Raw genomic sequence first — 51,679 nt, 5'->3', positions numbered from 1 at the left:
GGGGTGGCGCGGGCAGCCCTGCAAGGGCAACACGGCCCGGCCTGACGCGGGGTTGCGCGCCAGAGGCCGAACAGGCTTAGGGGATTGTCAGTCGAAGGGAGGACGCCGGGGATGGGAGCAACTGGGGGCTCTTGCAGAACCCGCCCTTCCTTGCCGAGGTGACAGGTTTCAAGCCCGTTCAGGCCAACGACCCTGCGGAAGATGTGGCAACACCCCCCTGCCCTATCGCGGTGAACTCCACGGGAGTTGCGGTATCGCAACCGGACGGCTATCCCGGATCGATCATTCTGGACACGAGGGCCCAATGGCTGATTTCAATCTCGAGGCACTGTCGCTCAAAGAACTGCAGCAATTGCAGAAGGACCTCGCCAAGGCGATTTCCACCTACGAGGACCGGCAAAAGGCTGAGGCCCGCGCCAAGCTGGATGCGATTGCCAAGGAAATGGGCTACTCCCTCGCCGATCTGATCGGCGTCGAGGTGAAATCCTCTCGTGCGCCCGCCGTGGCGAAGTACCGTCACCCTGAGAATGCGGCCCTCACCTGGTCGGGCCGGGGCCGGAAACCGCAATGGTTCGCAGACCACATCAACGCCGGCAAAGACCCGAGCGCTCTGGCGGTCTGAAATCGACGCAACGAAGTGCCGGATCAACCTTGGCTTGACGGCTCGGCAACAGGAAACTCGAACCCTGCCACATCGGACTTCGGACCCATCACGCGGGTCGGTAGATTGGGAACTGGCGCGTGACCTCGCTGATGTGCTCTGACCAGAACCACTTTGCCGCTGCGGTAGTGCCGTTCATGCTCGGCAACCCAGTGGCGGATGGGTCCATTCCGCTCGTCTTGTGCCTGACGCTCGAATTCGAGGCGAGCGGTCCTTTCCGTCATGTGCGCAGCAGCCTGAGGACCGATCCGGATCGTCAGATGTGATTTCTGCGCGCCAACGATCCAGGACTTGCCAAACTTCCGGGCAGTCTTCGTGTCTTTGGTGGTGAAGGTCTCGGTTTCCGTGGGAATGATCCCGCCCAGGTCCGGCGAGACCAGCATGGCAAAGAGCGCATAGGGAATGAAAAGGTCATACCCAGTTTCAACCTGATGTACGGTGCGTCGACCGTTGATCATTTCCACCGTATCTCCGCTCCGCACGCAGAAATCGATCATCGAACGGCTCAGTTCAACTTCGACATCGTCATAGTTCAGCTTTCCTGTCGGGGTCCGCTTGACGAGCAAAGCGCATATCGGGTCGACGACTCGTGAACCCTCGCGGCGATGGAACATCGTGATGCGCAGATAGCCCTCGTTGCGGTCATCAAGGAGGTAGCCGCGCAGACCGGTGCCTGCCGGTTTGTTATCGTACCTGGCCACAGGTGAAGCTCGTTCGAAGCGTGCGACGCCCAACTCTCGGTCGTCGAACTCTACCCAAACGACTCCGGCAGGGAGCTTTACCTCACCAAGGATCGCCATGGCCGGCAGACCGGTTTCGGCTGCCTGTTTGGCGACAGCGTCATGAAGCGTATCGGCGTAGGCCGCGGCCAAGTGATCGAGCAGATACACCTTGGCCTGTTGCAGAGCGTCGAGCGCATACTCACGAAATAGCCTCAGGCCCTCGGACGGCGCGAAGTGCCAGACCAAGTCGTCAGTGGGAGCCGATTTGCCCGCCAGCGATGACCCATATAATGAAATCAATGATTTATAGAGCATTCGATGGCACCCTAACCCGACACAGGACAGCTTCCGACGAAGCCCGTCTAAGATCAAGCGGCTTTCATGCAGCCGTCGGTGACGACCGACACTCATGAAGCCGCCGAGGTTGCGAGGCGTATGCTTGCATCCTGTTAGGACAGCCATGCCAACCATTGTTGGCTCATTTTGCCGGTCGGCCGGAACGGTGGACAGGCGAGAGGCCCGGATCGGAGCCTTTGCTCCGACCCTGAGCCCTCTTCGAAACCGTGGGCATCATGCCCACGGGTCGACCTCAGCGATCACCTGAACCTCGTCGCCGTCGATTTCATCGGCGGGGACGGCGCCATAGGTTCCATCCCCTGCTTGGAAGACGACGATCGAGACCATGAGCGTGGCGGCGAGGGAGGCGGCGAAGGCATGAGCATCTTTGCGGGACATCTGTTTCGGCTCCTGTCTTGGAGGCGGGGGACCATCCCCCGCGCGACAGGACCCCGCAGGCCCGAAGACTGGCTGACATCACCGGGTGCGTTCGGGCATGCCCCGAATCCACCTGGCGGCACGGGCTCGCCCGTAGCCCGACCCCTCGCGGGTTGATCTCGAAGACGAGATTCGGGGCAAGGAAGGGAAAGGCGAGCGGGGGGTGGTCCCCCAACGTCAGGAGCCAGTTGTGCCGCGGATGCTTGCGCCCGCCAGCCTCCCGGCCAGTCTCTTGGTGGAAGACCTCCGTCTTGGGGGATGGATCCTTTGGCGCCCCGCGACATCGCGCGACGGGGTTCATGATCGGTGAGAGGCCCGCCCTTCGGCAGGCCCCTCGCGCTTATCCCGGCTCAGGCGGCCAGGTCCGCGCCCCCTGCCCTATCGCCGTGCTCGGCGCCAACGATCTCGAGCCTGGCATTGCGATAGCCCTCCTTCGCGATCCAGAGCTCGGCCGCGGTGATGGATTCCGCCAGATGCAGCAGTTCGGTGTTGCCACCGAAGTCGAGGAGCACGCGGACCTGGCCGGGCTTTGGTTCCTCGGCCACCTCGAAGATCAGCCGGCTGTCGGCCGAATGGCTGCGCATGATGGTGACAAGGATGACGCCATCCGAGGAGAAGTTCCCCTCATGCAGCGTGAAGGAGGCCGGAGCCGTCCAGGTCGGATAGGGCCGGGGCGGTTCCTTCTTCAGGAGGCGGCCGACACCGTTGGAGCGCTCCCAGGCCGCCAGCTTTTTGGTGAACCGCGCAGGCGGCTTCGGACTGCCGTCAGTGTAGCGGATCAGCGCCCCGAGAGGTGCTGTGTCGATGATGATTGTTGCAGACATGATTCCTCATCCAGAATACGAGAATTTGCATTCATCATATTGATATTGCTGTGTTTTGTAGGGAAAGAGGGCGGGTTTCCCCGCCCTCGGATGGCTCAGCTCACTCCGCAGCCATCATCGGAGCGGCGATTTCGGACAAATCGACCGTCAGGAATGCTGGGAGATCGACCTCCTCGGGCTGAACCGCGTCATCCCCCTGCCCTTCTGCGATCTCCTCGCGGTCCAGCGCCACAAGATCGGCGCGGCGCAAGACCTCGGGCAACCAGCCGCTGCCCTTGAGCAGCCGCGCGGCCTCGGTCGCCATCTCGCCCTTCTTCAGGTGGTCGAGGAGCTGAGCGGTTCCCTCCCCCTTCGCCTCGCGCACGGCCTCGAGGATCCGGGCCTTGGGCACGCGGTTGAGATAGCCGTCGACCGTCGGCTCCCAACCGGCCTCGACCATGTCAAGATCGACCGTGCGCGCCACAAGATCGGAATGCGCCATCCGGCGGGTCAGGCCGTTTGCAGAGATCCCTGCACCATAGGGATTCACCTTCTCATGGAGCGCGTTGATCCCGAAGCTGAGGCAATGCGCGAGGAGAGCCAGACGGCTGCCCTGGTCGAGCACCGTCAGATAGTCCCAGAGCGCGGCATCATTGCCGAGGGGCAGATCGGCCTCCCACGCCGCGTGACGCTCGTCGACCAGCTTGGCCACAACGCTGTCCTTCAGATCGGGCGCCTGCGCCGACATGTAGACGTGACGCACCGAGGCCTCGAGGCAGCTGCCCGAGGCATTGGAGGTGCGGAAGGTGTCGGTGACGAGCTTCATCAGAAGGAGCGTCAGCGCCACGTCGGGCGAGCGCCCGATGGCCTCGCGCAGCGCCAGCGTCCGGTGGGCGGTCAGTTCCATGACCAACCGCTCGGGCAGCGGCCTCAGTGCCCCGTCATCCTCATCCTCGGACAGGTCCGCGCCGATCAGCTGACCACCCGAGGTGATGACGGTTCCGCCACCAGACGACGCAGCGGGCTGCCATCCGGAAATACCCGCATCGCCCCCCTGCCCCATCGCATCCGCGTGGGCGTCACGCCCGAGCCGGATCGCGGACTCCTCGCGCGGCTCGTCCTCGGGACGGACGTAGCCGCGGTAGACCGCAAGACCTCCGTCCCGATCCAGCGTCACGAAGACACCCGCACGGGTAACCTCGGTGGGATCGAAGATCAGCGGCCGCTGCTCGATGGCTTCCATCGCCACTTCAAGCTCGCCGAGCCGAGTGTCGATCTCCTCGGGGTATTCGTCTTGGCCCGAGTATTCCTGCTCGAGCGCGCGATACTCCGCGAGCAGCGCTGCATGCGCCGCGCTCTCTTCCTCGCTCATCGGCGCGGAGTCACCCGTCAGGCGGCGCAGCCCGTGGCTGTAGCCATAGGGCAGATCGGTCGAGACCTCGATCCACTTCCAGCCCTCGCCAGCAAGCGCTTCAGCCTCGGTGTGAAGCTTCTCGGCCACCAGCCGGTCAAGCAGGGCAGGGTGCTCGAGCCAGCCACCGTCATCGCCTTGGAAGAGATCGCGCAGCATGCTGCCGCCCGCCGCCTCGTAAGCCTCGATGCCGACGAAGACCGCGCGGCGGTCAGAGGCCCGAACCGCAGTCTCGGTCAGCATGCGCCGGATCGAATAGGGCTCCTTGTTCCAGGAGTTCTTCACCGCGTCCCAGACCTGCACCTGACGCGCGGGATCGGAATTCACGGTGAAGGCCATGAGCTGTTCCAGCGTCATGCCGTCTTCGGCATAGACCTCGAGCAGGGCAGGGGCCACGGAGGCGAGTTTCAGGCGCTGCTTGACGATCTGGGGCGTGACGAAGAAGGCCGCCGCGATCGCTTCCTCGCCCTGACCCTTTTCGCGCAAGGCGACGAAGGCGCGGAACTGGTCGAGCGGGTGCAGAGCGACGCGCTGCATGTTCTCTGCCAGAGAGTCATCCTCGGCAAGGATATCCGACGCGGCGCCCCCGACGATACAGGGGATCGGCGCAGCCTTTGCGAGCCGCTTCTGCTTCACCAGCAGCGACAGCGCCTGAAACCGACGGCCGCCGGCCGGGATTTCGAACATGCCAGTCTCTACACCCCCGGCATCCAGCACGGGCCGGACGTTCAGGCCCTGCAGCAGACCGCGGCGGGCGATGTCCTCGGCCAGTTCCTCGACCGAGACACCGGCATTTATGCGCCGGACGTTGGACTGGCTCAGGACGAGCTTGTCGAAGGGGATGTCCCGCGAAGGGGACAGGGTGACTTTCTGGGCTGGTTTCGCCATCAGATCTTCTCCACGACGGGCGCCGGAAGCCACTCTCCCGATCTTGCTTCCCGTCACCCTCAAACCTTCAATCCTTTCACTCTCGGAACCGGCTGAGCCTGGTCGCTAAGGCTCCGTTGTCCGCGGACAATGCGGTGAGAGACGTGAAGCTTGCCTCACCAGTTGATTGATGAGTTCCCATGGATCAAAGGACTGGCTGCGATTCCCAGAGGTGATCGAGCGGAAATAGGCCCCTAACCTGGCAATTCTGCTCTGCCTTTCCATAAGGCCCCAGATGGTCAATGCGGTCTCGAGAGATCCCAAGCGCCTTTCGGCTGTTTCATAGCAATAGCGGTCGATGCCGATCATTGGTGCCAGTCGTCTTGCGTGAGCTATGACATCCACCGGTGATGAGAGCTTGTCGGTGAGGAACGAGGTTGCTTCTGGACAGGCTTGCGTGAGCTGCTCCAGGTGCAAGCTTCGGTTTGCCGAAGGATGTGTGGGTTCGAGACGGTCAACCTCTTTATCAGTATTTTCTTTTTTTGAGTTATGTTGGTGGCGGACATTTTGGCCGTTGCTGCCGGACATTTCTTCGGTGCTCAGAGGCGTTTCGACGGTGATGTTCTCGAGCGGTTGCATCCGTGCTTCGAGGTCGGTCAAGCAAGATTCGAGCTGATCGACGCTGAGTTGACGACGAAGGATCCGACGAGCTTCGTCAGCGATCTCCGAGAAGCCCAAGTTGGCGAGATGGCGAACGAGGCAGCCGAGTTTTGTGCGCAGATAGTTGGCCCTGTTCATTTCGGCCGCACGTTCCTGAGCCAGTGCGAGCAATCTGTCATAGGCAGAAAAAAGTGGCGCGAGGTTCAGGCCAAAACGTAGCGCTGTGCCCATCAAGGGATCACGTTTTGAATAGCGTTTGCCGTTCGGGCTATCGATGCGGGTCATCAAGCCCAGGGCCACAAGTTCGGCGAGATGTCGCCGCAGGGTTCGATCCGAAATGCCATTGCGGCGAAGGACGAGCGTTGCGTTCGATGCGAAGACCACGTCGTGGGTACGCTTCGGCGGCAAGCAGGAAAGCAGAGCATCTACCGTCGCAACAACGGAAGGACCGAGCCCCAGCCGAGATGCAGCGCGGGACAGGGTTTCCATCAATGTGAAGCGATCAGGTTTTGCATTGTCCACGGACAATGCTTTACTTACCCGCTGCCCAGTGGGTGCGGAGGCATGTTCAAAGGCCATGTTGTTTCACGGCAAACCAAGAGTGTTTGCCCAGACCAAAGGTCGAGCATTTTGCCTTCAGCAGGCAAAAAGGTACCGATCAACCGAATCGGTTGTCTTGACTGGCGTAGAGAGAAGCTGATAAATCTGAAGGTGCGAAGCAACAGATTGGGCTCTCTGGGGGTGACCTTGGAGGGCTCTTTTGTTTCCTCTGGCTGCTGATGTGCTCCCTTGTTGTTGCGTGCTCGATCGGTCGTTGTCGGCTTACTTCGCCGACTTCCAGGCCTCGTAGAGGCGCTGAATCTCTTTTTTCGCGTTGTCCCGCATCCAGTCGGCGAAATCTCCGCTCGAAGCCCGTGCGAACCGAAGCGTCACAGCTCTTGTGGACAATTTCATCTCGCCAATGGGTGTGCCGCTCGCGTCCGTAATGGGTAGGGCAGGGGGGCTGGTCGTCGCCGAAGTTGGCGCAACCAACTTGTTCGCCGCGTCATGCAGAAGACTGAACCGCTCATCCGAAGACAACTCGGGTCTCGACAGCTTCTCGATCAGTGCTTCGAGGTCGATTTCATGATTGCGCGCAAGATCGGCCAATTCCTCCCAGCGACGACGCCCGATGCCGTGGGCGGGGCCAACGAAGCGAATGACCGCCTCGGGAATGGTACGGGTGACCTTCGTCATTCGAGAGAGCATCGGCTTGTCGATGGCTAGCGCATCCAGAATGATCGTTGCATCATAGCCAGAATCTGCCAACTCACTGACAAAGAATGCTTTCTCGACGAAACTCGGGTCGAGCCGCAGGCTGTTTTCCTGGCCTTGCGCCAATATGGCCTGTTCGTCGGTCAAGGTCCGAACCAGTGCTTTGGCCGGCATGCCGATGATCTTCAACGCTTGGAGGCGGCGCCGGCCATAGACGATCCGATACCGCCCGGGACTATCAGGAAGCGGGCGAACCATGATGGGCACTTGCTGGCCGTGCAGGCGAATGCTCTCGGCAAGGTCAGCGACATCAGTGTCCGAAATCACGAGGCGGTCTTTTGGGCCACCGTCGTCAATCAGAGAGGGATCAAGCTCCTTTACGGCATTCGACGACAGGTCCCGCAAAGTTGACTTCACACCTGACATCGTTCCGGTGTTGGGAAACCGAGGGCGCGCTTCGACCGCATCGGCCTCAGCCGGAGCTGGCGGCGGGGGAGGGGGCTGAAAAATGTTTCGACGTGCCATCAGGTCGTCCTCCGTCCCCAGGCTTGCTGGATGATCTTCTCGAATTCATCGGCCATGCCGTTCACGCTTTCCAGGATCCGGTCCAGTGTCTTGCGCACGAGTTGATTGGGATCGAGCTCATAAATCGTCTGTTGTGTCATGCCGGCGTCGGAAATCGCCGTAGACTTCAGCATCGGTGTGGTCAGGACCTGGTCCAGTAGTATCGAGCGCAGGAAACCAGCCATCTGTGCCTGGGGCACGTCTGTGGGTTCATATCGGGCGATCAGGAATTTCAGGAATTTCCAGTCGGTCGGGCCAGTCGATTCTTCCAGTGTGCGGACAGTTTCTCCCGCCATTTCAAGGAATTGTGCCATTGAGGCGACATCCAGCATGCTGGGAACGACGGTTATTAAGAGGCCCGTCGAGGCCAGAAGCGAAGACATGGTAGTGAAGCCAAGCTGTGGCGGGCAATCGATGATGACCAGGTCGTAGTCTTCTTCGATCTCGCCAATCGCGACCGAAAGACGCTGAGTGAATGGTGGCTCCAGCCGATGCTGTAGGGCGTAGGCTGTTTCTGTCTCGTATTCGGACAGGAGCAACCCCGCCGGAACCAGATCGAGGTTATGAAAGTAGGTCTTCCGAACAACTTGGCTCAGCGGCACCGGATCTTCGTAGCGCAGCGCGTCATAGATAGTCCCGGTTTCCGCGAACTCTATCTCAGGACGATAGCCAAACATTGTGGTCAAGCTCGCCTGGGGGTCCATGTCGATTGTCAGGACACGATAGCCGCGCAGCGCATAGCGCTGCGCCAGATGGATGGCTGTCGTCGTCTTGCTGGATCCGCCCTTAAAATTTACGATCGAGATGACCTGCAGACCGTCATGTTCTCGGCGACCGGGCAAATAGGCCTCGCCGTTGCGTCCGGTCTTTGCCATCACATGACGGATCTGATCAATCTCCTCGGCGGAATAGAGACGCCGCCCTCGACCGTCGGTTTCCACATCAGGGAAATCGCCTTCTTGGTGCCGGGTCCGCAGGTTGGACATCGAGATACCGGTGAGTTCGGAAACTTCTGCCGGATGGAACTTGCGCAGCGTCTTTCGGCTTTCAGGCTGAAAGCTATTGCGCATATGGTTGTTCAATGCTTCCGACAACCGTGCGGCATTGGCACTGATAGTGCCTGCGACGGTCCCGGGAGCTGGACTTTCAGTGCTCGCCATAACTTGCCCTCGGTGGCCTCTTGATGGACCATTCTTGATTTCGTCGCGTAAGAGCGTCAAAAGCGAAACCTTGCGACAACTGGAGTGATGGCACGCAACTTATTCCAGAGCAACAAGATTTTGAATGCGCGTTGCGTTCGTGCGTGACACAAGTTCATCAAGACTGCGAACCGGGGCCTCTAAGGCAATGATAACTTGAGAAAATTTGCAGCTCGACTTGCAGTGCGATATCTTGTGATGCCGGAAGACCCCAACACCAGTTGTAGCTTCTGGGTGGCAGCTGGGCGAGTTCTACGTCTCAAAGTGAGTCGGGCAAGGGATTTATGATCGGCGTGAACAAGTATTGTCGGTGGGCGTTTCTCTATAAGTCCACCAACCCCAGCCTCTCCGCTCGTTCCAACAGCATCTTGACCGAGGACGGCTGCCAGCTTGTCCGCCCGCGGGGCGTACGCTCGCGCATCGCTTCCAGCCGGGTGCAAATCGCCTGAAGCGTGATGTCGGGATCTGTACCCTTGATGGCGGCGACGATGGCGGGCAGGCGGTCGTCCGTTTCGCGCCGCCCGGCGCGACCCAGCACCGTTTCGGGCAGGAAGCCGCCGCAGACATAGGCGTTCACCGCGCGGAGAAGCCGACTTTGCGTCCACTGGCGCTCGCGGGGCAGGGCGCCGTTGACTATGCGCAGCACGTCTTCCCAGGCCATGTCGGGCCGCAGGCGGCGCACATTGGGCACCCAGTCCTGCGCCGTCTCGTTCAGCCGTTCCATGTAGCCATCCTGTCGCGCCAACCGCACCTTTCGGAGTGCGGCCGGATCGCGGGCGCGCAGGCCCGGGTTGCCGCCAACCCTGCCTTTGGTCCGTGCGCTGGCCAGCCCAGCCTTGGTGCGTTCGCGGATCAGCGCGCGCTCAAACTCGGCCGCGGCGCCCAGGACCTGCAGGGTGAACTTGCCCTGCGGCGAGGACGTGTCGATCGGATCGGTGAGCGAGCGGAAGAAGGCGCCCTTCGCTTCCAGCCGTTCGATCACCTCGAGGAGATGCGAGAGCGACCGCGCCAGGCGGTCGATGCGCACGACCACCAGCGTGTCACCCTTGCCGATTCGATCCAGCACTCGCGCCAGTACGGGGCGCGCGCGGTTCCCGCCTGATGCTTGCTCCTCATGGATCTCCGCGCAGCCCGCGGATTTCAGGGCCTGCGACTGGGGCAGGGGGGTCTGATCCTCGGTTGAGACGCGCGCATAGCCGATCAGGGGCATCAAAACAGACCGTTTACAATTTCAGATACCATCAATAAACGACCGATTAGCTCCGCGTCCGACGCTTGCTCAGTCGTCCGAGCGCACAATCAACGCCTCGACATCGAGCCCAGCCTCCGCGATCTGCTGGTTGATGTCCATACGGCCATCGAAGATGAACAGGACGAAGGCGGCATCGTCGCGCAGCGTGTAGAAAATGTTGTGACGGCGGCGGAAGATCAGCCGTCGGATGCCGCGCAGAGCATGCCAGACATGGCCAATCTCAGGGTTCGCGCCGATGGCATCCCGGATGAACCGGTCGATGTCGCGCTGAAAACTGTCCGCCAGGCTTTCCGAATAGAGCCGATCATGGTCCCAGATCGCCCAAAGGCAGTCCTCGGCGGCCCGGGTCAGGAAGACCTTCATGCTTCAGGGGGCCGGTTCCGGAAGCGCGCAAGGCGTTGTTCCATCGCGTCATCCGACATCTCGGTGACACGCCCTTCGGCAACATCGGCCAGGCCGGCCGCAACGCCGCGCTCGATGCGCAGGGCAACCAGCTCTTCCCAGTCTGCCACCGAAACCGTGACAGCGACGGGGCGGTCTTTCTTGGTCAGCAAGACGGGTTCACGTTGCGCCGCATCGATGAAGCGGCCGAATTCCTTGCTGGCTAGGGTGGCGGACATGGTTTTCATGGCAGACTCCTGGATCCTTGTTCCGGATTATACGGATATTCCGGATTAAAGAAAGGCACCTGTGCGCATCAGAGTCCCGCGGCCTTGGTCAGGTTGACGCGGAATCTGTCCCTGCGGCGCTGGTAGCGCCGGGTCATTTCGGCGGAGGCGTGGCCAAGCTGCTTCTGGACGTAGCGCTCGTCGACCTCGGCCGAGGAGGCGAGGCCCGCGCGCAGGGAATGGCCCGAGAAGAGGTGGATACGCTCCGCCTCGGGCAGATCCGGGCGCAGGCCCGCCTCGCGGACGCAGGCCTTGATGAGGCGGGCGACATGCTTGTCGGAGAGGCGGTCTGCGGTAGCCTTCAGACCGTTTCGGCTAACGGCGACGAAGACAGGGCCGAAGTCAATCCTGGCATAGTGCAGCCACTGGCTCAGGGCATGGACCGGGCAGGTGGCATCGGCGGAGCCGCGCGCGATCTCCACCTCGCGCCAGCCGGTCTTGCCGCGCAGGGTGAGGAGGGCGCCGTCCTCCAGGATTTCGACCCAGCCGCCAGAGTCGGGCGTGTCGTCCTTGCCATGGTCAAGCGAGACAATCTCTGACCGCCTAAGGCCACCGGCGAAGCCGATCAGCAGGATGGCCCGATCCCTGAGCCCGCGCAGATCATGGGGCAGGGTGGCCAGCATGTCGCGCAGATCCTCCGGCAGGATCGCTTCCTTCTGCGCCGGCGGGCGGGCGTGCTTGCGTTTGATACCGGCCAGCACGCTGGCGATGTGGCGGTCCTGGCGATCGAGCCGCTGCCCGCGCTGCGCATAGCCCCAGGCAAGACCCGACAATCGGCGCTCGATCGAGGCGACCGAGAGGGCAGGGGCCTTTCCCGCCGGCGCCACCAGATCGGCGATGTAGAGGCCGATCAGGGCAGGGGAGGGGGGCAGGGGATCGGCGCCCCGCATCCGGCACCAGCGCGCGAAGGCCGCCCAGTCCTTGGCATAGGCCCGGAGCGTGTTCTCCGAGACCGCCGCCCTGGCATAGTCGCGGGCGGTTTCCACCAGCCGATCCAGCGTGCCGGAGCCAGAGACATTTGAGGGCAGGGCGATCACGCCGCGCGCCGGATCAGCGCTCTCGTCTCCCTCATGGGGATCGGGACCATTTGGCGGCTCTGAAGGCGATTTCTCGGGTGTTTCGCTCATGTCACCGAGGCTATCTTTATGTGTCCGATAATGCAATCTTATTGGACATGAAAACACCGCGCAGACTGCGGCGGTTAGTGCAAGATTATCTGGCCAAAAGCGCCGCGCGTGGATAGGCTCCTGTCATGCCGAACGCTTCCGCGACAGACCCGGGCGACCCTGACAGCATAGCCCCTTTGCCGGGCTGGATCACCTCTGGCCATGGCGAAACCCCCGAAGATGTGCCGTTTTTGTCGGGGGCGGCGCTGGCCCATCTGCATCTTGTGGCGCGGGCGCCAAACCTGCCGCAGGCCTTGTGGCGCGACCGGCTCGCGCTCAACGCAGCCGAGACCTGTGCCGGGTTTGCCGGGCGGCGGGAAGGGCAGGCGGCCCTGCGCGATGCCGCCCATCTGACGCGCCCCGGCGATCATCCAGGGCCGGCCGGCGTGATATTCCGGCAATGGTCGCTCATGGTGGCGCGGCCCATTGCGGGTCAGCATCTGGGCAAGGCCCTTGAGGGGATAGAGCCCGAGCGGATCGCGTTCTGCCTCGATGCGGCGGGGACGCCGGTGGCGCGGGCGGCGATGGCGATCCAGGCGGTGCTGGCCGATGCTCCACGCGCCGAGACCCCGGCGCTGATCCTTGCGGATGCGGTTCTGTCGCAGGCCCTCGGCTGGCGCCACCTCCTGCCGCTTCTCGCCCTCGGCCTCAAGCACCGCGACCTGCGCCTCAGGGGCGACGACCTGCATCTCGCCTGTCATCGGGCGCTGGTCCGCGCGGCGGGGCTGGCGGTGCCGCTCGCCGCCGAATTGACGCGCCGGGCGGCCGGGCTCCGGGCGGTGGCGCCGAAGCTCAGGGCGAAAGGGGCAGGGCGGGCGGTTGAGCTGTTTCTGTCGCGCGATGCGCTGGCATCCTCGGCCTTGGACTTTATGTCGGACCGCGCGGCGCGGCGGCTTTGTGACCGGCTGGTGGAGATCGGGGCCATTCGCGAACTGACCGGGCGGGAGACATTTCGCCTTTACGGGGTCTGATCATGTCACGCGACTGGCACGAAGCAGAATTGGACCGCGAGCTGACCGACCTGCCGCCGGACTTGCGCTGGCGCGAATGGATGCGGCGCATCGAGGCGGTGCTGTTCGCGTCGAGTACGCCGGTTGCGCGGGACGATCTGGCAAGGGTGATCGGGCAGGGGGCATCGATCGACCTGCTGATCGAAGATCTGACGGTCGATCTGGAGGGACGTGCTTTCGAGGTGGCGCGGGTCGGCGCAGGCTGGTGGCTCCGCACGAAACCAGCCTATGCCGCGGCGATCCGCGCCGCGGCGAATGTGGGGGGCCAGGCACTGAATCTGTCGGAGTTCGACCTGGCCGTGCTGGCAGCGATTGCGTTCCACCAGCCGATCAGCCGTGACGGGCTGAAGCACATCTTCGGCAAGGAGATCAGTCGCGATCTGATCGGACGGCTGGCCGAGCGCGACCTGATCGGAATCGGCCCCAGAGAGCCAAGGCGAGGCGCGCCCTACACCTTCGTCACCACCGACACGTTTCTGGCGGTCTTTGGGATGGAGAGCCTGCGCGACCTGCCCGACATGGAGCAGATGGAGGATGCCGGGCTTACCGCGCCTTGACTTCGCACGGGCACGCGAAGTTGCTGCGAATGTCCAGCGGTCGCTGAGTTACATCTTCAGCAAGGCCTTTCAGGCTTCTTGAAGCAAAAGGGGGTATCATGTGCCGTACATGCTTTGAGAGCTTCATTGGGCTTGGCGGAACGAAGACGTTCGTTCTGAACCTCACCAGCCGCCCAACTCTGGAGCTGACGCAAGATGCCCATCCAGGGTGACCAGCGGCATGGATTGCGTGACCAGCATGATGGGCAGAAGGGCCGAGTGAAAGTCGGTGTCGCGCAGCCATTAAATGTGGCATACGAAAGTCAACAAAATCATTGGTTGCTATGCTACCAGACCTTGGTCGGAGAAGATCGAGGAGCGTCTCCACTCAGTGCGGCTCTTGGTCAAGATCATCCAACATCCCGATATGCCCTTGAAACAAGACGACAGCACGCGCCTCGTCTCGGTCGAGCGCGGCGTCCATCAGGGGTGTGTGTTGGTCGATGCCTGAACTGGACCGCAGCGCTGCTAGCAATGCAGCGTCGGTGCGCGGGTCCGACAAGGCGGCCTGGCCCAGGACGATCAGGCGCTGGTGGCGGCGGACTTGGGCGTAGATCTGCGTAAGGAACCGTCCGAGCCACAGGCTGTCACCGCCGCCGACTAAGGCCAGGTGGAAATCCTGGTGCGCGGCCTCAAAGGATTCATAGTCCGCCACCGGCATGCCCTGCGCCAGCACCGGGGCGCGGGCCAAGGTACGATGTGCCAGCAGGACGCGCTTTTGCCATTCGTCATCGCCCTGGTGGATGGAATCGCGCAGCATCTGCGTTTCGATGGCCAGCCGGGCGTGTTGAATATCACGCAGTTCCTTGAAGCTCGCGCCCTTCACCCGGTAACCCCGGTTGCGGACAAGGCTGACCAGATTTTCTCCTTCCAGGCGCGACAGCGAATCACGCAGCGGGGTCCAGCCGAAGCCGTAGCGCGTGGTCAGCGTGGCCACGGTCAGCGGTTCGTCGGGGCGCAAGGCACCTGAGAGGATGTCGCGCTTCAACGTCTCATAGGCTTGATCTGTCTTAGACATTTGCCCTTGCCTTGCCGGTTTCACGCCAATCTGCCGCCTTGAACCAACGGGGTCAACTTCGACTATAGACGTCATATTAGATATAATCTTGACATAGTGTCATAGATTATATTTTATTTGATCGAGCTAGGGAGGCCTTCCCAGGCAAGCCGGCATCGACCGGGGCAAGAACATCCGACCCAACAGCGAGACCTCATGATGAAACACCTTCTTGGAACCCTTCTGATGGGCACGGCTCTTGTGGCCGGCCCCGCATTGGCCGATGACATCAAGATCGGCATCCTGTTCGGGTTTACCGGACCGATCGAATCCCTGACGCCACCGATGGCGGACGGGGCCGAACTGGCGATGAAGGAGGCCGGTGACAGTGGCCTGTTTCTTGGCGGCGACACTGTTTCTTCCGTGCGCGGCGACAGCACCTGCACCGACGCCTCGGCGGCCACGGCGGCGGCCGAGCGGCTGGTTTCGGTGGACAAGATCGCGGCCCTGGTCGGGGCGGATTGTTCCGGCGTGACGACGGCGGTGCTGAACAACGTCGCCGTGCCGAACAACCTTCTTATGATCTCGCCTTCGGCCACCTCCCCCGCCCTCGCGGCGGACACCGACAAGGGGCTGTTCTTCCGCACCGCTCCGTCGGATTCGCGACAAGGCGAGCTTCTGGCCAAGGTGCTAATCGACCGTGGCATCACCAAGGTTGCGGTCACCCATACCAACAACGATTACGGCAAGGGCTTTGCCGAGGCTTTCGATGCGGCCTACACGGCCGCGGGCGGTACGGTGACGCTGGATGCGCCGCATGACGACGGCAAGGCGGATTATTCGGCGGAAGTTTCGGCCCTGTCCGTGGCCGGCGGGCAGGCACTGGTCGTGCTGGGCTATGCCGATCAGGGCGGGCACGGCATTATCCAAGCGTCGCTGGACAGCGGCGCCTTCGACCAATTTGCCGTCGGCGACGGTATGCATTCCGAAAAGCTCATGGCCGATTTCGGGCCGGACCTTAAGATCTTCGGCACCGTGCCGTGGTCGACTGGCGAAGGGGCCGAGAAATTCGCCGCCCTGGCCAAGGCGGCGGGCAAGAACGCCGACAGTTCGTTCGTGCGCGAATCCTACGACGCGGCCGCGCTGATCCTGTTGGCGATGCAGGCGGCGGGCGATCCGGCCAAGGCGGCAGAAAAGGTGATGGATGTCGCCAATGCACCCGGCGAGAAGATTTATCCCGGCGAGTTGGCCAAGGGGCTGCAGATCCTGAAGGACGGTGGTGAGATCGACTATGTCGGCGGTTCGGATGTCGAGATGATCGGCACCGGCGAAAGCGCGGGCAGCTATCGCGAGTTCGAAAACAAGGGCGGTACCTTCGAAACCGCCCGCATGCTGACCGCCGACTGATAGCCCCGCGCCGGGCGGGCCTTTCCGGCCCGGCGCTTGCACCAGGAACTGACTATGCCACAGCCCGATCTTCTTGTCGTGCAGAACCTGTCCATCGCCTTCGGAGGTCTGAAGGCGGTGGACGACATGTCTCTGACCATAAGACGCGGCAGCGTCGCCGGGCTGATCGGGCCGAACGGCGCGGGCAAGTCCACACTGTTCAACCTCATTGCCGGTTACTACCAGCCCGACAGCGGCCGTGTGATGCTCGATGGCGAAGACATCACTGGCCAGCCGCCACATCTCTTGTTCGGCAAGGGCCTGTTGCGCACCTTCCAGATTGCGCGAGAATTCTCCACCCTGACGGCGCGCGAGAACCTGATGATGGTTCCGGCCGGGCAGTCAGGCGAAACTTGGCTTGGCGCCCTTTTGCGCCCCGGGCGGGTGCGCCGCGAGGAACGCGCGCTACGCGAGAAAGCCGACGACATTCTCGACTTCCTACAGATTACCTCCATCGCCGACCTGCCTGCGGGCAGCCTGTCGGGTGGACAGAAGAAGCTTCTGGAGCTGGGCCGCACCATGATGGCCGACCCTAAGATCATCTTCCTGGACGAGGTGGGCGCAGGTGTGAACCGGACGCTGCTTTACACCATCGCTGACGCTATTCGCCGCCTGAACCGCGAGCGCGGCTATACTTTCTGCCTCGTCGAACACGATATGCAATTCATTGCCGAGCTTTGCGACGAGGTGACCTGCATGGCGCAGGGCCGCCTGCTGTCCCGTGGCACGGCGGAAAGCATCCTGTCTGACGAGGCTGTGATCGAGGCCTATCTGGGCCGAGGCCGCGCGGCCAAGGGCACGGGCCTTGCTGGAACCAGGGTGGAGACCATGCCATGAGCTTTCTGAAGGCCGAAGGACTGGTCGGCGGCTACGGCGGCCCGCCCATCCTGAACGGCTGCACCATCGAGGTGGATCGCGGCCAGATCGCCGTCATCGTCGGGCCGAACGGCGCGGGCAAATCCACGGCGATGAAGGCGGTTCTGGGGATGCTGCGGTTGACAGCGGGCCGGGTCACGCTGGACGGACGTGACATCACCTCACTGGCACCGCAGGGGCGGATCCGGGCGGGCCTTGGCTTTGTGCCGCAGACCGAGAATGTCTTCACTGGACTGACAGTGTTCGAAAACCTGCAGATGGGGGCCCTGCTGCGCAAGGACTCGATCGAGGCAACGCTTGACGAGATTTATGCGCTGTTTCCAATCCTTGCCGACAAGCGCCACCAGCCGGCCGGCCAATTGTCAGGCGGGCAAAGGCAGCAGCTGGCAGTTGGGCGGGCGCTGATGACGCAGCCGTCGGTCCTGCTTCTGGATGAACCCACGGCAGGGGTAAGCCCAAATGTGATGGATGAGCTTTTCGACAAGATTACCCGCATCGCGACGCAGGGGCTGGCGGTGCTGATGGTGGAACAGAACGCCGCCGGGGCATTAGAGATCGCCGATACCGGCTTTGTTCTGGTGCAGGGGGCGAACCGTTTCACCGGCACCGGCCGCGATCTTCTGAACGATCCCGAAACGCGGCGCAGTTTTCTGGGGGGACGCGTATGAGCGATGTTCTGAATGGCCTGCTGCACCTGACCAGCATGCTGGTGATCCCCGGTCTGGCCTATGGTAGCCAGTTGGCGCTGGGGGCTCTAGGGGTCACGCTGATCTTCGGCGTCTTGCGGTTTTCCAGTTTCGCCCATGCCGAGGGGCTTTCGTTGGGCACCGCGCTGACCATCCTGTTCACGATCTGGCTACAGGGTCATGGCGTTTCTCTGGGCGTCTTACCCACCGCTCTGCTGGGCATGTTGCTTGCAATGCCGGTGATGGCCCTGATCTTCATCGCCACCGACCGGGCGCTCTACCGCCATTTCCGCCGCATCAATGCAAGGGCCGAGGTTTTCATGATCGTCTCGGCCGGGGTGATGCTGATGATGAACGGGGTTATCCGGCTGATGATCGGAGCCGACGGCCGTGATTTCGAGGATGGCGCCCGCTTCATCGTCTCGGCACGCGGGTTCCGGGACTGGTCGGGACTAGCCGAACCTTTGGTCATCAAGACCTCGCAGATGCTGACCATCGCGGTGGCGGTGCTGGCCACGGCGGGCCTCTTCTGGTTTCTGGGCCGGACGCAGGCGGGCCGGTCGATGCGCGCCTATGCCGACAACCGCAATCTGGCGCTGCTGTCGGGCGTGGACCCTGACCGGATCGTTCGGCTGACTTGGGTGCTGGTCGCGGTACTGTCAGTGTTGGCGGGGGTGCTCTTTGGCCTCGACAAGGGCTATCGCCCGTTCGTCTACCAGCAGCTTCTGCTGCCAATGTTCGCCGCCGCCGTCGTGGGTGGCCTTGGCAGCCCGATCGGCGCCATCGTCGGGTCGATGATAGTGGCGTTTTCCGAACTGGCGCTGACCTTCGCCTGGAAAAAAGCGCTGGCCTACTTCCTGCCCGCTGCAATGGCGCCAGAGAGCATGATGCAGCTTCTGTCCACCGAATACAAATTCGCCGTGTCGTTCCTGATCCTTGTCGTCGTGCTGCTGGTGCGCCCGGCCGGCCTTTACGGAAAGGTTTCCAGATGAGCCGCACTGTTTTGCTTTATGCCGCGATGGCGGCGGCGCTTCTCGCGGTTGGTCTGCTGCAAAGCTGGCCACTTGCCCTGACCATCCTGAATCTGTGCCTGATTTCCGTCGTCATGGCCCTGGGCGTCAACGTGCAATGGGGCGTGGCCGGGATGTTCAACGTTGGCACCATGGGGTCGGCTGCGGCGGGCGGGCTGGCGGTGGTGCTGGTCTCGGCCCCGCCAGTGCGGGCGGCTTGGACGACAGGCGGCGGCAGGCTTGCCATTGCGGCGTCGATCCTGCTGGCGACGACCGCCTTGGCCGTGGTGATCTGGCGCGGGCTTTCCGGCAATCCATTGCTTCGCGGCGTAGCGGTCGCGGCAACGGGTCTGGGCGGCGTGCTGCTGGCTCAGCACTGGTTCCTGCCCGCGACGGCAGCGATCGAGGCGGTGGACGCGGCGAGCGCGGGCTATCTGGGCGGCCTCGGCCTGCCGGTCGCGCTGTCCTGGGTCGTCGGCGGGATTTTCGGCGCGGCGCTGGCCTGGCCGATCGGGCGGCTGACGGCGGGGCTTCGGTCGGATTACCTTGCGGTGGCCACCTTCGGCATCTCGGAAATCATCCTAGCGGTTCTGCGCAACGAGGAATGGCTGGCGCGCGGGGTGAAGAACGTCACTGGCCTGCCGCGCCCGGTGCCCTACGAGACGGACCTGCAAGCCGCGATCTGGGTTCAGGACCTGTCGGCCTGGCTGGGCTGGCCGCTGCGCGACACGGCGTCAGTTCTGGTGAAGCTGGCCTATGCGGCATGGTTTCTGGCCGTGCTGCTGGTGATCTGGTGGGCGTTGGACCGGCTTTCCCACGCGCCCTGGGGCCGGATGATGCGTGCAATTCGCGACAATGAAGAGGCGGCCCGCGCCATGGGCAAGGATGTCGCCCGTCGCCACCTGCAGGCCTTCGTCCTTGGCTCGGCCATCGTCGGCATCGGCGGGGCAATGCTGGTGACGCTGGATGGCCAGTTCACCGCCGGCAGCTATCAGCCGCTGCGCTTTACCTTCCTGATCTGGGTGATGGTGATCGTCGGCGGATCGGGCAACCACCGGGGCGCGATCCTTGGCGCCTTCCTGATCTGGTTCGTCTGGGTCCAGGCCGAAACTGCGGGCCTGTGGCTGGCCGCGACGGGCGCCACCCTGCTTGCCCCCGACAATCCCATCCGCCTAGCACTGGAAGCAGGCCCGGCCCAGTTGCGCTACGTACTCATGGGGCTGATCCTTGTTCTCGTGATGCGTTTTTCCCCGCGCGGGCTGATCCCCGAAGCAACCCCGGAGCCGCCGAAATGACTGCCGATCTTCTGTCTCCCTTCAATCTGACCGGTCGCATCGCACTTGTCACCGGTGGCTCAGGCGGCATCGGCCGCGCCTGTGTCGAGCGTCTGGCGGCCTATGGCGCTACAGTCGCGTTGACCTTCGTGGAGGGCGTGGAAGACGCCGCGCGCGTGCTGGCAGGCTTTGGCGATCTGCCGGTGACGGCGCATCCCTTGGACCTGCGCGACGCAGATTCGATCCGGCGCTGCATCGCTGGCGTGGCGGCACAGCATGGCCGTATTGACATCCTGGTGAACAACGCTGCCGTGGGGACGGCCACGGTCGCGGCGTTTTCCGACGATCCGGGCACGCAGGACAGCCTGATGCTGGCCATCAATGCTGATGGCACGCTGAAGATGTGCCAGGAGTTTCTGGCCCTGCCGGGCGGACCGGGGCGCAAGCTGATCAACATCAGTTCCGTCGGCGGCGGCATCACCGCATTTCCGGGCTTCCGGCTCTCGGACGGCATGAGCAAGGCCGCCGTCGCCTTCCTGACCCGTCAACTTGCCGCCGAGGCGGTGCATGACGAGGTAGATGTCTTTGCCATCTGTCCCGGCGCCACCAATACGCCGATGTTCCAGGCAAGCACCCTGTCGAAACTGTCGACTGAAACCTTGTCTGGTTTTCTGGCAGGCCTTCCGAAGGGCCGGCTGATCGAACCGGCGGAAATCGCGGCACTCGTGCATTTCCTGTCCGGCCCATCGTCGCGGGTGCTGCACGGGGCGGTGCTGGATGCCTCGATGGGGCTGGGTGTGCGACCCGGCCTGCTTTCGGAACAGGCGTAAGGAGTGAACACGCGATGACAACCGATTTCGACGCCACCCGCCGCCTGTTCGATCTGCCCGAGGGGATCGTCTATCTGGACGGCAACTCGCTGGGGCCGCTGCCACGCGGCGTTGCCGACCGGCTTGCCCGAACCGTCAGCGCCGAATGGGGTCAGATGCTGATCACCGGCTGGAACCGCGCGGGATGGATCGGCCTGCCTGCCCGCGTAGGAAACCGGATCGCCAAGCTGGTCGGCGCCGAGCCAGACAGCATCGTTATGGGCGATACCCTTTCGATCAAGGTCTACCAGGCCCTTGCCGCGGCGCTGGAGATGAATGCCCCGCGCGGGATAATCCTGTCGGACACCGGCAATTTCCCTTCGGACCTTTACATCGCCGAAGGCCTGGCGCGCACGCTGGGCCGCGATGTCAAGCTGCGCCTAGTCGCCCCCGAGGATCTGGCCGCGGCGCTAGACGACACGGTTGCGGTCCTGCTGGTCACCGAGGTGGATTACCGCACAGGGCGTCGGCACGACATGCGTAACCTGATCGCCCGCGCGCAGGCGCTTGGCGTCCTGACCGTCTGGGATCTGGCCCATTCCGCCGGGGCTTTCCCGGTGCATCTGGCCGCCTGCAATGCCGATTTCGCGGTAGGCTGCTCCTACAAGTATCTGAATTCCGGCCCAGGAGGCCCGGCCTTCATCTACGTCGCCCCCCGCCATCAGGACCGCGCCCGCCCGGCACTGTCTGGCTGGATGGGGCATGCGGTACCCTTTGCCTTCGACCTTAGCTATCGTCCGGCCTCGGGCATCGAGCGGATGCGCGTGGGCACACCGCCGATCCTGCACCTTGCCGCCCTCGACGCCGCCCTCGACGTCTGGGAGGGCGTTGATCTGAACGACCTTCGCACCCGATCGTTGGATCTGGCCGACCTGTTCATCCGGCTGGTCGAAATGTCTTGCCCCGAATTGATTCTTGCCACGCCCCGCGCCCCGGACCTACGCGGCAGCCAAGTCTCGCTCCGCCACCCGGAAGGCTATGCCATCATGCAGGCGCTGATCGCGGAAGGGATCATCGGCGATTTTCGGGCGCCCGACATCCTGCGCTTTGGTATCACGCCGCTTTATGTCCAAGAGGAAGACATCCGGCGTGCGGCTACGGTCTTGGGCCGCATCATGTCTAACCGCCTTTGGGATCAGCCCGAGTTTCGCAAACCGGTCCGCAACACGGTGACCTGAACAGATTTCAACGCGCACAGTGTGAGGGAAAGCTTAAACTTGGGATGGGCCTGGCAGCCCGACGAGGCGGTGATGCAGGTCTGGGCCATCGTCTACCGCGACCCCGAAGCCCATTGGGAAGCCTATGAACTGGCCGAAAAGCTGGTGGATTTCGAGGATTACTTCCGCCGCTGGCGGTTCAACCATGTGACCACGGTGGAGCGCGTCATCGGCTTCAAGCGCGGCACCGGCGGCACGGCGGGCATTTCCTACCTGCGCCGGATGCTCGAGGTCGAGCTGTTCCCCGAGCTTTGGCACGTCAGGACCGAGCTTTAGACCGGCGGCAAGACATCGGCGCGCGCGGGGCCGTTCTCGCGCGGGCCCCAGCAAGACAGGGCCGGGCCCACGCCCGGCGGCAGACAACACGGGAGTTCTTCATGCTTGGTCCCACGGGGCACATCGATTCCTTTACCCGCGACCGCCTGCCCGCCGCGGCGGACTGGCCCGACATCTTGCCGCCGCCCGTCGCCTATCCCGACTGGCTGAACGCCGGCGTCGAACTGACCGACCGCATGGTCGAGCGCGGTTTCGGTGACCATGTCGCGCTGATCGGCAATGGCCGCAGCCGCACCTACAAGGAGCTGACCGACTGGTCGAACCGCATCGCGCATGCGTTGGTGGAAGATTACGGAGTGAAGCCCGGCAACCGCATGCTGATCCGCAGCGCCAACAACCCGGCCATGGTGGCCTGCTGGCTGGCCGCGACCAAGGTGGGCGCGGTGGTGGTCAACACCATGCCGATGCTGCGCGCGGGCGAGCTGGCCAAGATCGTCGACAAGGCCGAGATCAGCCATGCGCTGTGCGACACCCGGCTGATGGAGGAACTGGTCGCCTGCCAGAAGGAAAGCCGCTTTCTGAAAACCGTGATCGGCTTTGACGGCACGGCGAACCATGATGCCGAACTGGACCGGATCGCGTTGAAAAAGCCGGTGCGCTTTGCGGCCGTGCCGACCGGGCGCGACGATGTGGCACTGCTCGGGTTCACCTCGGGCACCACGGGCGAGCCGAAGGCGACGATGCATTTCCACCGTGACCTGTTGATCATCGCCGACGGCTATGCCGCCGAGGTTCTGGGTGTCACGCCCGAGGATGTCTTTGTCGGCTCGCCCCCGCTGGCCTTTACCTTTGGCCTTGGCGGCCTCGCGGTGTTTCCGCTGCGCTTTGGCGCGGCGGCGGCGTTGCTGGAGCAGGCAAGCCCCCCCAACATGATCGAGATCATTCAGGAGCATAAGGCCACGATCTGCTTTACCGCCCCGACCGCCTATCGGGTGATGCTGAAGGCGATGGACGAGGGGGCTGATCTGTCCAGCCTGCGCGCCGCCGTCAGCGCCGGCGAGACCCTGCCCGCGCCGGTCTACGACGAATGGATGGCCAAGACCGGCAAGCCGATGCTGGACGGAATCGGCGCGACCGAGATGCTGCACATCTTCCTGACCAACCGCTTTGACGACCACCGCCCCGGCTCTACCGGCAAGCCGGTCAAGGGATACGAGGCTCGGATCGTCGGCGAGGACATGGCCGAACTGCCGCGCGGCGAGGTCGGGCGGCTGGCGGTGCGCGGGCCGACCGGCTGCCGCTATCTGGCCGACGACCGGCAGCGCAAATATGTGCGCGGTGGCTGGAACCTGACGGGCGACAGCTTTTGGCAGGATGCCGAGGGGCGTTTTCACTTTGCCGCGCGGTCCGACGACATGATCATCAGCGCCGGCTACAACATCGCGGGGCCCGAGGTCGAGGCGGCGCTCTTGTCGCATCCGGCGGTGCTGGAATGTGCGGTGATCGGGGCGGCCGATGCCGACCGTGGCCAGATCGTCGAGGCGCATGTCGTGCTGGTCGAGGGGAAGGCGGGCGATGCGGCCATGGTCAAGCTGCTGCAGGACCATGTGAAAAAGGTGATCGCCCCCTACAAGTACCCCCGCCGCGTGGTCTTTGCCGCCGTCCTGCCCAAGACGGCGACGTGCAAGCTGCAACGGTTCCGACTGAAGGACGCCTCGGTGGCCGGTCAATGCAGGAGGTGACCACAATGCGGGATTGGGACGACGCCTTCGCCAACAGCGCCTATATCCCTCAGTCCGAGGCGTTGCCTAGGCTTTGGGCGAAACAGGCGCAAGACTATCGCGCCGGTCTGGGGCCGAAATTTCGCGCCGACCTGCGCTATGGACACGGCGCGCGGCAGGTCTTCGACCTTGTGCTGCCGGATCAGGTGCCGCGCGGGCTTATGGTCTTTGTTCATGGCGGCTACTGGCTAGCCTTCGGCAAGTCGGACTGGTCGCATTTGGCCGAAGGGGCGCGGATGCGCGGCTGGGCGGTGGCCTTGCCGCAATATACCTTGGCCCCCAAGGCCGGGCTGCCCGACATGGTGCTGGAGGTGGCGCGGGCAATAGTCCGGGCCGCCGGGGAAATCCCAGGTCCTATCCGCTTGGCGGGGCACTCGGCCGGCGGCCATCTGGTGGTACGCATGATCTGCGACGACAGCCAACTGCCCGACGCGATCCTCGGTCGACTCGACCGAGTGGTTTCGATCAGCGGTCTGCATGAGCTTCGGCCACTTCTGAAGACCCGAATGAACGACACGCTGCAGTTGACGGATAGCATCGCCAGCGCCGAAAGCGCGATCCTGCATCGTCCCCATCCCCTGGCCAGAGACCTGACCTGCTGGGTGGGCGCCGGTGAGCGCCCCGAGTTTCGCCGTCAATCGCGCCTTCTGTCGGAAATCTGGAGCGGGCTGGACCTGCCGGTGCGTCTGGAGGAGGAGCAGGGCAAGAACCACTTTTCGGTCATCGACGGACTTTCCAATCCAAACTCGGCGCTGGTTGGCGCCATTCTATCTCCTGCCGCGAGCTGATGGTCGCGGCAACGGGCGTTCCCTTCCGAAACACCTGCGACAATTGAGAGTTCTGCGCGCCGGGAGATTATTCTACTCGCGCCAACAGGCGTAAATGATGCAACAGGGGTCAAATTTGCGCGTCGAAACACACATGGGAGTGCCAAGACTGATCGGATGCCGCCGCATCTGGCTTCCTTTGGCCTTTCAGAGGGCATTGCCGGTGCTGGCGGGCGGCACCTTCCTGCGGATGAAGGCAAAGCAGCCAATCGCAGCAATTTCGATTCTTGATACCTATGGCGTGGCCCGGCGCATCACTGAGGACACACTGATCGTTTATGAGCCACTGCTGCTCCTTGCCGCAATCTCCATGATCTTGGCTGGGGCAATTGTAGCTGTCTTCCGGAAGCTGGTACGTCGCGAGCCGACCCGTGTGGTATGATGTGCGAAATTATGTGTGGTGGCCCTTCTTTGGGCCCTAGTATCCGTGCTCGACCCATCCCGAGCCTTTTACTCCATAAAGGTTCAATGAATCCAAAGCTATTCCTCAGAGGCGCTTGGGAGGTCACAAGTATTGCCAGAACCTCAATACTCCACCATCTCCGTTCCCTTCGTCCCCTCATAGTCCCGCCACTCCAATCCCACCCCCCGAAACCGCGCATCCGAGCACTGCGCGTAGCTCGTATTGAACACCCAACCGGGCACGTCCTGCACCTTGGCCCGGCGCCAGTCGAAGGCGCCGGAGGCGTCATAGCTGCCGATCGAAAACCTGACATTGACGTTACAGTCGCCATCATGGTTGCGGTGCCGGCTATAGGTCAGGTCATAGACCTTGATCCCCGAGAGATAGCTCTCGATCGTGCTGTCGTAGACCAGCGTGGCATCCGACTGACGGCGCGGCGGGCGAGGGGTGCTCATGACCGCAACCGGGACCACCGGTGCCTGAGTCCTGTCCGGCCCGAAGCCAAAGCTCGCGTGCATCGGACAACGCCAGAGTTGCAGCGGCGGCTCGATGGGCCAGGGCGTGATGCGGCGGATCATTTCGGCCCGGGCGGCGGTGCAGGGCGCGCTCGGCGGGAAACCTCCCGCCATGCACAGCAGGATCGCGCAATCGATCTGATAGGCGCTAGCGGGGGCCGTCGTGGAAATCACCGTTGCAAATGCAGCTGTGAGAAGAAGGGCCTGGGTCCGGACTTGCATCATTTGGGGCTCCGATTGGAGGTCGTGGTCTCCGACCTGTCCGCAGCAGGTTACGGTTGTCGTGGCGTCTCTGCAACATTTGAAGATAACGTATTTGTTTTCATCATTTGCAGTCGCCTACAAGAAGTTTTCACAGAGCGCGGCGCCCTCGGCCATGACGCGCGCCCGCTCTGCGTCAAGACACTGGGTGCAATGTGTTATATCACTGAAATAGCTTTTAAAATCAGAAAAAGGCTCCACTCTGAACCCCTGGAGATCGGCTTGGGGAAGCGCGTTATAGGGCGGCTCGGGCGGAACGCAGCCTTCAGCAATGCCTTGAGCGAAAGAGGGCAGAGGGCCTTGCATCAGGACAACCACGGCGATAGCTTCCGGCCACTGCAATCCACCGAGGCAGCGCGTGACCAGACGCAGGGAATACCTGTAATATGTTGATTGTGCTCTTATTTTGTGAAGTCTGGTCATGCTTTCTCGCCTTTTCTCAGCCATTCGATCCGCTTCCGGGCCGCCGCCATGGCGTAAAGGCCGAATCGCTATCTTCAAATATATCTGTTTTCATCATTCATATTCGAATGATGTATGCCTCTTTCGGCAAGTGGAGCCGAAAGAAGAAATCATCTATGACTTGGGGCCAAAGTCCACTCTTGACCAAAGGCTCCCATGCGCAAGCGAAGGATATTACCCGTGCTTAGGGAAGCAGAGTTCCGCGCTGCCGTGGCTGAGCCCGGCGCGTGGGTCGAGATCGAATGCGTGGAAGCCCCGGATCCGGTCAAGCGCTATCGCGGCCAGTGGGTGTTCTACGTCGTGCGCGGACCCGAGGAGCGCTGTGTGCTGGTCAAGACCAACGCGCATGAGCGGATCATCAATACGATGGAAGGCGTGGTGGCTTTCGCCGCGACCAAGCTGGAACTCGACTCGGTCTCGATTCCTCTGGTTGCTGGCGGCATCAATTCTGGGATGCGCTCCCGCTCGAAGTGAGGTCATCCACTGGGGCGGGAAAGAGGTCGCGGTACCGCCAAGCGATGCCTTCGTGCTGCGCTATGATGACCGTGGTGCGCTGATCCAGCCTGAGCCGACGAAACTTGCCGTTGAGGCGGGGCAGGGGGAAGACGCGGATCTTGTCTCCGATGACCTTCCGGCTCGCAGCGCCCGGCTGGCCGAGGTGATGCCCGCCCTCCGCCTCGTCTCGGCCCGCCATCAGGACGATCCCGCACTGGCGGGCCTCGGACTCAGCCCGACCGAGTGGTCGGCCTTGTTCCAGGCGATGATCCGGGTCGAAAGCGGCTACAACCCGTCTGCCGTCAGTCCGGCCGGAGCCCGCGGTCTCGCCCAGCTGATGCCGGGAACTGCCGCCTATCTCCGCGTCGACATTGACGATCCGCTGCAGAACCTCGACGGCGGTGCCCGCTATCTCCTCGAACAGATGGAAGAGTTCGGCAGCCTCGATCTGGCACTCGCCGCCTACAACGCTGGCCCCGAGGCGGTGCGCGCCTATGGCGGGGTGCCACCCTACAGCGAGACCCAAAATCACATCCGCCGCGTCATGGCGGAATATACCCGCCTTCTCGGCTCAACCTGAACTGGACCCTTTCGCATGAACATGACTTACCGCCAGATCGCTTTCGTCCTCTCAGCTTCCGCCCTTGTGCTGGCCGTCACCCAACCGGCCCTCGCCCAGACCATCGATTTCAGCAAGGCCGAGGGCGTCACCACCGGCGTGCTGACAACGCTGCGCGGCGCCTTCTCGACGGCTTTCTTCGGCATCGCCTTCGTCGTCACTGGCTTCATGGCCGCCTTTAACCGGATCTCCTGGGCCTGGGTGGCGCTGGTGGTCGTCGGCGCCTTCTTCGTCTTCGCCGGTCCCGCCATCGTCGCCAACCTGCGTTCGGCCTTCTCCTGATGGAAAAGACCCCGGTGATTCTCGGGCTTTCGCGGCAGGCCAGGTTCCTCGGCCTGCCCTTGCCCTATGCCATGATGGTCGGCGGGCTGACGGTGATGCCCTTCATCCTCTTCAAGGGCGCCTTGTGGCTGCTGACCTGTCCGCTCTGGTATTTCGGGGCGCGGATCGCGGCGGCGATCAACCCGAACGGTCATCAGGTGCTCGGGGTTGTCCTGATGAAGACCACGCGCGAGACCTTCCGGAAGGGGCGGCTGCATGTGTCCTGATCTGGCGGGCCCGCAACTCTCGGCGCGGGCGAAATCTGTGCAGCGGAAAGACCGCAAGCTTCATGCCCATCTGCCCTATCTGGTGGAAGTGGATGATGAGGTGGTGCGCAGCCGCGACAATGCGCTGATGCTGTCGCTCGAGATCTCTGGCATCGACGGCTTCACCGCGGCGCCGCAGAGCATTGCTGCCCTGCGCAGCCAATTGGCCCAGCTCCTCGACGGCCTCGATGATCGTTTCACTTTCTACATTCATCGCATGATGAAGAAAGCGGAAGTGGGATTGCGGCCCTTGATAGGGCAGGGCTTTGCCGCCGACATCGAGGCAGCCTGGCGCAACCACCTCGCCGCCAACGATCCGCAGGACTTCGTGCTGGTGATCACCATCGTGCGCCGGCAGCAGGTGCCGCTGAAAGTGCCGTTCTTCGCCCGGGCCGCGCGCCGCGCCTTTGCCGAAGATACCCAGCGGCGCCTCGAGGCCTTGCGCGAAGTGACCTCGATCTTGGAAACCGGCCTCGGCATTGCCACGCGGCGGCTGAAGGTCAGCGACGGCTCGTTGATCGGCTTCTATTCGGCGCTGACCTCCGGACTGCTGCGGCCGGAGTTTCGCGGCCGGGCGACGCTGATCGCCGAAGACGCGGCGAATGTCTCCGTCAGCTTCCACAAGGGCCATGTGCAGATCCATGACGGAGCAGGGGAGACGCGCTACGCCGCTGTGATCCATGTCCGCAATTACGCAACGGCAACTTGGCCCGGCATGCTTGATGCGCTCGATGCCAGTATCGGCACGATCATCGCGCACAGCTACACGCCGATTGACCGCAATACGATCTCGGAACGCGCCCGTCGCAAGACCGCGCAGATGAAGGCCGCCGATGACATGGCGGTCTCGATCGAGCGCCAGCTCTATGAGGCAGCCGATGCGGTCGAAAGTGGCCTCATGGGCTTTGGCGATCACCAGATGACGATCACGGTCTTTGCAGAGAGCCTCCGCCAACTCGACGAACAGGTGGCGCGCATCAGGGGCATCGGCCATCAGGCCGGGTTCCGTCTTGAGCGCGAAGTCTTCGGGCTGCCCGCAACCTTCTTTGCCATGCATCCCGGCAACATGGATTACCGGATGCGGGTCATGACAGTGGCCTCGACCAATTTCGCCGACATGGCAGCGTTCCATGCCGCCGACACCGGCAGCAAGGCGGCAAACCTGCCGTGGGGCACACCGATCACCGCCTTCGAGGCGGTGCAGGGCAGCCTGCACCGGTTTTCCTTCCACGAACCGGGCGATCCGAACTCCGAGCCGACCGTGGGTCATACCCTGGTTCTCGGCCGCTCCGGCGGCGGCAAGACCACCACCGTCGCCTTCTTGGTCGCCCAGGCGCAAAGGGCAAGGATCCGCACCATCCTCTTCGACAAGGAAGCCGGTCTGAAGATGGCCGTCACCGCACTTGGCGGTCGCTATGCCGAGATCAAGGCCGGACAGCCGACCGGGCTCAACCCCCTCGCGACCGAAACCGGCGAGCGCGGCGAAGCCTGGCTCCTCGACTGGTTCTCGGCCCTCCTCGATGCCAGCGGCGCGCGGCTGACGCCGCAGCAGTCGGACGAGCTGAAACGCGCGATCCGGCAGAACGCCAATGTGCCCGTAGCACTGCGCAACTTCCGCGACTTCCAGACCCTGCTCGGTGATGTCGGCGACGGCCGCGATCTCGCCATGCGGGTCGGCGAATGGGGGCCGGATGGGCGCTACGCTTGGGTCTTCGGTCCGGCTGCAGCGCCGGTGGTCGATTTTGCCGCCCAGGACATCACGGCGGTCGATCTCACCGAGATTCTCGATCTCAAGACCGAGCGCACAGCGGTGCTCGCCTATCTCTTCCGCCGCATCGAGATGCTGATCGAGGAAAAGCGCCCAACGCTGATCGTGATCGACGAGGCCTGGAAGGTGCTCGACGACGATTACTTTTCCGCCAAGCTCGCTGAATGGCTGGTCACCGCGCGGAAGAAGAATGTCGTCGTGGTGATGATGACGCAGTTCCCGAGCCAGATCCGGCAAAGCCGGGCGCGCTCGGTACTGGAGGCGCTGCCGAACCAGCTCCTCTTCCCGAACCCCGAAGCCGATGGCCGCGACTATGAGGATTTCCGGCTGACCGAGGGTGAGCTGGGCTTCGTCCTTTCCGGCGAAATCGGCCGCAGGCTGGTCCTTTGCCGCTCGGCGCGCGGCTCGACGGTTCTCGATGTCGATCTGAAGGCGCTCGGCCCCTTGATCACGGTGCTGGGTGGCGGTCGCGCCGGTCAGGCCGCCTTTGGCGATGACTACGGATCACGCCCGAAATTTTGGAAGGAATGATTATCAAATGAAATCAATATATTACACAAGAACTATTATCGGATTCGGATGTTTGGCCCTTTCCGGCTGTGCCGAGGCCCCGATCGCCAAGACCAATTGTTGGGTTGCGGCGACGCAAACCACTGCCTCCTCCAAGGGCATCGTATCACGCGCTGCAGCTTCGCCAAGTGACCTGAGTGCCGGACCCGATGATGCGGCTGCCTGCGAATAGGGTTGTCTCAATGGCGTTGCGGTTGAGACCGGCAGAGCTCGCGCTGCTGGCGGTACTCTCTTGCGCGCCGCTGGCCGGGCATGCCCAAGGCGTGCCAACGATCGACGGCAAAGCGCTGGTGCTGCAAGGCAGTCAGGTCAGCGAAGAGGCCGCACTGCGCACCAAGCTTGAGGCCGAGAGTCTCAAGCGCGATCGGCTCGGTGAACTCAGCGACGAGCAGGTCGCGGCCCTGGAGCAAACCCTGGCGATGCTGACCGGCTCCTCCGCCTTCATCGGCGATCTCGAAGGTCTGGGCGGCGGTCTCGCCGCTTCCGAGGCCTATGCGATCGACGACAACAACCCCTATGCCGGCAGGCTCTTTGGCGATGCGCGTCAGACCATCGAGGAGATGATCATCGAGACCGCCAAACGCTATGGCAATCACCCAGCCCTCGTCCGTGCCGGGATCAATCCGGTCGAGTTCCGCTGCTGGTTCCAGGGGTTGGTCAAGCAGGAGAGCGGGTTTTCCATCGGGGCGCGCAGCCCGGCGGCGGCCTTCGGCCTGACCCAGATCATTCCCGACACCGCGAAATATCTCGGGGTCTATCCGGCCTATTATGACGACCCGCAGCTGCAGCTCGACGCCGGTGCCCGCTATCTCCTCGAGCAGCTCAGCGCCTTCGGCTCGATGCCCTTGGCGCTTGCCGCCTATAACGCCGGTCCCGGTGCGGTGCAGAAATACGGTGGCATCCCGCCTTATCAGGAGACGCAGGACTACGTCGTCCGCATCACCGCCAATTACAACGCCTATGCCGCCAAAATCGACGGCGTCGATACGGTGGGCTCGCTCGATCCGGCCGATATGGTGATTGCGGAGGCGAGCAACGTTGCCGATGCAGGGCTGCATTACGGCATGGACTCCGCCGCGACGCTCGCCGACGCCATGGGCCGGCTGAAGGCCATCATCGAGAAGATCCCGAACACGACCACCACCAAGGAAGCGCTGGATCTCAACACCTATGCCCGCGCCGAAGTGGTGCGCATCGCCGCCGTGGTCGAACGGCTGAAAGCCGCCCGGGCGAAGGTCGATGCGGCCCGCAATGCCCTGTTGCTGCAGGCCTATGCCGCTGACGCGCAGTTCCTCAAAGTGAAGGAGTGACCCTATGCGATCGAAACCCCTGCCCCGGAAACTCGCGCGCTTCGCTGCCGCCAGCCTTCTCGCGCTCGGACTCGTCGGCAGCCCGGTTCTTGCCCAGGGCGTGCCGACCATCGATACCAGCAATCTTGCCAAAATGATCGAGGTGCTGGCCGAGGCGAAGCTGCAGTTGAAGGAAGCGATCGCCCAGAATCTCAAGCTCGACGACCAGATCCTGAAGCAGATCGAACAGATCAAACTTCTCGGCGATCAGTTGAAATCGCTCACCGAGAGCTTGAGCCAGTTGAAGCTGGAGTTCGACCCCAAGACCTTCCTGCAAGATATCCTGCCGGATTTTTCCGACCTGACCGCCGCCGTCACCGCCGCCAAATCCGGCGACTGGTCCTCTGTGCTGAGTTCCGGCGCCTTCAGCGGAGGCGGCTCGGTCAGCGCCCATGTCGACAGTTTCTTTGAAAGCGCCGGGCTCGACCGCGGCACGGTTGACACGCTGGCGGGCAGCACCGATCCTTCCGTCGCGCGGATCGGCACCGAAGCCAATACCAGCGCCTTCCTCTCGGTCGCGGCCGAAGCCTCGGCGCAGGATGCCAAGGAAAGCCTCGGACGGGTCGACCGGCTGGTGCAGGAGATCCCCGAGACCGAGGGGCTGAAGGCTTCGATCGACCTCAACACCCGCGTTACGGCGGAACTCGCCATTGCGCTTGCCAATATCTGGTCGATGGAGGCGGTGCAGACCGTCGGCATGGGCGAGGCCGGGGTGATGGATGCCGCCAGCGCTGCCGATGAACGCAAGTTCCTGAAAGTGAACGGCGGCGAATGATGCGCGGCAGCCCTTCCCCTTCCCGGTCAATCCTCGGAGCCTTCGCGGTTCTGGCAGGCTTCGCGTCCTGGTCTGGCCCAGCCATGAGTGACGAAACCATCCCTGCCGCCCCAACCGACGAACAGGCCTTCCTCCGGGTCCGCCCCCTGCCCGAGGGTCTGGAGAAGATCGAACCGATCCCGGGAGCGGTCAATGTCCGCTTCCTCGACTGCGCGGCGTCCTGGCCGGAAGGCTACAAAGTGCATCGCACCGCAGGTTCCAAGAGGGAAGGCTATGCCCGCAAGCGCGACATCTATCTCTATCTGCAGGCAAGCCAGGCCTATGAGGCGCGCGATTGCGGTTGCGCCGGCAAGGTAGCGCCCTGGGAGCCGGTCGAAGCGATCTATGCCGGGTTGCAGCACGAGTTCGGCGAAGTGACGCAAGCGCAGACCGCCACCTATGCCTCGGCGGCAGCGCGCCTCATCGATGCCGTCGAAATGATGTGCCAGGGCCGGTTCTGATGGATCTGGTCTCCACCATGCTCGGCCAACTCGATACCGCGATCCTCGCGACCGGTCAGACTTTCTTCGAGACCACCGCCCGCTCGCTCGGCCCCCTCTTCACGGCCTTCCTCACCCTCCTCCTCGTTCTGGTCGGGATCAACTCCGCGCTGAACGTCTACCGGATTTCGATGCGCGATGCGGTCCAGCTCTCGATGCGCATCGTGTTGGTTCTGATGTTCGGCCTCTCCTGGGCCAATTTCTCGACGCTCTACGATGCTTTTTCCACCGCCTCGGGCAATCTGGCGCTCTCCTTCTTCGGCGTCACCGGCCATGGCCTTGCCGGAGGGACCGCCTATCAGGCGATGGACGGGTTTTCCGACCAGATGGCGACCACCGTCGACGCAGTCTCCGAGGCCCAGGGCTCGATCATGCGCGGCGTGATCTCCGCCATGCTCTATGCCGTTCTCGCGCTTCTGATGGCGGCCTATATCCTGATCGTCGCCTTCGCCAAGATTATGATCGCCTTCCTCCTCGGCGTCGCCCCGCTCGCGATCTTGGTCACGATCTTCGAGAAATCGAAGAACCTTTTCGAGGCCTGGCTCTCCGCCTTGATCGGCTACCTGCTGTATCCGATCGCCGCCGCCGCGATCATCGGCACGGTGATTACGGTCGCCGACAAGAATTTCACCGCCGCCAGCGAGGTCGACAATATCGGCGCCATCCTCGGCTTCCTGGTGATGTGTTTTGTCGGTTTCTTCGCGCTTCGCACCATTCCCCAGGCGGTCGCCAATATCACCGGCCAGGTCAACCTTGCGAACCTCGCGCCGCAAGCCCTCCGCGTCGTCGGCAAACCCCTGGTGAAAGCCTCCGAAGTGGCCAGTCCGCGCCTGCGCGAATTCGGCTCGGGCTTCCGCCACGGCATGACCTCCGGCCTCGCCGAGCGGGACCGCGACCGCAGCTATGCCGACCTGGGCCGGGCGGCGCGCGCCAAGCTCGCGGCCTTCGCCAAAGCCAGAGATTGAGAGATCTGATGAAAGACACGACCCACGACACCGAACCCCTTTCGGTGAAATCCTTCCTCGAGGAAGAAATGGCCTTCGGCATCCGCCGGCGCGAGCGGATCGCTTGGATTGTGGCCTCGGCCGGGGTTGCGACGGGCCTCCTCGGTATCGCCGCCGTGGTGCTGATACTGCCCTTGAAGCAGACCGAAGCCTATCTTGCCATCGTCGACAAGGACACCGGCGTTGCCGAGCGTGTGGTCTCGGTCGAGAAGGCCGGCGTCGATCAGGCCGAGGGCATCAAACAGTCGCTGCTCTATTCCTATGTCATCGACCGCGAGACCTTCGACGCCCATGACAACGAGGCCCGCATCCTGCAGGTCTATGCCCGGTCGGAGGGCGCCGCGCGCAAATCGCTGGTTACGCTCTGGAACGAGGGCAACGAGACCTATCCGCCCAAGGTCTATGGCGCCTCGGCCAAGGCCACAGTGGCGATCACCTCGATCACGCCGATCACCGAGACGACCTATCAGGTGCGCTACACCAAGACCCTGGCGCGCGACGCTGATCCTGAGCGGGTCGGCAAGTTCTATGCCACCGTCACCTTCCGCTTTGCCCCCGCCCAGCAAAGCGCCATCAGCCTCGTCTGGGAAAACCCGACCGGCTTCATCGTCACAGATTACCGCGTGACCGCAGAGACCTTCGAGGCCGAACAATGATCCGCATCCGACTTTCCAGTACCCGCACGCTTGCCGCGGTCGTCGCCCTGGCCCTGATGAGCCCCCTGCCCGGCCTGGCCGAAACGGTGCCCTTGCCCGGCAACAAGGACCGCCGCGTCACCTATGCCACTTTCAGCGAAGGTCAGGTCTATGCGATCACGACGCGGCTCCGCACCGTCACCCTGATCGAGCTCGGCGATGGCGAGAAGATCCAGTCGGTCGCCATCGGCGACCTCGAAAGCTTCAAGATCGACCGGCTCGAGGGCCAGAACCTCTTCATTCTGAAACCGGTGATCGCGGGCGCCTCGACCAATGTCACGGTCGAAACCAATCAGCACATCTATTTCTTCTTCGTCACCGAGACGAGTCGCGGCACGCCGAACTTCTCGGTGAAGTTCACCGTCCCTGGCAGCCCGAGTGCCGCCGCCGCATCAAGCATTCCGCCCTCCCAGCCCCTGACCTACACGATCCTGAAGCGCCGCAATCTGCCGGAGTTCACCCCGATCGGCATCTCGGACGATGGCCGCAAGACCTATTTCGACATCCCGCCCGGTGCTGCCATGCCGACGGTGTTCCGCGCCGATGCGCAAGGCCGGGAATATTCGGTCAATGCTTCGGTCAAGGGCACCCGCATCACGGTCAGCACGCGCTCGGCCCGTTGGGTGCTGCGCTATGGCGACGCCTATGTCTGCATCGAGGGGAAGTGATCCATGGCCGAGACCCCGGAAGACAAGAGCAAGCTTGCGGCCCGTCTGGCAGCCCTGGCCGGTCCGCCGAAACCGAAATCGCGGGTGAACCCCTATCTCCTCTCGGCCGTCACCGCCGTCGCAGGCATCGGCCTTGGCGCCTATCTCGTGGCCTTCGCGCCCGAGCCGGATCCGGGTGGGACGCCCGTCGCGGCCAGCACCTCGGCCGAGTTCCAGGACGGTGCCGGGATCGAGGATTTCCAGATCTCCCAGAAATCCGACGCCGTGCCGCAGGTGCCGAGCACCGCGCCCGACCCCGAGTTGGAAAAGCTGCGCGCGACGGTGGCAGCGCTGGAGGCCGAGCTCACCAAGCTGCGCGCCAATCCGGAGACGGTCAAGGTCGCGGATGATGCCGCCCTGCAGGCGCTGCGCGATCAGATCGCTGAGGTTGAGGCCAAGGCCGCCGAGCGCGAAACCGCCCTCTCCACCCTTCAGCAGGAAAACGACCGCCTCCAAGCTCAGATCGAAGCCGGATCGCTCCTGAACGATCAGGCCAATGCCGAAGCCGAGGCGCGGGAGGAGGCGCAGGTCAATTCGGACATGATCGCTTTCCGCGACAGCGCGGGTGGTGGGGAGGAAGCCTCGGACGGGGACGCCGGGCGTTACAGTGGCGATGAGGCCTTCCGCCGGGCCGGGGCAGACAAGGCCGAGGTCCGGCAATCGGAGGTGATCGCCAATCCCGGCCATACCATCATGCAGGGCACCCTGATCGAGGCAGCACTGGAAACGGCGCTCAGTTCCGACCTGCAAGGCAATGTTGTGGCCCAGGTCAGTCATGATGTTTGGTCCTTCGACATGAGCCAGGTGCTGATCCCGCGCGGCTCCAAGCTTTTCGGTCGCTACGACAGTGATGTCGATCTCGGCCAGCGCCGGGTCCTGATCGCCTGGGATCGGCTGGTCACTACCGACGGGCAATCGGTTGAGCTTGCCGCCTACGGCACCGACCGTGTTGGGCGCTCCGGCCTGCCGGCAAAGGTCCGCAGCCATTTCCTGCAGCGCTTCGGGTCAGCCGCGCTGATTTCGATCATCGGTGCGGCACCGGCCGTGGCCGCCAATATCAAGGATGAAGCGGTGTCCGATGCGGCCCAGAATGTCGGCGACGGCTTCACTGATGCCGTCGGCACCGTCGTCGGCGACTATCTGACCATTGCGCCCACCCTCTCGGTCGATCAGGGCGCCATCGTGATGATCCGGGTCGATGCCGATCTCGAGCTGTTCTGAATGAGCTATCTCGCCACTTATCTGAGCCGCCTCGATCCGGTCATCCAGGACGCAAGCGTGATCGAGATCGCCATCAATGCCGACGGCTCGCTCTGGTTGGAAACCGCTGGGGCCGTGCATATGTCCCCTGCCCCGCTGCCGCCGCTCGCGCCGGCCGATGTCCGCAATCTCGCGGCCCAGATCGCCAATTCGACCAACAACCGCTTCACCGAGGCCGACCCGCTGGTGTCTGCGGCGGTCGAGCATAAGGGGGTGATGCTCCGCTGTCAGGTGATCGGTCCGCCTGCCTCCCCCGGTGGCACGATCATCGCCATGCGGGTGTTCCGCGCCCAAGCTGCCGCCCGGGAGCCGAGGCGCTTCGCCTATCTGCGGGGGCAGGGACAATCGCTGGAGGAGGAGCGGCGCCGGTTGATCGCGAAGCTGCGTGGCAAGGGCGATACCGGCGATGTCGAGAGCTTCCTGAAACTCCTGATCGAGCATCGGCTCAATGTGATCGTCTCCGGCGGCACTTCGACCGGCAAGACCGAGCTTGGCCGGCGCCTCCTGGATCTCGTCGCCCCCGACGAGCGCATCGTCACCATCGAGGATTCCCTCGAACTGCTGCCCGGCCAGAAGAATGCCGTGAGCCTCATCTCTTCCCGGGACGACACCTCCGCCCGGTCCGCCAATCACCTCCTCCAGGCCACCCTGCGCCTCCGACCCGACCGCATCATCCTCGGCGAGCTCCGCGGCATCGAGGCCGCGACCTTCCTCGACGCTATCAACACCGGCCATGGCGGCTCCTTCACCACCATCCACGCCCAGACCGCCCGCAAGGCCATGGATCGCCTCGCCCTTCTCGTCATGGCCAACGGCAGCCGCCTCGCCTTCGCCGAGGTCATCCGCTATCTCGAGACCTCCATCGACGTCATCATCCAGATGGGCCGTGAAGGAGATCAGCGCGGGATTATGGAGGTGTATTTCCCGAGGGCGGAGAGTGGTAGCGGCGAGGCCTAGGCAACGACTGGCTTCTGATCGTCAGAGCTTCTGCCGGCACGCGTGCGATGCTTTTTGTTGCGAGCAAACCCGTTTTAAATGATGTTAGCCACGTTGAGCCCGTCGCATCGCGCTAGGGTCAGGACTCGTTCTCGTTTCATAGCCAGAACATGACGGTAGCAGCGAGGGCGACGGCGGATAGGAAGACCTTTGGGCATCGGTCATAGCGCGTTGCGATGCGTCGCCAATCCTTCAGGCGTCCGAACATGATCTCAATCCTGTTGCGACGCTTGTAGCGGCGTTTGTCGTATTTGATGGGCTTTCCGCGCGACTTCCGGCCGGGGATGCAGGGCCTTATCCCTTTGTCTGTCAACGCTTCTCTGAACCAATCGGCATCATAGCCGCGATCAGCGAGCAACCAGTCAGCTGACGGCAGGCTGCCAAGAAGGGCGGCCGCTCCGGTGTAGTCGCTGACTTGTCCGGCGGTCATGAAGAAGCGGATCGGACGGCCATCTGCATCCGTGACGGCATGCAACTTGGTGTTCATGCCGCCTTTGGTTCGGCCGATCAAACGGCCCCGCTGGTCGTCCGGCCCCCCTTTTTCGACCGCAGGCTCGAAGCCGTACGGTGTGCCTTGAGATAGGTCGCGTCGATCATCACCGTCTTGGGGACCGACGCCTCCGACGCCAGGCCATGCATCATCCGGGCAAAAACGCCCTTGTCACCCCACCGCTTCCAACGGTTGTAGAGGGTCTTCGCCGGACCATATTCCTTGGGCGCGTCACACCAGCGCAAGCCATTGCGATTGATGAAGATTATACCGCTCAGAACCCGCCGGTCATCGACGCGCGGCTTGCCATGGCTCTTGGGAAAGAAGGGCTCGAGCCGCGCCATCTGCGCCTCGGTCAGCCAGAAAAGGTTGCTCATCGTTCGGTCTCCTTGCGGAGCCTGAATCATGCCGAAAGAACAAGATCAATGGGTCCTGACCCTAGCCCGATTGCGCCCTGAATCTGCTCGTTTGCCGACTCCTTAGCTGAGGGCTGCTAAACTTCGCGGGGGATGGTTTGGACTGAAGGTCAACTGAGGGCGGAGCGGCATGGAAGGCTCGGCAAATTTGAAGGACCAGTCATTCGTTCATTGCGCAACATTTTCGCCGATGGAGCGACACACAGAACTTTGATGCGGTCACCCCCTATCGGCTGAGAAAACGGTTAAATTGGGGCGGAATTGGGCCTTGGCATTGAGATTTTCAAAGGGGTTGACAGCTATGATAAGGGTTTGGTCATCTTGTATCGAACTTGCGTAGCCGCGTTCTTGATGGAAAATAAGGTGAAAGATGGACGTAAACAACTTCTGGTCAAGCTACGAGGTGGTAGTAGAGAGCTATAAAGACCTGCACGACAGCGTCTTGGTCCTGTCCGAAGCTGCGTCTAAGGCTCGGCGGACCTTGGTATGGCGAGGACAGCAAAATTCAAACTGGGCGCTTTACAGCAAGCTCTACCGAAATTATGTAGTCGGCGCGTCGACAATTACAGAGAATGCATTCTCCCAGTCAGAAAAGAAAATCCTTACAGACTTGCGTCGCTGGGGACTACACTCTCAAAGAGGCATCGGACGGCTATCCGTACTCTCACAGTTGGCTATGCTCCAGCATTTTGGATCTCCCACCCGCCTAATTGATATTACATTCAATGCCCTCGTTGGGGCGTTCTTCGCTACAGAGCAAAACGGGACGCAAGACAGCGCGGATGCCAGATTATTTGCAATTGACGTAACTGGGCGATTGATTAACGAGAACAAATTCCTGAGGTCATGGGAAGATTCTTTAGATACCCCATGGAGTGATAGCTTTATTGAGAGGCAGTTAGTCGCGGTGAAACGCTCACACGCTGATCGCTTTAGTGAAATGAATATCGACGATTTTAAGAGGGACTGGCTGCATGAGTGGAGCAGCAATTTTTATGCTTGGAGACCGCCGGCACTCGATGCGAGAATTGCATCTCAGAATGGAGGCTTCATCTTCGGCGGTGTCGTTGGGTCATCATTGCGAGAAGGCATACTGGATCCAAATCAAAACCTCAGGCGCGGTGGATTTCAGCTTGTGGATCCCGTCGACAAGCTAAAGCGCATTGCAATTGACGATACAAGGTCCCTTACTTGTTTGGCCGTTCAGCCTAAGCCGTTTCCAGTATCATCAATTCGAGATAATGCAAAGGATTCCGTTTACAGCATAAGGATTGCATCAAAGGCAAAGCGAGAAATACGAGAGAAGTTGAGGCAGGTATTTGGATACACTCATGCGACCATTTATCCTGATTTTCCCGGGTTCTCTCTGTTCGGGGAAGGAAAGTCCTGATCTGCCAGACATGGCCAGTGATACGTCCAATGATCTAGGTCGGGCGCTCAAGATGGAGTGCAGGGAGGAAATCGATGGGCATGCTGTTGGTCCTGTACTTCCGCCCCACCCTGTCTTTGACCGAGCCGCGACGCAACACCCTCAGGAGCGAGGCCGCCATGAGAGCGACCCCACGCTGCGGTGCATCAAGCTCAAAGCTGCATGCCAGCCGAAGTGCCAATGAACAACGTCCGTCGGGTCTGGGCGCAGATCATGCTTATAAGGCCCCCCTAGCCGTTCCCGCTTGCCAGGGCCTCACCAGGGAATGGACGCACAAATGCTCGCAGGTGCTTCAGCACGTCCCTGGCGTTGCTTGCCACGATCTGAAGCTCCCGATCCTTGGTCAGTATCTCATTGAAGAAGGTAGAGGTCGCGGCGATCTGGTTATCAACCACGTCGTTCACCCATAGGTCTAGGCTCTTCGCCTGCCGACCGAGCGCGACCCACCTTGTGAAAGCAATTACCACGCAGAGCGCGTAGCGATAGGCGAACATCCCGTGTGCCTCGCTCCGTTTCAGCGGCGCTGTGCGTCCCGGTTCATGGTTGGCCCTCACGAACTCAACGGTCACCTCGTCCACAAGGTTGAAGATCTTTTCCTGGAGGGCACCGGTTACTCCTTGAGCAGTTCGGATTTGTTTCAGTTCCTCGGCGCGAAACTCCTTAAGCAGGTTCTGAAGGGACCCTTCCAACGTTTCCGCGTGGCCTCTCAACTGCCGTATGTACTCCGAGGCCTCGGTCTCTCTCGCCTTCATTCGGTCGGCGAAGCCGTGGATCGCTTCGTCTGATTTATAGGCGCGGCTGAGTTGGCGAAGGTCAGCGCTGCGGTTCAGGTCGACCAATTGCTGCAGGTCGGCCTCGCTGCGCACCTTGGCATCTAGCCAGAGATAAGCCGGCTTCAGCGCGAAGATCTGATCTGGGAAATCGGCTAAGATCTTCAGACTGGCCCGTGCCGTCCCAAGTGCGTTCTTCTTGAACATCTCGACTAGGGTCAGGTCGGAGAGGACCAGCCAGTGCTGGGAGTGCGCCGATAGGTATGTCCGCAGGCGCTCATCCCTCAGATAGTTGCCATCGGCCATAACCATGAGATGCGGAATCATGCGTGCCTCTTGCCTTTCACCATTCACCAGGCCCCGGCACTATACCCGAAACAGTGTGAGGGATCGTCTAACGATATTCGATTCGTGCATTCTGCGGCGAACAATGATCGGTTCATCCGCGGGCCTCGCAGTCGGTGTCCCGGGGTTTGCTGTTGTGCGCACGGGCGGCTGCTTCCGCGACGCTGGTCAACAGGGAGTCGGAAAAGCGATCGTCCGGTAGGGACCAACAATTCCGCTAGCTTGGGTAGGGTTTGGCAGGTCAACGCAGAGCCAGCATGATACAAACGCGCGATGACTTAGGGGAGCTGGGGGCCCAGACCGGTGGTGCGACGGGGCAGGTCGTGAGGTCCAGCGCTCAGTTCTGCGAAGAGACATTTGCTATCGCTCGCACTTCAGCGAGCAGTATGGGCGATAGCCCCAGCGCTTCGAGCGGCTGCGTCCGTAACCATTGCAGCGCGCCGGCGCTATCGAGGTCTTTGCGAGCCGACATTTCGTTCAGTTTCATGGCGGTGACCCGCGACAATCCCAGCGAGATAAAGCTGATCATGGTTTTGTCGGATGCGCCGATTTCCAGATAGAGAGGCAACGACGGGATGCTGGAAACCATGTCCACCATTCCAGCGCTGTCGAGAGCGTAGACAAGCAGAGCGCTATAACACCCGAACAAGCGCACAGCTTGAAACCTGATATCGCTCTCTATCAAATCCAAGGTATTTCTGATCGTCGTCCGCACTGGCTTAGAAGCGTTTCGCGAAATCTGCTCGTCGATGATCTGCGGAAGCGGCAAGCCAAGCATCCAACGCCTCGCGATCAGAGCGTGGAAGCGATGCAAATTCTTCGAGGTGTCGATACCGAGAATGATCTCGTGGCAAAGCTCTAGAACACTCGCATAGGATTGGAACGCCTCACTTTCGCGGGGGTGCAGAGGAATGAGGGTCCGGGCGGCCTCGGCGCCCTGAGCAACTTTCGAGCTTATCCGGTCGTAGAGGCGCTGCTGCTTGTGCGCGGAAATGTTTGGAGTTCGCCGGATAATCGCTGCGGGAAGAGTGAGTTTTTCACTGGCAGCGGCGAGCGCAGCCTCTAGAAGACCCGACTGAACATCGCCGGTAGCGACGCCCGCTCGTTCGAATGTCTGATTTAGGTCTCCGCCCTTGAAATCGGTGTAGAGGCGCACGAAGGTTGTCTCGAGATCGGTTTCATCGCTTCTGCCAGCACTCGGCCCGCCGGCGATAACGGTCATCAGCTGATCGTGATGGTCGTTGAGGCTGCTCTCGATCGCCGGAATGATGATCGAATCCTTTGCCCCGTCGAGCGGCTTCTTCTTCCATTTGTCGTAGTCGATGAGGAAGATATTGCCTTGAAATTCCCGCTTAAGCCTGCCCGCGCGGCCAGCAAGGTTCCAGAAATCCGTCGACTCCAAAGCCTTTGTTCGACCCTTTTCCGGAGCGAACATGAAGATGTTTTTGGCAGGGAGATTGACGCCCTGGAGCAGCGTGCTCGTGCACACGAGGTAGTTGACCTCACCGGACGATACTGCCGCTTCAATTGCGCGTCGGAGTTGGGTGGGAATGTTGGAATAGTGAAACGCTACACCATATTTCACACACTCGACCAATGCGTAGTTGGCGTGGACGGCTTCTTTCGCCAAGTCTGAAAGAGCCAAGCGCGCCATTGTCGGCTCTCGGTCGGACATTAGTTCGGCGAGCTGGAGCGCGACACTTTCCGCCTCCGCCGCGCCGTTCGCGTAGATGATGTTCGAATGGCCGCGTCCGAGTTGCGCCGGGATATGGACAAGCTTCTCCGTTCGGCTCGCGACAGTGTGGCCCAGCTGAAGCGTCGCAACTGACCGTAACTCCTTTGCCCCGTCGCCGGCGGTGTGGATCGAAAGCTTGCCCTTGGTCGCTGACTCGATGGTCGTGACAAGGAAGTTCTGGGCGACAGTCGGCTCTACGGACGAGAATTCGATCACGTCGTCCAACCCAAATAGCCGGCCGAAGATATCCAAATTGCGGATCGCCGGGCTGGCGAAGAGAATCTGTGATGTCGGATTGCGGACGAGTAGATCGTCTACGACCCATTGCAGAAGAACACCGCGCGAACCGTCCGCAATCGAATGCGCCTCATCGACGATAATGACGCTGGCGCTGAAGTCTGGATGGGCGCCAAGGGCGAGTTGCACCCTTTCCTGCGTCATCACGTAGATGGCGCGCTTGGCAAGCTTGGTTTCAGCGTCGACCGGTACTGTCACGATATCGGGTGTATTTCTAGACATGCCCTTGAACTGGATCTTCAAATCCTCCGCCACCTGGGCGATCAAGGCTCGGGTCGGGACGATGTAGACGACCGACTTTGACTGGTCATTGTTGAAGAGTGCCGACAGATACCCCTGCAGCACAAAAGATTTCCCAGCTGAGGTAGGTGCCGCCAACGCAATTCGGCGGCTCAGCATTAAGCTAATCCAGAGCTTATGCTGGAAGTCTGTCAGCAGCACAGTTTGCCCGTTTATCGTCACCTCGTGCGCATCGGCCGACGCGATTTCCTCTGCGACAAGCGCGAAGGGGAGGCTAGCCTGCGAGGATTCCACGTCGGCTCGGGTAGAGATGGACGGGAAATTGCCAAGACGCATGAGCACGACGCGCAAGGCCTGATCTAAAGGCACCTGGCCTGTTCCGAACAGATCGTAGGCCCAAGTCGCTACTCTGAACGCCGCCCGCCTATGGTCAGCTGTCTCAGAACAAGCAAGAATGGCCGCTGATCGCATCAACCGCGTCGCATCTGTGATGTCCGCGGGGCCGTCCTCGACGCCGCCAATCTCTTTGGTGAGCCACGCGAGCTCGACACGACGCGCCGCATCGTGAAAGCGGGCGTTCGCCCAAACCTTATCAGCTAGCTCTTGCATCATGGCAGCCAGCCAATCCGAGCTTGAAAGAGATCGCGAAACTCCTGGACGGCTGGAAGCGGGAAAAAGAACAGCTCCACCTCCTGGGATTCCAGACCCGCCGCTTTGAGCGCAGTGGCGACTTTTGGAGCCACCGCTTCAAGGTGCTCTTTCGCCAAAGCACTGAAAACACCCTCGGCACCTTTGTCGCCAACAGCGCTGGCCTTTTGGAAGCCGTCGAAATCGAAGCCGATCAGGCAGGTGATAACATCCTCGCGCTCATTATACTCTTCTTCATGCGGATCCAGATATCGCAGGAGGGCTTCTTTGCCGTCGGAGCTCAAGCCAGTGAAATCAATATTTCGCTGAACAAGCTGGAGTTCGTGGCCTAACTCGTCAGGCTTTAACGACTTTGCAATCGATGTCGCGGCAGCTGTAATCGCTGCGCCGACATCACCATACATTTTCGACTCTCCCCAGTAGAGAAAGAGCCGCGCGGTCTCGGGGCAGTAGCGAACATGGATACCGTCCGCACCATGAACGGGCATCTGCGGATTGGTTTTCAGCGTCATCTTCGCGATGACCTGCGGGGCGCCCAGAATCCATTCTGTGAGCAGGTACAGCAGGAGCTCGCCGGCCTCGCCGTTCCGGTTGGTCGCCTTGTGCGCCTTTATGAAAAGCTTGGCGGCCGCGTCATTGAGTTGAGTAACTTTGACGTGGAAATCGTCGAACGGCAGTGTCGACTGCAGCGATCGTACCGCGTCGATTTCCTTTCGTGTCAGCGCGAAGGGTGTTAGGTGAAGCCATGCCAGCTCCACCAGTTCGTTCACCGTCGTCTTGCCTTGGCGGAATGCGGGGAAATGCAGTCGAAGAGTGACCCTAGAGCATTCGCACGTCACCTCGTGCTGTAGCTCCCTGATCCTCGGTCCAAGTTTTGAATAGTCCCGGCGAAGCGCCGCGAGAGCTGCAACCAAGTCTGCGCCGCTTGCTTGTTCTGCGCTCTGCTTGCTCAACTTACCCTCGGTTGATCTTACCCGGCCAATAAGCCTAGCATCAGGAAATACAAATATAGGTAGAAATTTTCATTGGGCAGGACAACCCCGGACTAGCGGGTTTTCACCTCTATGAAGCCTTATGGAACAGCCCCACATGTGGGCGTCCGCTCCTTCTGTCATGCAGCATCTTCATGCCGCACTATCCGTCAGGCGGCCTACCGCCCATCACACCATTGCCCGGCCAATCGCCTCCTCCAGCCGCTGCATGCGCCCGAACACCTGGTCTCGCTGCTCCGCGACAATCTCGCCCTCCACGACGCCAGCTGCAACCTTCTGAATCCCCGCAACCATCTCCTCCGCCACCGTCCCCGCCGCGGTAACAGGCGCCCCTGCCACCTCCTCCGCCCGATAACCGAAGTTCCCCTTGCCGAGCTGCGCCTTCACCACATCCTTTAGTTCCGCCAGCTCGTTCCGCAACTGCACGACCTCCGGATCCTGCTTCGCCGGATAGGGCAGCGGCCCGCGTTGTGCCTCGAAGATCGCCTTGAACACCGGGTCCTCGAAATACACCACCCGCCGCACCATCAGCGGGTTCTGCCGCTCCGGCACCAGGATGGCCATATCCTTGTGGAGCCGCAGAACCTCGTCGGGCGCGAGCAAGGGGCGTTCTTCCATCCGCCGCGACAGCGACCGGCGCTGGATCAGACCGGCATCCCGGGAATAGCTGTCCGAGGTCGCAAGCTTGGTGGTCTTGCCCAAGGCGTCCGAGACCTCCTGCGCAGTCTTCTTCTCGTTGGGGCTGAGGTAGAGCTTCATGCCGGCGGCGGATTCCAGCGACAACCTTGTGTTCTCGCCATAGATATTGTCGAGGCCGGGAATCGACTGGGTAATGATCGACACCCGGGCACCGTGACCGGCGAGCTGTTTCAGGGCCTGCTCGACGATCGGCATCGGCCCGAGCTGGTCGAATTCGTCGAGGAGGATCATCACTGGCCAGGGCTCCTGTTCCGGTTCCGGCAAGGTCGCGCGCAGGGTGGCGATCAGCTCGCCGAAGAAGAGCCGGATCAAGGGTGCCAGGGTTTTGATGTCATCGGAATTGACCACGACATAGATCGACTGCGGCTGTTTGCGCAGGGTGGCGAAGGAAATGTCACTGCCGGAGGTCGCCCGGTCGACGGCCGGGTTGTTCCAGAGGCTGAGGCCGGCGCCGCTCAGGACCGAAGCATGGGACGACAGGGTGCGGTCGCTATAGCCCGCAAACTTGCGGAAGGTGTTCTGGGCGGCGGTATGTTTCACCTCATCGGCCCGGTCGGCATATTCGGCCTGGGTGGCGCCTTGGGCAAAGAGGATGCGGCTGATCTCGCCGAATGTCGGGCGACTGCGCTCAATGGCAAGGAGTCCTGCCGCGACGAAGAGTTCCCTGCCCTCTGACAGGAAATCCCCGGCCGATCCCTTGTCCGAAACCGTCAGGAAATAGTCGGCGATCTTGGCGAGCTCGGTATAGCGCTGCTCGGGATTCTTGATCCCCGCCACCCGCTCAAGCGGGTTGTAGCGATGGGTCGCGTTCTCGAAGTCGAACGGCGCGAAGCGTAGGATCCGGTCGCCCTGCGCCTGCCGATGGCGCGCGGTCGCCTCGAAGATCTCGCCCTTCACATCGAGGATCACCGCCGAGCCGGGAAAGAGCAGGGTGTTCGGGACGACATAGCCGACGCCCTTACCGGCGCGGGTGGGGGCCACCACCAGGCAATGCGGGAACTTGGTGAAGGCCGCCGAGATGAACTTGGTACCCGAGCTCGGCCGGCCGAGCTTGCCGAAGACCAAGCCACTACCAAGCGGTTGCAGCAACCCGTTGCGCTTCATGTCGGCTTTGCTCTGAAACTTGGCCTGGCCGTATTCGGTGAGCTTTTGCGTGAAACTCCACACCCCGGCCATGAGCGTGAAGACGAGCGTCGAAACCAGCGCCGCCAGATAGGCCTGCTTCCAGGGTGCCTGCGCCAGCCGGCCCAGCCCCGGAAACCCGGTGATCAGGATCAGGGGATCGCCGGCATTGAGGTCGGCCCCAAGCCGCCAGTTGACATAGAGGCCGCCCACGAGAAGACCGACGAAGGCACCGGCGATCGCGCCCATCAGGAGGCGCAGGAGTGTCTGGGTCATCTTGGTGCCTTCAGCGTTCGAGATCGCGGCTGCGTTCCCGCGCATGCGGATCGCGGAGCTGTTCGCGGCTCTTCACCTCAAGCGCGCGATCCGCCGCCTTGGCCTCGCTCAAAGTCAGGCCGACGCTTTCATGGGTCAGCCCCGCCGAGACGATGGCGCGGGCGATGGCCAGCCTCTCCTTCGGATCGGGGATGTCCTTGGCGAGCGCCTGGTCACGGCCGGCGGCGAGATCGCGGATGATGGTGCTACCGTAGCGCGCCGCCATGTCGCCGGCGAAGAGCCGGACCTGATCCTCCTGTTCGAAGCGCACTGCGCCATGTTCGGCATGGACTTTGGCCATCGACTTCAACGCGCGCGGCAGGGTCTGGTCATCGCGCTGGCGCTCTGCAGCCTGCGTCTCGCCGATCAGCTTGGCCGCCTTCTCGTAGAAGGCATCGACAATCTCGGCGGCCCGGCCGCGCTCGGCCTGCTGGCCCAGGTCGAGCTTGTGGCGCGCGGCCACCTGGGTGATGTCCGACTTGATCCAGTCGCGCTCCTCGAAGGCAGTGGCGGCGCTGCGCGCCAGCCGCTTCTCGATGGTGCCCGGATCGATACCGGCGGTGACCGCTGCGGCCTTCAAGCCGACCGCGAGCTTTTCCCGGGCAGCATCGCTGACCTGCAATTCCTCGGCCCCGACCTTGACGACATGGGCCTTGATCTCGGTGCTGTAGAGCGGCGTCTTCGGCGGCTCGCGCATCAGCTCGGCACCGCGATTGTCGCCGAGGCTCTTCACCACATCCGAGGCGATCTCGTGCAATTCCTTGCGCAAGGGCGCCTGCTTTTCTGGCGCAAGTTCGGCGATGCGGTCCTCGGTCTTATGCATCCACTCCCCGAAATGCGCCTCGAGATCGCGGCGGGTCCGGAGTTCCGGCGGCCGGGACGCCGCCCCTTGCACCGCTTCGCCCTGCCCCGCCTCGATGCCGCCACTTGATCCTGCCATTCCACTCACCTCTCGCATCGGGTGGATTACCCCGCCCCGTTCCAGAACCTCGGCCGCGTCCCGCATCTTCGCCGAGACCTCGGCAAAGCCGGTCAAGCCCGCCAGCATCGACAGATCACGCAGCGTGGCCGCATTGGCGCGCACTTCGGCCAAAGCCGTCTCCAGCGCAGGCCCGATCCGCGCGGTCTCAACCACCGCCCGGCCCTCGCGCCGCGCCCGCTCGATCTCGCCGCGCGACGGGCCATAGCTCAGGATGCCGCGTTCGAGCCGCGAGGAGCAGTCGAGATAGACCCCCTCCTCCTCGGCGATCTCGGCCATCCGGTGCTTCATCATGGCGAGATTGAAGACGTGATCCTTTGCCATGTAGAACCAGCTGTCGTTCATCAGGCCGCGGTTGTTCACGACGATATGGACATGCGGATGCGCCCGGTCGGTATGGAGCGCCGCGACATAGGCCCATTCCTCGTCCTGATGTTCACCACTCTGGAACATCTCCGCCGCCCAGGCCTCGGCGATCAGCGTCGCCTTGGCGGGCCGCACATGGGTCGGGAAGGACAGGAGGAGATGGGTAGTATGGCCGTTCTTCGGCGTGCCGGTCCAGGCATCGGACCAGTCGGCCACGATACGGCCGCGGGTCTCGGGATCGATCGAGCGCGCCTCAGGGTCGTGCTCGACCATGTTGCCGAACACAGCCTCGGCCTTTGAAAAAAGGTAGTTCATCTGCACCTTGAGCGAGCGTGCATCCTGGGTGCCACCCTTGGTGATCTTCTTCAGCACCGCCGCGGCACTGCTCTGCGACACCTGCCACATCACCCGCGCTCGGCGAGAAAACCTGACACCACCCCCGAGGCCCCCTGCCCCGTCACCGGTCCTGCCCAGGCGCCCCGAAGGCCGGGCAAAGGCAATCTCGCCCAGGAGGGCCTGGGCCACGCCGGGGACAAAACCCTTGCGACGGTCAGCCATGCGCAGCCTCCCCTGACGGGGGACGGAAGAGCGCCATGCCGCGACGGCGGTGCTCGTCATTGATCTGCTTCAGGAGCCCGCGCACTGCCGGCAGCGCCGCGCGCAGCTCGTTCAGATCCTGCCATTGCGCCTGCACCAAAGCCACGCGACGGCGGTTCGCGGCGAGCGCGATCTGGTTCACGTTGACGCCGATCTTGTGCAGCTCGTGCTGCAGCTCCGCCAGCGCCTCGGCCTCCTCGGGGCGGAATTCCAGGAACCCCGACCCCACCCGGATCATCGCCCGCAAGGCATCCGAGCGGCTGCGATAGCCCAGCTCCGCCACCAGCGCATCGAAGGCCTGAAGCTCCTCGCCGGAGATGCGCGCGCTGAGGATCGCCCCGCCGGTGGTGACCGCGACATTCTTCCCGGCGCGCCCCGATTTGGCAGCAGCAACGGCGGGATCGGCCCCTACGCGGGCGCTCTTGGCGGGGGCTGCAGGGGTCTTCGCGGCGCGCCTCGGCGCACCAGCGCGATTGCCGGACCCCGCCCCCTTGCCGCTTATCTTGCCCCTGTCTGCCATTGTCCCCCGCAGCGCTCAGCGCGCGCCGTATACATTCTGCATTTCCTGCCATTCTCTCCTTTCATATCTTTTTTCTACATTCAAGTAGTTTTGCGGAGAATGTTGAGGGCGAGATGCCGAGGCTACGCCTGCGCGGCATGATCATGCCGGGAGCCGTCATCCGCCAGTCTAGCGGATGTCGCGGCAAGGGGGCCATCCGGCTGTGCTTCAGGGACCGCGCGGCCTGATGTCGGCAGCACACGACGGGCGGAAACGGACCGCCGGGACGCTGGTTGGGCACGTGCGGGGCCTCTTCCGCTCCGGCCGGGACGATCTTCGATCACCGATCTGAATCGATCCGGACCGACCGATTCAGCACTATCATTGGACGGAGATCTTTGCGCGTCGCATACTGCCGCCATGACCCAGACTGACGGCTTGCCGATCCATCTCACCCATGTCGACCCGGACCAGAACATGGCCCGGTTCTACGAGATGTCGATCCAGCCGACTCTGTTCGGCGAAGCGAGCCTGTTCCGCAACTGGGGCCGGATCGGCACCCGTGGCCAGGCGATGATGGTCACCTATCTGGAAGCCGACGAAGCCGTGGCGGCGGTAGCAAAGCTGGAACGTCAGAAGCGGCGCCGCGGCTATCGCTGAGCGCGCATCCCCTCCCGGCAACCCGCAGTTTCCCACAGCCTCCGAACCTGCCTTCGCGATCTGAAAGCGCGTCCGGTTCGGAGGCTGCAAGCCCCGACCCAAAGGGCCGGGGTGGAAAACTGCTGATCCACGCGCGCTGGATCGCCGTCGGACTCGGCCCGCGACGAAAAGGAAAGGAGCTGGTGGCCTCCCTTTGTCGAGGCGCCAAGTCCTCGCACTGCGGACGACAGTCGGGGTCAGGCAGAAGGTTTCTGCGTCGGGCGTGCTGCGAGAATCCTGTCGAAGCTCAGGCCCAGCCGCTCCTCTGCCTGCAAGACGACCAGCGCCGCGGCCCTGGCATCCTCGCCGGCATCGTGATGTTCGAACGCGAGGCCGAGTTGCTTCTTGAGATACCCAAGACCATGGCCACCGTTGCCGGCAAATTCTGGCCAGGCGCACCGCGCGATCTTCACGCTGTCGCCCCAGTGCCAGCCCGACGCGTCGAGGGCGGTGACCGCGCAGGCGGCATTCACGGCCCGCCGGTCAAATCCGCTGTGCTGGATCAGGGGATGGCGGGACAGGAGCGGAGCGAGGCGGGCAAAGGCCGCGGCAAAATCCGGGGCATCGACGACATGTTCGGGGCCGATGCCGTGCAGTTGCACATTGAAGGCGCTGAACCGCATCCGCGGGTTCACCAGCGTCGCAAAGGTCTCGATCCGATTGTCCGGCCGCACGCAGGCGATCCCGATCTGGCAGATGCTGGCCGGGTCGCTGCACGAGGTCTCGACGTCAAGCGCGATGAACCTGAACTCTCCTGCGGGAAGGTCGGCCTCGAGGTGATCCCGGCGGGAGCCCCACTTGGAAAATGTCATTGCGCGCTTCCTTCCCGATGCGGGGCCGGTCGTTCTCGTGCCCCTTGCGAGGCAGGTCCGTTTGGCACGGCGAAGACGGTTGCGCCACTGGTTTCGGCGAGAAGGCCGGAATGCCTCGGTGCTTTCTCCGTATTGCGCGAAAACCTGATCTCCGGTTGGGGGCTTGGGCAATCCGACGACTCCGTCTTGCGGAGGTCCGCCCGGCGGGTTTCCCCGCCGGGCCTGAGGGGAAGACCCCGTTCCTCAGAACGGGATCTCGTCGTCGCGGTCGACCAGCTCGGGGTTTTCGCCCTCGGCCGCTTTCGGGCGGCTGAGGAAGTCGACCTTGTCGGCGATGATCTCGCAGCCGTAGCGGTCG

The 51,679-nt window shown here is 62.6% G+C and carries 49 protein-coding genes and 3 pseudogenes; 29 read left to right on the top strand and 23 right to left on the bottom strand.

Annotated elements, in window-relative coordinates:
* Positions 1-304 precede the first annotated feature (304 nt).
* Positions 305-622, top strand: a complete 318-nt coding sequence (locus G4Z14_RS17390) for an H-NS histone family protein (RefSeq protein WP_164628024.1) — start codon at positions 305-307, stop codon at positions 620-622.
* 23 nt (positions 623-645) lie between these two features.
* Here G4Z14_RS17390 and G4Z14_RS17385 read toward each other — a convergent pair whose 3' ends face one another.
* The 11 genes from G4Z14_RS17385 to G4Z14_RS17335 form a co-directional block, all read right to left on the bottom strand.
* Positions 646-1,698, bottom strand: a complete 1,053-nt coding sequence (locus tag G4Z14_RS17385) for a hypothetical protein (RefSeq protein ID WP_164628022.1) — start codon at positions 1,696-1,698, stop codon at positions 646-648.
* A gap of 255 nt (positions 1,699-1,953) precedes the next feature.
* Positions 1,954-2,118: a hypothetical protein gene (locus tag G4Z14_RS17380; protein WP_164628020.1), complete on the bottom strand. Its 165-nt coding sequence runs from the start codon at positions 2,116-2,118 to the stop codon at positions 1,954-1,956.
* Between the two features lie 389 nt (positions 2,119-2,507).
* On the bottom strand, positions 2,508-2,981 hold the full coding sequence (locus G4Z14_RS17375; protein WP_164628018.1) for a hypothetical protein: 474 nt from the start codon (positions 2,979-2,981) through the stop codon (positions 2,508-2,510).
* 100 nt (positions 2,982-3,081) lie between these two features.
* Positions 3,082-5,259, bottom strand: coding sequence for a ParB/RepB/Spo0J family partition protein (locus tag G4Z14_RS17370; RefSeq protein ID WP_164628016.1), 2,178 nt, complete (start codon positions 5,257-5,259; stop codon positions 3,082-3,084).
* Between the two features lie 105 nt (positions 5,260-5,364).
* Positions 5,365-6,477, bottom strand: a complete 1,113-nt coding sequence (gene repC / locus G4Z14_RS17365; protein ID WP_164628014.1) for a plasmid replication protein RepC — start codon at positions 6,475-6,477, stop codon at positions 5,365-5,367.
* A gap of 243 nt (positions 6,478-6,720) precedes the next feature.
* Complete coding sequence (gene repB, locus G4Z14_RS17360; RefSeq protein ID WP_164628012.1) at positions 6,721-7,677, bottom strand: plasmid partitioning protein RepB; 957 nt, start codon at positions 7,675-7,677, stop codon at positions 6,721-6,723.
* A complete protein-coding gene (gene repA / locus G4Z14_RS17355; RefSeq protein ID WP_164628010.1) occupies positions 7,677-8,876 on the bottom strand; it encodes a plasmid partitioning protein RepA in 1,200 nt (399 codons plus the stop codon). Before repA ends, repB begins: the two co-directional genes overlap by 1 nt.
* Before the next feature lie 361 nt (positions 8,877-9,237).
* On the bottom strand, positions 9,238-10,125 hold the full coding sequence (locus tag G4Z14_RS17350; RefSeq protein ID WP_164628008.1) for a recombinase family protein: 888 nt from the start codon (positions 10,123-10,125) through the stop codon (positions 9,238-9,240).
* A gap of 69 nt (positions 10,126-10,194) precedes the next feature.
* Positions 10,195-10,530 (bottom strand): type II toxin-antitoxin system RelE/ParE family toxin, encoded by a 336-nt coding sequence (locus G4Z14_RS17345; protein ID WP_164628006.1) that lies wholly within the window; start codon positions 10,528-10,530, stop codon positions 10,195-10,197.
* On the bottom strand, positions 10,527-10,796 hold the full coding sequence (locus tag G4Z14_RS17340; protein ID WP_164628004.1) for a type II toxin-antitoxin system Phd/YefM family antitoxin: 270 nt from the start codon (positions 10,794-10,796) through the stop codon (positions 10,527-10,529). Before G4Z14_RS17340 ends, G4Z14_RS17345 begins: the two co-directional genes overlap by 4 nt.
* Positions 10,797-10,864: 68 nt before the next feature.
* Positions 10,865-11,962, bottom strand: coding sequence for a tyrosine-type recombinase/integrase (locus G4Z14_RS17335; RefSeq protein ID WP_164628002.1), 1,098 nt, complete (start codon positions 11,960-11,962; stop codon positions 10,865-10,867).
* 125 nt (positions 11,963-12,087) lie between these two features.
* Between G4Z14_RS17335 and G4Z14_RS17330 the strand changes: the two genes are divergently transcribed.
* Together G4Z14_RS17330 and scpB are read left to right on the top strand one after the other, a co-directional pair.
* Entirely contained in the window at positions 12,088-12,972 is an 885-nt protein-coding gene (locus G4Z14_RS17330; protein ID WP_164628000.1) for a DUF1403 family protein, read from the top strand.
* A gap of 2 nt (positions 12,973-12,974) precedes the next feature.
* Complete coding sequence (gene scpB / locus G4Z14_RS17325; RefSeq protein WP_164627998.1) at positions 12,975-13,568, top strand: SMC-Scp complex subunit ScpB; 594 nt, start codon at positions 12,975-12,977, stop codon at positions 13,566-13,568.
* Between the two features lie 367 nt (positions 13,569-13,935).
* Here the strand turns inward: scpB and G4Z14_RS17320 are convergent, their stop codons facing one another.
* The gene (locus G4Z14_RS17320; protein ID WP_164627996.1) at positions 13,936-14,625 is read right to left on the bottom strand and encodes a GntR family transcriptional regulator; all 690 of its coding nucleotides are present in this window, start codon (positions 14,623-14,625) and stop codon (positions 13,936-13,938) included.
* 198 nt (positions 14,626-14,823) lie between these two features.
* Between G4Z14_RS17320 and G4Z14_RS17315 the strand changes: the two genes are divergently transcribed.
* The 11 genes and pseudogenes from G4Z14_RS17315 to G4Z14_RS17265 all read left to right on the top strand — a co-directional run bounded on the left by G4Z14_RS17315 (position 14,824) and on the right by G4Z14_RS17265 (position 25,248).
* Complete coding sequence (locus G4Z14_RS17315; protein WP_164627994.1) at positions 14,824-16,011, top strand: ABC transporter substrate-binding protein; 1,188 nt, start codon at positions 14,824-14,826, stop codon at positions 16,009-16,011.
* A gap of 54 nt (positions 16,012-16,065) precedes the next feature.
* Positions 16,066-16,887: an ABC transporter ATP-binding protein gene (locus G4Z14_RS17310; protein ID WP_164627992.1), complete on the top strand. Its 822-nt coding sequence runs from the start codon at positions 16,066-16,068 to the stop codon at positions 16,885-16,887.
* Complete coding sequence (locus tag G4Z14_RS17305; protein ID WP_164627989.1) at positions 16,884-17,594, top strand: ABC transporter ATP-binding protein; 711 nt, start codon at positions 16,884-16,886, stop codon at positions 17,592-17,594. The genes G4Z14_RS17310 and G4Z14_RS17305 overlap by 4 nt, the downstream gene beginning before the upstream one ends.
* The gene (locus tag G4Z14_RS17300; protein ID WP_164627987.1) at positions 17,591-18,604 is read left to right on the top strand and encodes a branched-chain amino acid ABC transporter permease; all 1,014 of its coding nucleotides are present in this window, start codon (positions 17,591-17,593) and stop codon (positions 18,602-18,604) included. The genes G4Z14_RS17305 and G4Z14_RS17300 overlap by 4 nt, the downstream gene beginning before the upstream one ends.
* Positions 18,601-19,917, top strand: coding sequence for a branched-chain amino acid ABC transporter permease (locus G4Z14_RS17295; RefSeq protein WP_164627986.1), 1,317 nt, complete (start codon positions 18,601-18,603; stop codon positions 19,915-19,917). Before G4Z14_RS17300 ends, G4Z14_RS17295 begins: the two co-directional genes overlap by 4 nt.
* A pseudogene (locus G4Z14_RS17290) lies at positions 19,914-20,627 on the top strand (SDR family NAD(P)-dependent oxidoreductase); the annotation flags it as partial. The gene G4Z14_RS17295 and the pseudogene G4Z14_RS17290, both read left to right, overlap by 4 nt.
* A 113-nt stretch (positions 20,628-20,740) precedes the next feature.
* A complete protein-coding gene (kynU, locus tag G4Z14_RS17285; protein ID WP_164627982.1) occupies positions 20,741-21,943 on the top strand; it encodes a kynureninase in 1,203 nt (400 codons plus the stop codon).
* Positions 21,944-22,003: 60 nt separating this feature from the next.
* Positions 22,004-22,258: pseudogene (locus G4Z14_RS17280) on the top strand (tryptophan 2,3-dioxygenase family protein); the annotation flags it as partial.
* Positions 22,259-22,359: 101 nt separating this feature from the next.
* A complete protein-coding gene (locus tag G4Z14_RS17275) occupies positions 22,360-24,000 on the top strand; it encodes an AMP-binding protein (protein ID WP_164627980.1) in 1,641 nt (546 codons plus the stop codon).
* Positions 24,001-24,005: 5 nt separating this feature from the next.
* On the top strand, positions 24,006-24,827 hold the full coding sequence (locus G4Z14_RS17270; protein WP_164627979.1) for an alpha/beta hydrolase: 822 nt from the start codon (positions 24,006-24,008) through the stop codon (positions 24,825-24,827).
* Positions 24,828-24,966: 139 nt separating this feature from the next.
* A complete protein-coding gene (locus tag G4Z14_RS17265; RefSeq protein ID WP_164627977.1) occupies positions 24,967-25,248 on the top strand; it encodes a hypothetical protein in 282 nt (93 codons plus the stop codon).
* 143 nt (positions 25,249-25,391) lie between these two features.
* Here G4Z14_RS17265 and G4Z14_RS17260 read toward each other — a convergent pair whose 3' ends face one another.
* Positions 25,392-25,724 carry a hypothetical protein gene (locus G4Z14_RS17260; RefSeq protein WP_164627975.1) on the bottom strand — a complete coding sequence of 111 codons (333 nt, stop codon included), beginning with the start codon at positions 25,722-25,724 and terminating at the stop codon, positions 25,392-25,394.
* A 399-nt stretch (positions 25,725-26,123) separates the two neighbouring features.
* On the bottom strand, positions 26,124-26,468 hold the full coding sequence (locus G4Z14_RS17255) for a hypothetical protein (RefSeq protein WP_164627973.1): 345 nt from the start codon (positions 26,466-26,468) through the stop codon (positions 26,124-26,126).
* Positions 26,469-26,663: 195 nt separating this feature from the next.
* Between G4Z14_RS17255 and G4Z14_RS17250 the strand changes: the two genes are divergently transcribed.
* From G4Z14_RS17250 to G4Z14_RS17190, 13 genes are all read left to right on the top strand, one after another.
* Complete coding sequence (locus G4Z14_RS17250) at positions 26,664-26,981, top strand: hypothetical protein (protein WP_164627971.1); 318 nt, start codon at positions 26,664-26,666, stop codon at positions 26,979-26,981.
* A 52-nt stretch (positions 26,982-27,033) separates the two neighbouring features.
* Positions 27,034-27,582 carry a lytic transglycosylase domain-containing protein gene (locus tag G4Z14_RS17245; RefSeq protein WP_321573071.1) on the top strand — a complete coding sequence of 183 codons (549 nt, stop codon included), beginning with the start codon at positions 27,034-27,036 and terminating at the stop codon, positions 27,580-27,582.
* A 15-nt stretch (positions 27,583-27,597) separates the two neighbouring features.
* Entirely contained in the window at positions 27,598-27,903 is a 306-nt protein-coding gene (locus G4Z14_RS17240; protein WP_164627969.1) for a TrbC/VirB2 family protein, read from the top strand.
* Positions 27,903-28,169 carry a VirB3 family type IV secretion system protein gene (locus G4Z14_RS17235; RefSeq protein WP_164627967.1) on the top strand — a complete coding sequence of 89 codons (267 nt, stop codon included), beginning with the start codon at positions 27,903-27,905 and terminating at the stop codon, positions 28,167-28,169. The genes G4Z14_RS17240 and G4Z14_RS17235 overlap by 1 nt, the downstream gene beginning before the upstream one ends.
* On the top strand, positions 28,159-30,507 hold the full coding sequence (locus G4Z14_RS17230; protein ID WP_164627965.1) for a VirB4 family type IV secretion/conjugal transfer ATPase: 2,349 nt from the start codon (positions 28,159-28,161) through the stop codon (positions 30,505-30,507). Before G4Z14_RS17235 ends, G4Z14_RS17230 begins: the two co-directional genes overlap by 11 nt.
* Before the next feature lie 233 nt (positions 30,508-30,740).
* Positions 30,741-31,856 (top strand): lytic transglycosylase domain-containing protein, encoded by a 1,116-nt coding sequence (locus G4Z14_RS17225; protein WP_164627963.1) that lies wholly within the window; start codon positions 30,741-30,743, stop codon positions 31,854-31,856.
* A 4-nt stretch (positions 31,857-31,860) separates the two neighbouring features.
* Entirely contained in the window at positions 31,861-32,670 is an 810-nt protein-coding gene (locus G4Z14_RS17220; protein ID WP_164627961.1) for a type IV secretion system protein, read from the top strand.
* Between the two features lie 83 nt (positions 32,671-32,753).
* Positions 32,754-33,170 (top strand): hypothetical protein, encoded by a 417-nt coding sequence (locus G4Z14_RS17215; RefSeq protein WP_164627959.1) that lies wholly within the window; start codon positions 32,754-32,756, stop codon positions 33,168-33,170.
* Positions 33,170-34,174, top strand: a complete 1,005-nt coding sequence (locus G4Z14_RS17210; protein ID WP_164627957.1) for a type IV secretion system protein — start codon at positions 33,170-33,172, stop codon at positions 34,172-34,174. The genes G4Z14_RS17215 and G4Z14_RS17210 overlap by 1 nt, the downstream gene beginning before the upstream one ends.
* Positions 34,175-34,182: 8 nt before the next feature.
* Positions 34,183-34,869, top strand: a complete 687-nt coding sequence (locus G4Z14_RS17205; RefSeq protein ID WP_164627955.1) for a virB8 family protein — start codon at positions 34,183-34,185, stop codon at positions 34,867-34,869.
* A 56-nt stretch (positions 34,870-34,925) separates the two neighbouring features.
* On the top strand, positions 34,926-35,576 hold the full coding sequence (locus G4Z14_RS17200; protein WP_164627953.1) for a TrbG/VirB9 family P-type conjugative transfer protein: 651 nt from the start codon (positions 34,926-34,928) through the stop codon (positions 35,574-35,576).
* 3 nt (positions 35,577-35,579) lie between these two features.
* Positions 35,580-36,836 (top strand): TrbI/VirB10 family protein, encoded by a 1,257-nt coding sequence (locus G4Z14_RS17195; protein ID WP_164627951.1) that lies wholly within the window; start codon positions 35,580-35,582, stop codon positions 36,834-36,836.
* On the top strand, positions 36,837-37,832 hold the full coding sequence (locus tag G4Z14_RS17190; protein WP_164627950.1) for an ATPase, T2SS/T4P/T4SS family: 996 nt from the start codon (positions 36,837-36,839) through the stop codon (positions 37,830-37,832).
* Between the two features lie 136 nt (positions 37,833-37,968).
* Here G4Z14_RS17190 and G4Z14_RS17185 read toward each other — a convergent pair.
* Positions 37,969-38,738 (bottom strand): IS5 family transposase gene (locus tag G4Z14_RS17185; protein WP_227751832.1). Its coding sequence is split into 2 segments (ribosomal slippage): positions 37,969-38,402 and positions 38,402-38,738, totalling 771 coding nucleotides; the frame shifts between segments, so codons are not numbered across the junction.
* Positions 38,739-39,147: 409 nt separating this feature from the next.
* On the opposite strand from G4Z14_RS17185, the gene G4Z14_RS17180 reads away from it, so the two are divergent.
* On the top strand, positions 39,148-40,167 hold the full coding sequence (locus tag G4Z14_RS17180; protein ID WP_164627948.1) for an FRG domain-containing protein: 1,020 nt from the start codon (positions 39,148-39,150) through the stop codon (positions 40,165-40,167).
* Positions 40,168-40,436: 269 nt separating this feature from the next.
* Here G4Z14_RS17180 and G4Z14_RS17175 read toward each other — a convergent pair whose 3' ends face one another.
* The 6 genes from G4Z14_RS17175 to G4Z14_RS17150 form a co-directional block, all read right to left on the bottom strand.
* Positions 40,437-41,303 (bottom strand): hypothetical protein, encoded by an 867-nt coding sequence (locus G4Z14_RS17175; RefSeq protein ID WP_164627946.1) that lies wholly within the window; start codon positions 41,301-41,303, stop codon positions 40,437-40,439.
* Positions 41,304-41,658: 355 nt separating this feature from the next.
* Positions 41,659-44,205 (bottom strand): DEAD/DEAH box helicase, encoded by a 2,547-nt coding sequence (locus tag G4Z14_RS17170; RefSeq protein ID WP_164627944.1) that lies wholly within the window; start codon positions 44,203-44,205, stop codon positions 41,659-41,661.
* Positions 44,202-45,011 carry a HamA C-terminal domain-containing protein gene (locus tag G4Z14_RS17165; protein WP_164627942.1) on the bottom strand — a complete coding sequence of 270 codons (810 nt, stop codon included), beginning with the start codon at positions 45,009-45,011 and terminating at the stop codon, positions 44,202-44,204. Before G4Z14_RS17165 ends, G4Z14_RS17170 begins: the two co-directional genes overlap by 4 nt.
* Before the next feature lie 390 nt (positions 45,012-45,401).
* Positions 45,402-47,303, bottom strand: coding sequence for a type IV secretory system conjugative DNA transfer family protein (locus tag G4Z14_RS17160; protein ID WP_164627940.1), 1,902 nt, complete (start codon positions 47,301-47,303; stop codon positions 45,402-45,404).
* Between the two features lie 37 nt (positions 47,304-47,340).
* On the bottom strand, positions 47,341-49,110 hold the full coding sequence (locus G4Z14_RS19125; RefSeq protein WP_164627938.1) for a relaxase/mobilization nuclease domain-containing protein: 1,770 nt from the start codon (positions 49,108-49,110) through the stop codon (positions 47,341-47,343).
* A gap of 154 nt (positions 49,111-49,264) precedes the next feature.
* Complete coding sequence (locus G4Z14_RS17150) at positions 49,265-49,831, bottom strand: CopG family ribbon-helix-helix protein (protein WP_164627936.1); 567 nt, start codon at positions 49,829-49,831, stop codon at positions 49,265-49,267.
* 399 nt (positions 49,832-50,230) lie between these two features.
* On the opposite strand from G4Z14_RS17150, the gene G4Z14_RS17145 reads away from it, so the two are divergent.
* Positions 50,231-50,470 carry a WGR domain-containing protein gene (locus G4Z14_RS17145; protein WP_164627934.1) on the top strand — a complete coding sequence of 80 codons (240 nt, stop codon included), beginning with the start codon at positions 50,231-50,233 and terminating at the stop codon, positions 50,468-50,470.
* 236 nt (positions 50,471-50,706) lie between these two features.
* On the opposite strand, the gene G4Z14_RS17140 is transcribed toward G4Z14_RS17145, so the two are convergent.
* A complete protein-coding gene (locus G4Z14_RS17140; RefSeq protein ID WP_164627932.1) occupies positions 50,707-51,321 on the bottom strand; it encodes an exonuclease domain-containing protein in 615 nt (204 codons plus the stop codon).
* Between the two features lie 243 nt (positions 51,322-51,564).
* Positions 51,565-51,679: pseudogene (locus tag G4Z14_RS17135) on the bottom strand (single-stranded DNA-binding protein); the annotation flags it as partial.

The organism is Tabrizicola oligotrophica, from assembly GCF_011008935.1.
GTDB classification, from domain to species: Bacteria; Pseudomonadota; Alphaproteobacteria; order Rhodobacterales; family Rhodobacteraceae; genus Tabrizicola_A; species Tabrizicola_A oligotrophica.
The sequence above is the reverse complement of the archived record's forward strand: the minus strand, read 5'-3'. Positions and strand labels throughout refer to the sequence as shown.

Excerpts from the sequence above, each read along its gene's own strand:
- repB (WP_164628012.1), bottom strand. The coding sequence starts at position 7,677 with ATGGCACGTCGAAACATTTTTCAGCCCCCTCCCCCGCCGCCAGCTCCG.
- G4Z14_RS17330 (WP_164628000.1), top strand. The coding sequence starts at position 12,088 with ATGCCGAACGCTTCCGCGACAGACCCGGGCGACCCTGACAGCATAGCC.
- G4Z14_RS17305 (WP_164627989.1), top strand. The coding sequence starts at position 16,884 with ATGAGCTTTCTGAAGGCCGAAGGACTGGTCGGCGGCTACGGCGGCCCG.
- G4Z14_RS17340 (WP_164628004.1), bottom strand. The coding sequence starts at position 10,796 with ATGAAAACCATGTCCGCCACCCTAGCCAGCAAGGAATTCGGCCGCTTC.
- G4Z14_RS17315 (WP_164627994.1), top strand. The coding sequence starts at position 14,824 with ATGAAACACCTTCTTGGAACCCTTCTGATGGGCACGGCTCTTGTGGCC.
- G4Z14_RS17180 (WP_164627948.1), top strand. The coding sequence starts at position 39,148 with ATGGACGTAAACAACTTCTGGTCAAGCTACGAGGTGGTAGTAGAGAGC.
- G4Z14_RS17310 (WP_164627992.1), top strand. The coding sequence starts at position 16,066 with ATGCCACAGCCCGATCTTCTTGTCGTGCAGAACCTGTCCATCGCCTTC.
- G4Z14_RS17200 (WP_164627953.1), top strand. The coding sequence starts at position 34,926 with ATGAGCCCCCTGCCCGGCCTGGCCGAAACGGTGCCCTTGCCCGGCAAC.
- G4Z14_RS17320 (WP_164627996.1), bottom strand. The coding sequence starts at position 14,625 with ATGTCTAAGACAGATCAAGCCTATGAGACGTTGAAGCGCGACATCCTC.
- repA (WP_164628010.1), bottom strand. The coding sequence starts at position 8,876 with ATGGCGAGCACTGAAAGTCCAGCTCCCGGGACCGTCGCAGGCACTATC.
- G4Z14_RS17250 (WP_164627971.1), top strand. The coding sequence starts at position 26,664 with ATGCGCAAGCGAAGGATATTACCCGTGCTTAGGGAAGCAGAGTTCCGC.
- repC (WP_164628014.1), bottom strand. The coding sequence starts at position 6,477 with ATGGCCTTTGAACATGCCTCCGCACCCACTGGGCAGCGGGTAAGTAAA.
- G4Z14_RS17295 (WP_164627986.1), top strand. The coding sequence starts at position 18,601 with ATGAGCCGCACTGTTTTGCTTTATGCCGCGATGGCGGCGGCGCTTCTC.
- G4Z14_RS17240 (WP_164627969.1), top strand. The coding sequence starts at position 27,598 with ATGAACATGACTTACCGCCAGATCGCTTTCGTCCTCTCAGCTTCCGCC.
- G4Z14_RS17205 (WP_164627955.1), top strand. The coding sequence starts at position 34,183 with ATGAAAGACACGACCCACGACACCGAACCCCTTTCGGTGAAATCCTTC.
- G4Z14_RS17140 (WP_164627932.1), bottom strand. The coding sequence starts at position 51,321 with ATGACATTTTCCAAGTGGGGCTCCCGCCGGGATCACCTCGAGGCCGAC.
- G4Z14_RS17160 (WP_164627940.1), bottom strand. The coding sequence starts at position 47,303 with ATGGGCGCGATCGCCGGTGCCTTCGTCGGTCTTCTCGTGGGCGGCCTC.
- scpB (WP_164627998.1), top strand. The coding sequence starts at position 12,975 with ATGTCACGCGACTGGCACGAAGCAGAATTGGACCGCGAGCTGACCGAC.
- G4Z14_RS17335 (WP_164628002.1), bottom strand. The coding sequence starts at position 11,962 with ATGAGCGAAACACCCGAGAAATCGCCTTCAGAGCCGCCAAATGGTCCC.
- G4Z14_RS17275 (WP_164627980.1), top strand. The coding sequence starts at position 22,360 with ATGCTTGGTCCCACGGGGCACATCGATTCCTTTACCCGCGACCGCCTG.
- G4Z14_RS17150 (WP_164627936.1), bottom strand. The coding sequence starts at position 49,831 with ATGGCAGACAGGGGCAAGATAAGCGGCAAGGGGGCGGGGTCCGGCAAT.
- G4Z14_RS17345 (WP_164628006.1), bottom strand. The coding sequence starts at position 10,530 with ATGAAGGTCTTCCTGACCCGGGCCGCCGAGGACTGCCTTTGGGCGATC.
- G4Z14_RS17175 (WP_164627946.1), bottom strand. The coding sequence starts at position 41,303 with ATGATTCCGCATCTCATGGTTATGGCCGATGGCAACTATCTGAGGGAT.
- G4Z14_RS17270 (WP_164627979.1), top strand. The coding sequence starts at position 24,006 with ATGCGGGATTGGGACGACGCCTTCGCCAACAGCGCCTATATCCCTCAG.
- kynU (WP_164627982.1), top strand. The coding sequence starts at position 20,741 with ATGACAACCGATTTCGACGCCACCCGCCGCCTGTTCGATCTGCCCGAG.
- G4Z14_RS17255 (WP_164627973.1), bottom strand. The coding sequence starts at position 26,468 with ATGACCAGACTTCACAAAATAAGAGCACAATCAACATATTACAGGTAT.
- G4Z14_RS17350 (WP_164628008.1), bottom strand. The coding sequence starts at position 10,125 with ATGCCCCTGATCGGCTATGCGCGCGTCTCAACCGAGGATCAGACCCCC.
- G4Z14_RS17190 (WP_164627950.1), top strand. The coding sequence starts at position 36,837 with ATGAGCTATCTCGCCACTTATCTGAGCCGCCTCGATCCGGTCATCCAG.
- G4Z14_RS17145 (WP_164627934.1), top strand. The coding sequence starts at position 50,231 with ATGACCCAGACTGACGGCTTGCCGATCCATCTCACCCATGTCGACCCG.
- G4Z14_RS17235 (WP_164627967.1), top strand. The coding sequence starts at position 27,903 with ATGGAAAAGACCCCGGTGATTCTCGGGCTTTCGCGGCAGGCCAGGTTC.
- G4Z14_RS17260 (WP_164627975.1), bottom strand. The coding sequence starts at position 25,724 with ATGAGCACCCCTCGCCCGCCGCGCCGTCAGTCGGATGCCACGCTGGTC.
- G4Z14_RS17210 (WP_164627957.1), top strand. The coding sequence starts at position 33,170 with ATGGATCTGGTCTCCACCATGCTCGGCCAACTCGATACCGCGATCCTC.
- G4Z14_RS17375 (WP_164628018.1), bottom strand. The coding sequence starts at position 2,981 with ATGTCTGCAACAATCATCATCGACACAGCACCTCTCGGGGCGCTGATC.
- G4Z14_RS17390 (WP_164628024.1), top strand. The coding sequence starts at position 305 with ATGGCTGATTTCAATCTCGAGGCACTGTCGCTCAAAGAACTGCAGCAA.
- G4Z14_RS17220 (WP_164627961.1), top strand. The coding sequence starts at position 31,861 with ATGCGATCGAAACCCCTGCCCCGGAAACTCGCGCGCTTCGCTGCCGCC.
- G4Z14_RS17370 (WP_164628016.1), bottom strand. The coding sequence starts at position 5,259 with ATGGCGAAACCAGCCCAGAAAGTCACCCTGTCCCCTTCGCGGGACATC.
- G4Z14_RS17195 (WP_164627951.1), top strand. The coding sequence starts at position 35,580 with ATGGCCGAGACCCCGGAAGACAAGAGCAAGCTTGCGGCCCGTCTGGCA.
- G4Z14_RS17170 (WP_164627944.1), bottom strand. The coding sequence starts at position 44,205 with ATGATGCAAGAGCTAGCTGATAAGGTTTGGGCGAACGCCCGCTTTCAC.
- G4Z14_RS17215 (WP_164627959.1), top strand. The coding sequence starts at position 32,754 with ATGAGTGACGAAACCATCCCTGCCGCCCCAACCGACGAACAGGCCTTC.
- G4Z14_RS17230 (WP_164627965.1), top strand. The coding sequence starts at position 28,159 with ATGTGTCCTGATCTGGCGGGCCCGCAACTCTCGGCGCGGGCGAAATCT.
- G4Z14_RS17380 (WP_164628020.1), bottom strand. The coding sequence starts at position 2,118 with ATGTCCCGCAAAGATGCTCATGCCTTCGCCGCCTCCCTCGCCGCCACG.
- G4Z14_RS17300 (WP_164627987.1), top strand. The coding sequence starts at position 17,591 with ATGAGCGATGTTCTGAATGGCCTGCTGCACCTGACCAGCATGCTGGTG.
- G4Z14_RS17385 (WP_164628022.1), bottom strand. The coding sequence starts at position 1,698 with ATGCTCTATAAATCATTGATTTCATTATATGGGTCATCGCTGGCGGGC.